The organism is Bradyrhizobium sp. Ken01 (genome assembly GCF_055807355.1).
This window is the reverse complement of record NZ_JBVVPC010000015.1, coordinates 1-55,792: the sequence shown is the minus strand read 5'-3', so window position 1 is coordinate 55,792 and position 55,792 is coordinate 1. Positions and strand designations below refer to the sequence as shown.

Genomic DNA, 55,792 nt, shown 5'->3' with positions numbered 1-55,792 from the left:
AGAGCCGGCCACTTCTCGGAGGAGACGCCGGTGACGACCAGCGTTTCGAAATAGGGCCGTCGGGCTGCATGTGAGCCGAAAGTCGAGGACACAAGCTCGGGCGCATCGCCACTGCCGTCGTCCTTGGGATCCCAATCGCCGGCATGCTGGCGGAAGGATCTTGTCATCAGGGCCTGTGTAATCCGCGTCGCAAGACCAAGTGAACCCGCCGCATCCCCGGCCGTTGCCGCTTCCCGCAAGGCCGCCATCAATTGCAGGCCGGGATAACCGTGAAACTCCTCTATGACGGAGAGATCAGCCAGCGCCGCGTCATATTTCGCGCGATCGCCGCCGCGTGCCCACGTCTTGGCTGCCTCGACCAGGTCGCGCCAGTCGTCCGCCCGTCCGCCGGGCCCGGAAATGAACTGATCGATGCGCTTTTCTGCAGCCTTGGCGTCCTTGGACATGTCTCTCTCCAGATCAGTTTGCGACGTCTCCGCCGGGATCGTGATGCCCGCTCACATCGGTCTATTGATCCAAGTCAACGGACGCGCATCTTGAAGAAGGAGCGATGCACCTCGCGATGCAATATCGCCAGAAGTGGCTGGCCGCGGCCGACTTCAGGCGGGAGATCGGATCAGAGCTGGCTGGGCAATAGCGATATCGGATCAGACGATTGCTTGTTCTCACCGAGCACGCTGTCGACCGAGCGAAGCCAAGCCGCACTGTCGGTCTTTTCCGCCAATCCCTCGGCCCGCAGCAGATCGCGCAATTGTGCGTGCGCGCCGACGATGCAGAAGGCGATATGCGCCGAGGCGAGTTTGTCGTAAAGGTCGTGCAACATGCGCGCCCCAGCCAGATCGATATAGGGCGACGCGGAGAGATCGCAGACCACCAGCCTGACATCGGCTGACTTCAGCAAGACGTCCGAAACTGTTTCCAAGATGGTTTCGGCATTGATGTAAAGCAGTGAGGCTTCCGGTCGAAAGGCGATGATGCCGACCAATGGCTCGACGCCTTCGTGCCTCGCATCGTCGGAGTAACGGCCGGTACCCGGAAGCTGGCCGAGGAAAGCGACATTCGGACGTGAGGCCCGCGCCAGGAGCAGGACAATCGAGGCAACCGCCGCCAGCAGGACGCCTTGCAATATCCCCAGGAGCAACACGGATACGAGGGCAATTGTCGCAGCGTAAAAGTCGATGCGGCTGACTTGCCACATCCGCAACAGCGCGCGGATATCCACCAGCCTGTAGACGGCGGCAAAGACGATCGCCGCAAGCACCGCCTTGGGCAGATTCGTCAGGGCTCCCGTGAAGAACAGCAGGCACAGCGCCAGCGTCACCGAACAGATCATCAGCGCCAGTGGCGTCCGCGCCCCTGCATTGTCGTTGACCGCAGATTGCGACAGCCCGCCGGCCACGGGATAGCCGTGGCCAAGTGCGGCGACGAGGTTCGCCGCGCCGAGCCCCAAAAACTCCTGCCGGACATCAAGGGCATAGCCATGCTTGGCAGCAAAGCTGCGCGCGGCGGACACACCTTCGATATAGGCCAACAGCACGCATCCCGCGGCCAAGGGGAAGAGCTCGTCGGGCTCCAACAGACCAAAGCTGGGTAACCCCAACGCCGGCAAACCCTCCGGAATTTTGCCAGTCACCGGCACGCCCAGCGACGGAAAGCCGAGCAGTGTCGCCAGCATGATCGATAGCGCCATGATCGTGAGCCCGACCGGCCGTCCCGGCAGCCGCCGCTCTCCCACGAGGAGGGACAAGAGCGCGATGGCTCCGATCGCGAGAACCAGCCAATTGATGCCGCCGAACTGTCCGGCGAGCTTGATGGCGCGATCGAAGAAATTGTGACCGCCTCCGGGGACGCCGAACAGGCTCGGCAACTGGCTCATCATGATCGTGAGCCCCGCGCCGGCCTTGAAGCCGACCAGGATACTGTCGCTCACCAGGCGGACGAGAACGCTGAGCTTGAACAACCAGGCAATCAGACAAAGCAGCGCTACTGCGCAGGCGGCCAGGCTTGCGATCTCGGCATATTTGGCCGCGTCTCCGCCGGCCAGTGCTCCGACAGTAGCCGCAATCATCAGTGAGATCGCGGAAGTCGGACCGATTGCAAGCTGGCGCGACGACCCCAGCAGCGCGTAGCCGATGCCGCCGAGCATGTAGCCGTAGATGCCGATTTGGGGCGGCAGGCCCGCCAGCGTGGCATAGGCCAGCGACACCGGAATGGCGTAAGCCGCAAGCGTGATGCCGGCAATGGCGTCCGAACGCAGCCAGGCGCGGTGATACTGCGCCAGCCAGGTCGCGGGCGGAAACAGGAAGAGCCAGCGCCATTTCCGCCCGGAAGACATCAGAGCCTGCCCTCCTCGCTTGAGGCTTCGCAGAGCAACAGCACGACCAGCAGTGCGATCACGGGGAGACCGAGCGCCAGATTCGGGATCTGCTTGGTCGCGAACGCGCCCACGGCCGCTCCGAGGCCGAACGTGACGCACAAGTTGGCGAAAATGCCGGGGGGACGGAGCGACCCATTACCGGAGGCCGCAGTGAACAGGCCTTCAATCGCCTGCCGCATGTTACCCGTGATCATGACGGAGCTGTAGACCACGCCTTCGACCCTCGTGAAGACGGCGCTCTGCACGGCGGCGACGAAGGAAATGCCAAGCGTTCCCGCAAGATCCGGCAAGCGATTGTGCAGGACGGCGATAGCGACCAGTAGGAGGATTTCGACCAGCGTGCTGATCGCGCTAGCGCGCTTTCCGGTTACGCGACGCAGCCATGACGCGACGACGATACCGACCGCGAACGCAAGGATCGGTGGGACGAAGTGGAGCGCTTTCGTCCAGTCGCCGATCGAGCCATAGACCCACAGCAGCACAAGATTTGCCGTCTGGGCATTGGCCATCACGCCGTGGATGATCCACGTATAGGCGTCGAGATAGCCGCCCGCGAAGGCCAGCAGCAGCGCGACTCGCACCGTTTCGTCGCGGCGTATCGACGAAGCAACGGCGGTATCCATCGTGCTCATGTCCCCACGTCAAATCCTCCGGCTCAACAGGGAGCGGCTTAACCCGGGCAGGGGTTGATCTGAATCAAGCATCGCCGGATTTGACGAACCAGATTTAGCGCAATCGCTGGAGGGCACGCGCAATGAGCACGGTCAGATGGATCATCTCCGCCGCCCCGGAAATCTTTCTGCTGCTGTCGGTCGCGCTCGGCACCATTCTTGGGCGCGTCAGAATCCGCGGTTTTTCGATCGGCACCACGGCCTGCACGCTCATCGTTGCCGTCCTGATCGGGCAGCTCGGCACCTTCACGTTTCCGTCCTTGCTCAGGGTCATCCTCTTCAGCCTGTTCGTGTTCACGATCGGCTACCGATCGGGACCCGAGTTCTTTGCCTCGCTGAGCATCCGGACTCTGGCTCAGGTCGCGCTCGCGCTCGTGCTTGGTGGCACCGGCCTCGTCATCGTTCTCATATTCGCCCATGTATTCGCGCTCGGTCCCGGCACCGCTTCCGGTCTCGCTGCGGGAGCCCTGACACAGTCGTCAGTCATCGGCACCGCGTCTGGCGCACTAGCCCAGCTCGGACTGCCCAAAGAGTTGCTGCAGCAGCAGGACGCCAATATCGCGGCCGGCTACGCCGTCACCTACGTGCTCGGCTATATCCTCACGCTCCTGTACGTGCCGTTCGTCGCGCCGAAATTGATGCGGATCGATCTGAAAGCGGAAGCTGCAAAGCTCGAGGCGGAGCTTTCGGGCGGCAACCCGCCACAAACTGAGAATCTGCATTATCGAAAATTCCAGGCCCGCGCGTACCGGGTATCGACCGCGGCCGGCCGAACCGTCGGCGCCGTCGAAGACGAGATCGGCAGCCGGAGCGTGATCGAGCGGATCGTACGGCGGGGAGCTGACGTCGAGCCGCATCGCGACACGGTGCTTGAAGCGAGCGACGACGTCGTCATCGCGGGTCGCACGGCGGCCATAGTCGCAGCAAAGCCGATTGTTGGCACTGAAATCGACGCCGATGAGATCCTGAAGGCTCTTCCGGGCAATGTGGTCGACGTCCTCGTTGACAATCGCAAGCTCCACGGCCGCTCCGTCAAGGACATGGCCGACCGCGTCGGCGACGCCGCGCGCGGCGTGTTCCTGCGCACCTTGACGCGGATGGGACGCGAGGTCCCCCTGAGCGCCGATACCCGCGTCTATGTCGGTGACGTCATGACCTTGGTCGGCAGCACCCGCAACATCGAGCGCGCCGCCTCGCAGGTTGGACAGATTCTGAGCTCCGAGGACCGCACCGACATCGCATTTCTTGCCGCGGGTATTGCCGTAGGTCTGCTTGCCGGTCTCGCGAGCGTCAAGTTCGGGTCTGTGCCCCTGACGTTGGGAGGTGGCGGCGGCGCCCTGATTGCGGGGCTCTTCTGCGGCTGGCTGCGGTCGCGGCGGCCGACCATGGGCGCAATGCCGCCTGCAGCGCAGCAGACGCTGAGCGATCTCGGCCTTGGCGGCTTCATCGCCGCGATCGGGCTCGGCAACGGCCACGCGGCCTGGGTCGCGATCCAGTCACACGGCATGCTGCTTGTCGGCATGGGCTTGGTCGTCACACTGGTGCCGCTGATCGTGACGACCCTGTTTGCCCATCGCGTGCTCCGCATGAACCCGGTCATCATCTGCGGAGCGCTGGCCGGCGCCATGACGGTCGATGCCGCCGTGACCGGCGCCTGCGAAGTTGCAGAAAGCCAGACGCCGGTACTCGGCGTCGCCGTGCCCTATGCTGTCGGAAATGTTGTGTTGACCGTGCTTGGCCCGATCATCGTAGCCAGCACTTTCGCCGGTTGAGGAGGCTTGTTTGAAGCTCCGCTATCCTTCGATCGCATGGTGCCTAGCGGCAGCGTTGAGCATCCTGGCCTCCTCTCTGGCTCCCGGGCGCGCCGACGACAACATCCGAATCCAGGAGGAGGTATGGGCCCTGCCGTTGCCGCTGCCGATGTTCGCCTATGTGGTGCGGCCTGTCGGCGACGGCCCCTTCCCGCTGGCGATCATGAACCATGGCGTCTCGCTCAAACCGGTTGACCGCAGCTTCTTCCCGCTGGTGGAGTTCCGTGACGCCGCGAAGTGGTTTGCCAAGCGCGGCTATTTCGTCGTAGCGCCGGTCGGCACCGGCTACGGCGCGGCCGCCATCGACATCCCCGAGCACGGTCTTTACGGCCCCTTCTTCTCCAAGGTCGGAAACTGCAGCAATCCGAACTTCCACGATGCCGGACGTGCGGTGGCGCAGGTCGATCTCTGGATCATCGACTACATGGTGGCCGAGAAGCGAGTTCTGCCAACGGACGTCGTGGTGATCGGCCAGTCCGCCGGCGGCTGGGCCTCCATTGCGCTCTCGGGCGCAAACCCGCCGCAGGTCAAGGCAATCATCACCTTCGCGGCTGGACGCGGCGGCCGCGTCGACGGCAAGCCGAATAACAATTGCGCGCCGGACAAGCTCGTCGAAGCGACTGCCGATTTCGGCCGGACGTCGCGGGTGCCAATGCTGTGGTTCTATATCGAGAACGACACGTTCTTCGGCCCTGCCCTGTCGAAGCGCATGCATGAGGCCTTCACCGGGGCCGGCGGCAGGGCCGAATATCATCTGATGCCGCCCTTCGGCAGCGAAGGACATTTCTTCATCGGCTCGCCCGACGCGATCCCGATGTGGTCGCCGCTCGTTGAACGATTCCTTGACGCGCAGAAATAGCCGCAGGGGCTGGCGTGGAGGCAGAACATGATTGACGCAACTTCAGTGTTTTCGCCTGGGCGTGCGCTGGTCTGCGTGTTGGTATTGTTCGCCGCGGCCCTTGCCGGACCAGCTTCGGCGCAGAATAAAGCCGCGCCAAAGCCGGCTCCAGAGGTAAAGTCCGCCGAAATCGCACCTCGCGGGCAGCGCGAAGCCAAGGACATCACCTATGGCGACTGGAAAAAGCTTTGCGTGAAGCCTGGAGGAGCGCCGACGCTATGCCGGACCTCAATCACGGGGCGGTTTGCTACGGGGCAGATGGCAATCCGCGTGGACCTGATCGAGCGTGACGGTGACCCCATCGCGCGACTGCAAGTGTTTGTTCCCGTCGGCATGTATCTGCAGAGGCCCGCCAAGCTGACGGTCGACGGGGCCAACGTCCAGTCATTGCCCTACACCTGGTGCCTGACCAATGCCTGCATTGCGGCCGACGCCGCGGATCCCAAGTTCATCGACGACATGGATCGTGGCGAGGTCCTCGTGCTCGAACTCACCGATTCCAACCTTCTGTCTCTGACGACATCGTTGCCGCTGGCACAGTTCGGCTCGGCTCACAAAGGCGCGCCCGCACAGATCCTGGAGCAGGACATCGAGGAGTGAGCAGGTGAGAACGATCAGGCGCTCTTGGCGCAGGCGCGTTCAACCGTTGCGATCAGCTCGCTGGCCGCGAAGGGCTTGCTCAAATAGGCCGCACAGCCGGACTCGATCGCGGCTGCCTGGTTTGCCTGGCTGTCGTTGCCCGTGATGTAGATGACAGGAACCGTAGCACCATCATTTGCCAGCTTCCGCCGCAGAGCGATACCGGACTCGCCGTTCAGATTGATGTCCAGCACGAGGCAGCCCGCGTCTTCGAGACGGCCATGACGAAGCAATGCAGCGGCGGAGGCGAAAACAACTGCGGTAAAGCCGTGGTTCCGCAGCAACCGCTCCATGCTTCGCCGCATCGATGAATCGTCATCCACGACGTATATTGACCTGCGTGCAAACAACGGGTGAGCTTTCTCATCGGAGACTCTGCACTCGCCTCGCAACGACGACGCGCCGCAAATGTTCCTGCGCAAATTCAGGAGCCAACTAGGCAGTCGTTGCCAGAATCTGTCAATAACATTCCATATTGTCCTATCGTACAGGTCTCATCGCGAGATTGGCGCTAGCCGCCGCAAACGGTCCGACGGTTCACGCCGGCTGCGTGCTCAGAAGTCCGAGCCGCTCTGCGACGGAGACCAGCTCGGCCAACGACGGCACCTGCATCTTTGTCATCACCTGGTGCCGATGCGCCTTTACGGTGCGCTCCGTGGTTCCAAGCTCGTAGGCGATTTGCTTGTTGATCTTCCCGCGCACGATGAGGTCGAAGACCTGTCGCTCGCGTCGCGTCAGAGATGTCAAACGAGCACGAAACGACTCCAGTTTGCCCTGTTGGCCGCGCACCGCCTCTTGTCGAGCCAGTGCGCGCTCGATTGCGCCGATCAACTCCTCCGAAGATACGGGTTTGGTCAGAAAATCTTCGGCGCCGGCCTTGATCGCGCGAACAGTCGTTGCGGTATCCGCATGCCCCGTCAGGAATACGATCGGCAACGGCGAAGGCCGTTGGGCGAGGCACGCTTGCAACTCAGGGCCGCTCAGGCCCGGAATCTGCACGTCGAGCAGAATGCAGCCCGGATGTTCGGAGCCAGGGGGATCCTCGAGCAGTTGTTGCGCCGATGCGTAGGTCACAACCTCATAGCCGGCAAGCTTGAGCCGACGCTGGATGGCAGTGCGAAACGATGGGTCGTCGTCGACCACGTAGACGAAGCCAGGCAATGTTTTCCTCCCGACCTGTTCTTGCAAGCAGAACGCCCAACCGCCCGCGCAAGCCTTAGAAGCAATTCAAGGCGCCTCGCCCCCCGCGGTCAACATCAACGAAAGCAGCCCGCCCGCAGTGGCACGACCTCAGGCGGAATGTGCGACGTAAGCCTAAGCCGCGCAATCCGACAGATGTTCTGACAGATTTCTCATCCGGCGCACCATCGCCGTCCCTGTACTTTGGTACAATGCACCTACAGACAATGGTTGCAAAGCCTGCTTTTAGCTTAAACAACCTTCGCGGGAAGGGCGATGATCGGCGGCTCCGTATTCCCGGTGATTGAAATAGCTGCGCGCGGTTGTCGCGTCAGCACCAGTTCGGGAGTTGGCCATGCTGGTTCGCAACGCTGCCGACGCTTCCTCGCGGCATCATTCACTCCGCGAGCTTGGCCTGAATACCAGTTCAAATCCGATCATCAGTTTAAACGAATTTACCTATAAAAAAGGCACCGAAATCTACGGTGAGAAAGAGCCCGCCGAATACGTCTACCAGGTCAAATCAGGCGCCGTGCGAAGCTACAAGCTCCTCTCAGACGGGCGCCGTCAGATCGGCGCCTTCCACCTGGTTGGCGACATCTTCGGGCTCGAAAACGGCAGCGAGCATAGATTCACAACGGAAGCGATCGTCGACACGACCGTGCGTCTGGTTAAGCGGCAGAGCCTCGAACTCGTCGCAGAAGGCGATGCCATGGTTGCCCGAAACCTGCTCAGCATGACCACCAACAACCTTCAGCATGCGGAAGACCACATGCTGCTGCTCGGCCGCAAGACCTCGCTGGAGCGGGTTGCGGCCTTCCTGCTCGAGATGGATACGCGGCTAACCGCCGCGGGGATCCTGGCCCTGCCAATGTCGCGGCGCGACATCGCGGACTACCTCGGATTGACCCTGGAGACCGTATCCCGCGCCCTGTCCCGCCTCCACGACCTCGGCATCCTCGGCTTCATCGGCAATACCCAGCGGCAGATCATGCTCCTGGACCGGCATCAGCTCGCAGCCCTTGATGATCTCCAGAATTGAAGCCGGGCGCCGCGATTGCCGAGAGATGTTCAAGGGTCTTGCGCAACACCTCGAACAGGACCGCGGTCGACCAGCCGAACATCAGAATGCCGTTCATGGCAGTCATCGGCCCCGTCAGCCGCCAACCCTGCACTGGCGTGACATCGCCGTAGCCCAGCGTGGTGTAGTTCACGAAGGTGAAATACAGCAACTCGCTCCCCTCGGGCGCCGCACCAACCAGAGCGTACGCCAGCGCCCAGACAAGAACCTCGGCCGTGTGTGCAACCATCAAAATGACAGCTATCGCGACCATTACCGCCATCAGGTGAGATCGGGGCCGCATTGTATGCTTCAATCCCGCTCTGCGGGCGATGTCGATCGCTGCGACGGTCACCAGCGCATGAACCATGATGTTGATCACGCTGATGAAAGTGCCGAGCAGAAATTGGACGGCCATCGCGAGCTCCCAGACTGGTGCGGTTTGGTTGGTCAGCACTGCCATCCGGCCCGCGGTACGATGCGGGCGTTTGATGCAGATCAACGTGCCGCGGGCGTGTACGCCCATTGCCCGCACCCCGGCCACCAAGGAGCCCGATCATGACGCTCAGCTTGGCGCTCCGGGGCTACCGTTCATCAGCAGTGCCAGCGTGTGCCTGGCGATCATAAGATCCTCGTCGGAGGGCACGACGTAGACCGGGATGCGGCTCGCTGGAGACGATATCAGCCGCGATTGCAGAGCGTTCTCTTGTGCATCGAGCTTGACACCGAGCCATGCGAGCTGCTGCGCCACGCGCGAACGGAGCAATGCGGAGTTGTCGCCGAGCTCTGCCGTGAAGACGAACGCGTCAAGGCCCTGCAACGCAGCTGCGAGCATGCCCGCATTGAGACCGATCCGATAAACGAAATGATCGATGGCGAACTTCGCGCTCGTGTCCTTACTTGCTTCGAGCCGACGCATATCAGCGCGGACCGCGACTTTCGGATCGATTTGCCCCGCTCGCACTCCCATCGGCAATTCGTCGAGCGCGGTGAAGGCCATTGTGCTCTCTACGCTCAGTCCACCGCTGAGCGCGCACATCGATGCCTCGCTCCCGAGACGCGCGACTATCACCCGTCCCATCGCGATTTCCGGCGCAATCCTGGGCAAGGCCTTCGCAATATATTCGTAAGTGAGACCATGAGAGCCGTAGCGTCGCACGCCCTCGGCATAGAGGTGACGGGGAATGGCACAATCGTCGGCGACCGCGGCACGCGTTCGGTGAAATGCGGTGTCGAAGCAGGCGACCTGCGGTAGCGCCAGGAAATTTGCCAGGATCGAACGGATTGGCGCCAGATTATGCGGTAGATCAAACGGCGCCAACGCGGTCAACCGCTCCAGGCACGCTAGGACTTCGTGATCGATGAGGACCGGCCGGTCATGCTCTGTACAACCGTGAATGACGCGGTGCCCGACTGCAATCGGATTTATATGAAGCTCGTCCCGCAACCAGGTGCCGGTGATGTCCATCGCAGCCGCAGCATCCGGCACTGCTTCGACTAGGTAAGCGCGATTGGCCAGCGGACCACCGCCAGCCTTGCTCGCCCGCAGGCGCGGACAGCGCCCGATGCCGTCCATTTGCCCCTTGAGCCGTTGCCGTAGCCTGCCGTCTCCTTCGACAGAGTAGATCTGGAATCGGAGATCAGAGGAGCCGGCATTGATGACAAGAATGGTGTCCATGGCACTCACACCGCAAATGTTGCAGCATGCCGACCCGCGGCATCGACTCCGGCGGTCCGAGCGACGTCAGGGGGGGAGCCAGGCATTTCCACCACCATCTCCGACCGGTCGTCGTATCTTCACCCGAGAGCTTCCATCAAGCTCATGGAGGTCAACGCTCGATTGCCAGCTGTGCGGGCGCAGCACGTTCAGCGCGGATCCAGGCGACTGTCAGCTCCCAGACGACAGACAGAATGATCGGTCCGATGAAGAGGCCGATGATTCCGTGGAAGAGAGTTCCGCCGATCACTCCGATCAGGATGACCAGCGCCGGCGTGGTCAGGCCGCGCCCCATGACAAGCGGTTTCAGGATATTGTCGAGCACCGACACGATCACGAGAAACACCGTCAGCAGGAGCGCGATCGGAAATTCCTTGTCGGTCCAGATCCAGATGATAACCGGCAGGATGACGATCGCCCCGCCGATCTGCACGATCGACAGCAACAGCACGATGAAGGCAAGAAGGCCCGCGCTGGCGATGCCGGCGAGCTTGAAACCTATTCCCGCCAGCAAGGCCTGGATGATGGCAACGCCGATCACGCCTTGAGCCACCGCACGGATCGTGGCTCCCGCCAAGTCCAGAAAATGCTCGCTTTGGTCCGGCACGATGCGCGACAGAAAGCTGCGCCCTGCGGCCACGAGCTGAGGTCCATACGGAAACAGCACGCCGGCCACCGCCACCGACAGCAGAAACTTGACAGTTCCCACACCGGCATTGCCGGCAAACCCAAGCAAAGTGCTCGCAAATGGCTTCAAATAGGGGACGACCGCGCGCAAGAGCGACCGTAGGTTGGTCGTCGCCTGATCCCAGAGATCGAACAGCTGAGGCCCGATGACTGGCCACTCCTTGAGCGACTGCGGCGGCGAAGGCACATGCAATTCACCAGCTGTCACCTGGGCGGCAAGATCGGTGATCCCGTCGACCGCGCCCATGCCCAGCCAGGTCGCCGGTCCGATCACCACAGCCAGGTTGACGAGCGTGAGGATCGTCGCCGCAAGCTTCGGCCGGCCACCGAGAATGTCGCAAAGGCGCCGAAACACCGGGTTCAGCGCAGCAGCAAGCACGACACTCCAGGCCAAAATGGGGATGAATGGACGGACCAGGAGGAGCGCCCAGACGAGCAGCAGCCCCAGCAATCCGAGCCGGATCAGAAGCTGGATGATCTCGTCTCCGGAGAATATCTGACGGAGTGTTTTCACGGACGCGCCTTCAGCCATGCCGCGCATGCTGAGGTGAACTAGCCCCTGCTCTCACGCCGCACGCTTGATCCAGATCAAGCGTCGAGCCTCTTCTAGGGCTGTGGTCCGGTCTAGGGCTGTGGTCCAGAGAGAGTCAGCTCACGCTCGGCCCGAAATACGTTACCGTAGAGACTCGCTATCCATTGCCGGCCTCGAGACGTCACGTTGAGATAACGTATCGCCGGCTGGATCTGGGGAGCTACGTTACTCCAATAGAATTGTGGATATTTGTAAACGATGTCCGCTGGCGTCGCGTAGCCCAGGGTCTTGTTGAGGCCGATCTCCTCGAACTCGTAGAACAGCGCGTTGGACTTCTTCAGATAGTTGGGATCGCCGAGCTGACCGATGAGATCGGCGGCCCGTAACAGCAATCCCTCCTCTTCAATGAGGCTGTCATTCGAAGACATCGTGTAAGGAAACCGGGTATATTCGATCGCCCGAGCGACCCGGTCAGCGTCCACCTGCTCGACGGAATCCAGCCGTTCCAACACGAACAGCTTCGAGCGATCCACATGATATGGCGCGAGAGCTGCATCGGACGATCCTCGCGGCAGACGAACCGTTTTGCCGGTCACGTCCGCGATGAACAGATCGTCCTCATCACCCTGAACGACGCCGCGGACGTATCCGATGTCGTGGGCAAGGCACGCCAGAATGAAATTCGCATAGTCGTTTGCCGTGGTGGGCCGGAGCAGCGCGCGCCCCGTCAGGATATCGTGCCCGGCAAGGGTCACGAGCAACGTATGCTCGATGTTATGATAGAGAGCATCGCTGTTGCCGATGCACTCCATGGTGAGCTTGGCCGCGAACGGAAGCAGTTCGGTCAGTCCGGCATGGGAGGCACCGAACCGGTCCTTGGTTTCCATCGTCAGAAACGCGCCCAGAGCTTGCGACACCAGTTCCGGAACTGTGATCATCAGGTCTCTCCGCTATGGTATTGTCGACGATGCAGATCAAGCCGTTGCGATTAATGTTCGCGATATTCGCAGGTTCTTCAAGCCCGCCGCGCTCTGCGACCTAAGGACGATCCATCTGGTGCCGCGCCTCGGGCAAGCGGACCCGCGACCGGCCGGAGCCGCTCACGACCTCCAAGCTCGCTCGTTGATTCAAATCAAGGCCAAGCCGGTAACGACCGCAAACATCATGTGCACGGTCGTGCCGCCGGCGTGACGGAATTCTTCTCTCGCCGGTCAGTCGAGATTTAAACCAGTGGAGGATATGATGACGTTCATCAAAGGAGCATTTGCAGCAATTCTTACTGTCGCGACCACCATGATTTCTGTAGCCGGAAGCGAAGCAGCGCCCTTGCCGACCAACGTCGGAGCCATGAGAGCCACGCTCGATAGTGACCTGGTGAAGGTGCGCTACGGAGGCTGGGGTTATCGCGGCGGATGGGCCGGAGGCTACCGCGGAGCGGGATTGGGCTATCGTGGTTTGGGATATCGCGGCGTCGGATATGGCTACAGAGGTTACGGATATAGAGGCTACCGCGGCTGGGGCTCCGGTGCAGTGATCGCGGGCGCTGTGGTCGGCGGCGCGATCGCAAGTTCCGGCTACTATGGTGCATATCCCTCCTACGGCGGCGGATACTCCTCTTACGGCGGAGGATACGGCTATGAATATTGCCCGCCCAGTGCCTACAGCGCCTACGGTAGCTATGGCGGTTATGGCGGTTACTACGCGAGGCGGAGCTACTATTCCGGCTGGTAGATCTGCCTCGGATTCTCCTGAGCACGCGCTCTTGGTGCCCGGGCTCGTCTTCGCGAGCCCTGAAAGCGTCGCGTATACTGCCAATACGTGAACTACCCCACGCATTGCGTCGCAAGACCGGGCGTGGTCCTGGGAGTGCGTCCCGTCGCGCGCGCTGCCGCACGAGAAGCGGTGCGGCCCGGCACTCCGGCCAACCGCGGCGGTCCGGTCGATCGCGCCGGCAGACGCTGACTGGCTTGCGCGATAAGACCACAAAAATGAGGGCCGACATGACTGCCGGCCCCCTGAAGACGTCAGACTCTGGAGAGCTCAGTACCTCGCGACGACCGGGTTGGCCCCTCCGAAGCGGTAATTGAAGCGCACGGTGAGCATATCCACGTCCTGGGTGATCCGGTCGTTCACGAAAGCAGCAAGTCGCGGATCGGCGACCGTGAACGAATTATTCCGGTGCCCCATGAACAGATGATCGTATTCGAGACCCACCGACCAGTTCGGGGTGAAGCCATACTCGAATCCGACACCGATGACACCACCCCAGCGGGTTGCGCTTTGCGCCGCGAGCTCGGCGCCGGTCGCAGTATCAAGCACGCTGAGACGATTGTCTGTTACCGCAGCGCCGCCCTTCACGTAGAACAGTGACGCATTCCAGGCGTAGCCGATCTGGCCGGTGAAGAGGCCGATGGCGCTCGTTTTGGCGCGTGTGGAGAGCGTCGGATCGAACAGGCTCACGCGCTGGTTGCTGAGATCCGCCCAATCGCCCTGAGCCTCCAGACCAAACACCCACTGGCTGGCCTGCCAGCGATAACCGAGCTGGCCACCGATAACGCCACCTGATCGATCGCGGCAGCCGGAGGCGACGGCGACGCCAGCCGCGTCAAGGAAATCGACGCAGTTGTGGTTCTGCGCCCAGCCACCATTGCCGCCGATGTAGAACCCCGTCCAATTGTAGATCGGAATGATCGGTGCCGGTGGCGGCGCCTTTACGGCCATATCGGCAGCCATGGCGGTCCCCGCCGTGCACAGCGCCACCAGACCAACGGTTGCTAATAGAAGTCTTTTCATCATGCTCTCTCCTTGCCGGCCGCTTTTTGATTGCCCGAACGGCGGCTTGTTGCACTGCAATCATCCCCCAACTTCCAGCTGAAACTCTACGGGCGACGGCACCAACTCCACGTGCCATAATGGCAACACCCAAGACATTTCGAACGCAACATCGGCATGAAGCACCAAGACATGCGGCCTATTTCTCCGGGTCGCCTTTGGCTTCGTGGCCGGCAACTTCGTCGCCTCGGTCTTGCTCTATCCAGGACGGAATGTCGCTCGAGGGAATCAGCCGTCGCGGCAAGAAGGGATTGAGCGTGCCTGCAAACACGATCAATCCTTCATTGAACTTCTCTCGCGCGAAAGCCCGCGCCTCGGCTTCGCTTTCGAATGTGCGTGTCTCCCGTGGACTTCGCCGCTTCGGCAAGGTCCCACGCTTCTGCACCTCGAATGTGACATACCAGGTCTGCGGCATCCGCCAGCTTCCGGATCGCGATCAAGCAGACATCTGCCGGCGAACGATAATCAGTGAGATCATATCGGCGTCCTAGTTGCGCCGCTCTTCACGGCGCTCCGTGCGCCCTGTACGCCTTTCCTGGCGGCGTTCAGTCCGGCCCGTGCGTCGTTCCTGACGCCGTTCGTGGCGGGCTCCCCGCCTCTCCTGGCGTCGCTCCATGCCGATCGTCTGCGCCGACACTTCTGTTCCTAACAGCACCGTGCCGGATGCCGCCAATCCGAATACAGCGGCCCATCCGAGCAATGAAAGAGCCCCGCGACGATCGATTCCGTCAGACCTTGACGTTTCACTCATGTCAGTTACTCCCGATCTTGAAGGACGTTTTGATTGGGCAATGCCCCAACGTGCACTCATTGATGGTGTCGATGGCGGGCGCCCCCCTCCGAAGATGCGACGATCGGAGACGCTCACCAAACCTGGTTGCCAAACCAGCCGTACTGCGGCGGCCGCGCGACGAGCCGGATATTTTTCTCGATGTGCCTCCTCGCACTTTTGTTTTGACGCTGCGGCTTCACATCAGCCTTTGTTGACGGACGCGCTGGCGGTCGTTCGGCATCGGCTGCTCCTAGCTGAGCAAAGGCCTCGCGAGCGCGCCTCTGTGAGACGTCGGCGCCCGGCAGGGCACCAGGCTCGACCCTGGCGATGTCGGTTGCGACAAACGTCGGCACGCTAGTGTCGAGAACGACCCGCTCGGGCAATTTCCAATCGGAATGGATGCGGATGGTCGCGGAGCGCGCGGCTCCACCGTGGATGGCAGGCCGATCCGGCACCAGTGCGTCCACAAGGAAGAGCATCGCGAGCAACGTACTGCCGACATAGAACAGGTATCGTGAGATGGGCATTGTCGGCGCCATTGCCGCCGCAGATCTTCGTCTGGCAAGCAACGGGCCACGGCGGCAGAATTGGCGAAGCAATGCAACCTGCATGGCACGGCTGCCTAAATCGAGCCGCCGTTGCTTCCGCCGCGACGCCCCTGGTGAGCACTTGCCGCGGCATGGGCGGCGCTTCACTGGTAAGCGCCACGCAAGCTGCAGCAGGCCAATGTTCACCGTGTCCGAACGCGGCGTCGCTTGAGCCAGATCAACGAATTGATTTTTCGCAACACCGCCTCGCGTCGTATCGCACGGCTTGGTCAGTGGCTGTGACCTGCCCCTTGGTACAATGACCGGAAGGGCAATTGCAGAGGTGTGGCACGCAACGCAGAATTCTCACCGCGTACATCGAGCTTCTGGCAGGGAGGGCCGATGATGAGTCAATTCGAGCTGAGTTCGCGCGCGGCCCTTTGTCGGAGGCTTGCAAGGCAGGATCCGGCAAACCAAACCGTCTGGATGGCCGAGGCAAGAAGCTGGTCACGCTTGGCGGCCGAGAGGCTTCATGATGAGCACCGATTGAAAGGTGGCATCACCGCCCGACTGTTCTTCGCGTTCACCAGATTGATCGAGGCGCAACACGAGCCCACGAACGAACCGGCAGAGATGATGAAGAGCGGATCAAGAGGCATCATGCCGTCTCGGAGCTTGTCGCCGACTGCATGACGCATTCCCGCGAGAAGCGTTCGCTCGATTACATACCTGGCTCCAGTGGAGAGAGGGGCCGAGATCCCACGTGACAGCGCGCTTCCGATGCGTCCCCGCGCGATGCACATATCGGACGGCAGAGCGTCGTCATCCAGATTCACTTAACTTGATTCGAACTTGATCCGGCAAACTCGAAGACGAAGCGGATGCGATTTGTTTGAATCCCTTGATCTAAAGCAAGCCGCCGCCCCGGTGCTGCGTTGGTATTGTGGCGTTGAAGTTCATTTTTGGAGAACGTCCATGAAGTCGATAAGCGCAAGGAAGATTGCCGTTGCCGTCGCCGCGCTCGTATGTGGCACGACGCTGTCCATCGGCTGGACCGACCAAGGTGGAGTTTCGCTGGGGCTCGACAAGGCGCAAGCGGCGACGAGGTTGTACGTCACTCCCTATTATCGCGGACACTACTACACCAACGAGGGTCTGCCCTGGTACGCCGTGCGAGCCTATTACTTCGGCGGACCGTGGAGCTACGGCTATAGCGGCTGGACCGACTATGCGGCGCGCAACGGCATCGGGTGCGTCCCAGGCTCGCTGGTGAAGGGCGGCGATGGCATCATGTATGTGTGCCAATAGAGCTTGATGATGGCGCGATGGGCGGCGCTCATTAAGCCGCCTCTCGCGCCAATCTGCGCTCAGGAGATCGACGGCTGAGGGGGAGGATACCATGACCTATGTTCTGGTCGTCGTCAGCTGGCTCGGCGTCGCGAATGGCGCCGTCATATCGACACAAGAGTTTTCAAGCGCGGAGCGTTGCGAAGCAGCCCGGACGGCGCTGATGGAATACGCGAAAGCGCGCAGCAGCGACGAGACGCTGAGACCACTCTGCGTGCAGAAGTAAAGCTGTCGCTCCCGCTCCCATTCTGCTGGAAGCGTCTTCGCGTGTTGCCCGCGCTTAGCAGCTGCGTCGTTTTCTTGCGATTCCTTGACATTGATCAATGGTCCGCGCAGTGAACCATGGAGCGATCCAAATTCACTCTCACAGGACGGAGACCATCATGAAGCGTGGCATGCTCACAAGATTATCACTCGCAGGTGCCGTGATCGCCCTCGGCGTGTCCGGCTCAATCGACTGGTCGGCCGACGAAGGCCTTTCGCTCTCGCTCGGCCGGGCAGAAGCACGGGTCGGACGCCCCTTGACACCCGTGTCAGTGGCCGGCGTTGCACGGCGCACCACCAGGCGTGCGGTCGTGGGCGGCGCGGCAGTTGGTGCGGCCGCGGTCGGCACGGCGTGCGTCCGCGTTCTGGTCAATGGTAGCTACGTCTGCCGCTGATGGCTGTTGTTGCCAGTTTGAGCACCGCATCCTGCAGGAGGATGATCTTGCAGGATGTGCTGTTCAGGTCGAGCGTCGGATAGAGGCGAATAGCGCACGACGAGCCCAGATCAGGAAAGCACCGATTCTTGCAATGGTGGGCGCACCAGGCTCGAACCTGGGACCCGTTGATTTAGAGATAGCGACGGGTAGAGAACAATCAATAACTTACTGGTCGCATCGCTGGGCATATCCGGCCGAAAATGGGCATTCGTCGAAACATCATAGTGCTTCGTTGCATTGCCATCAGCGGCACCTTGATAGTCCGCCAAACGTCGCTGTTTTCTGTGCCAAACCTCGCGGCTGAGACGCCTGTGCTCTCCGGTATCAAAACGACACGAGATCTCCGGTTTCCGCTGCGCGCTTTATTGCGCCGATTACTTTGAGGGTTTTGAGCCCTTCGCGCCCGCTCACCACAGGCTCGGCCGTACCGCGGATAACCCCACAGAAATTTGCGATTTGCAGACCAAGCGGGTCTTCCTTCTCGTACTTCAGTTGCTCGGGCTCGATCGGCGTCCACCAGCTGGCCTTGCTCGGGTGATGCCACAGATCGAGTTGCGGAATCGCCAGCGATGCCCTGGTGCCGCCGATCTGGTAGCAGGTCTCCAGCGTATGGCTATAGGCCGGATTCTCTCCGGTGGTGAATTCCCAGCTCCAAGGCGACTGGATGGTATCGGAGACATTGACCGTTCCCAGCGCGCCGGAAGCGAAGTGCAGGATGATCACCGCGGTCTCTTCGACCGCATTTCCACGCAGCTGATTGGATTTGGCAGCCTGTACCGCGACGATATCCCCGCACAGATACCGCAACAGGTCGACATCGTGGATGAGGTTCAGGAAAATGGGCCCCGCCCCTTTCTCGCGGCGCCAGGACACCTCAAAATAATCGTCCGGCTTGATCAGCCAGAACATGCCATGCACCGATACGATCTGGCCGAGCCTGCCGCTGTCGATCTCCGCCTTGGCGCGCTGGATCATCGGGTTGTGGCGGCGGTGGTGGCCGGTTAGCAGCGGCACGCCCGCCCGCTCGGAGGCTTCGACCAACGTCTGTGCCGCCACGATATCATCCGCTAACGGCTTCTCGATCAGCGCCGGGATGCCCGCAGCGATACATTCCATGCCGTTGGCCACGTGCACCTGATTAGGCGTGGCGACAACCACCCCGTCTGGCCGATCTTCGGAGAGCAAGTCCTGAAAGGACGGAAACCAGTTCACGTTCAGCGAAACCGCCAACTCTCGCGCCGCCGGCGTCGGATCGACGATCGACGACAGCACCGCTTCCGGCCGCGCGAGAATGTGTTCAATGTGTCGCTTACCGATGAGACCTGCTCCCATGACCGTCAGGCGGACGGGTGCGCTCATGCAATGCTATCCCTTCTTCTCATCAAGAAGCTTTGCCACACGACGCAAGCCGAGCAGATAGCCCTGAGTACCGAAGCCGGCGATGACCCCATCAGCTCGTTTGGAGACGAACGAGTGGTGACGGAATTCCTCGCGCTTGTGCACGTTGGAAATGTGCACCTCGATCACTGTACCGTCAAACGTGTTCAGGGCGTCCAGGATGGCGACCGACGTATGGGTGAAAGCCGCGGGATTCATTACGATGCCGACAGCCGTCTCGCGCGCCTCGTGGATCCAGTCGATCAGCTCGTATTCTCTGTTCGACTGGTGAAAGCGCATCTCCAGACCGAGCTCGATGGCCAGCCCCCGACAATCCCGCTCCACATCCGCAAGCGTCTCGTGGCCATAGATGTGGGGCTGGCGCTTGCCAAGCAAATTGAGATTTGGCCCGTTGAGGACGTAGACAAGACGACTCATGGAATAACTCCGTTCAGTGATGGGCGAGGATCTCGCCAAGGAACTGCTTGGTGCGAGCGTGCTGCGGATTGCGGAAGAAAGCGTCGGGCACACCTTCTTCGATGATCTGCCCTTCAGCCATGAAGATGACACGGTCGGCAACCTGGCGGGCAAAACCCATTTCATGGGTGACGCAAATCATGGTCATGCCGTCGTTGGCGAGGCCGATCATCGTGTCGAGCACTTCCTTGACCATTTCCGGATCGAGAGCCGAGGTCGGTTCATCAAACAGCATGACCTTGGGCTGCATGCAGAGAGCACGCGCGATCGCGACGCGTTGCTGCTGACCGCCCGAGAGTTGAGCCGGATACTTCTCGGCCTGCTCACCAATGCGCACCCGCTCGAGATATTTTCGCGCGGTCGCCTCCGCTTCGGCCTTGCTGATGCGGCGTGCGCGAATGGGCGCGAGCATGCAGTTCTGCAAGACCGTCATGTGCGGAAAAAGGTTGAAGCTCTGAAAGACCATGCCGACGTCCTGACGTACGACGTCGATGGCCTTGATGCTGTCGTCCAACCGATGACCGTTCACCACGATACTGCCCTGCTGGATCGCCTCCAGGCGGTTGATACAGCGGATCAGCGTCGACTTGCCCGAACCGGACGGACCGCAGAGCACGATCTTTTCGCCTCGGCGCACAATGAGATCAACGTTGCGGAGAGCCTGGTACCCGCCGTACCATTTCTGCACGCCCTTCATTTCGATCAGGATCTGGTCCTGCATGGATTCGGCCTCCGTTATCGGACGGCGGCCAACGCTCCCAGCGCGTCGGCCGCTTGCAGTGACTATTGAACAGTGAACGGAACGCCGGGGACTGAGTCGGGGAAGATTGGCACGGGCGCCTTCATCCACTTGGCGTAGAAGCCGGCCAATTTGCCATTGGACTTGATCTCGTCGATGAATTTGTTTGCCGTCTCGTTCCACTCCTTCTCTTGCAGGCGCGTGCAGGCCCCGTTGTACAAGGCGGTGAAGTGAAGCTTGGGCTCGAATCCAAGTTCCGGCTTTGCAGCGTTCAGACGCTGCGGGTAGAAACTGTTTGCGCCGACCGCCTGCACCTGACCCGAGAGCAGCGCCTGGATCGTGGCCGCGTCGTCATCAAACCTGCGGATTTCGGCGCCCGCTGGAGCATTATTGGTTACCTGGGTGTCCTGCGTGGAGGAGCGTGGGACGCCAATAACGTACTTCCCCATATCGGCATTACTGTTGATCGGCGTTGCCTGGGCAGCGACAAGTGTAATCTCATTGGCAACATATGGCCTGGAATATTGTACCGCCTTCGCGCGCTCGGGCAGCATGGCCATGGTCGCGAACAGAATGTCTACGCGGCCTGTGGTCAGCGCCGGAATACGATTGGCCACCGCCAGCGGGACGAACTCGGCCTTCACGCCGAGATATTCAGCGAAGGCGCGCCCCATGTCGGCGTCGATCCCGTCCTGCTTTCCTGAGCTGTCGACATAGCCCCAGGGCGGATTGTCGCCCTGGATGCCGATGACGACGACGCCCTTCTTCTTCACGTCCTCCAGAGTGCCCGCCTGCGAGCCGCCTGCGACAACGATGGCCGACAGCGTCAACAGTGCAATGCCGAAATGGCGGCGATTGAGCAAAAACAACATGAGTATCTCCTCCTGGTGATGGCTGTGTTTGATTGAGTAGGTGCGCCGAACCTACCTTTGACCGGCCAGCGCGAGCCTGGCCTCCACCCGACTGCCCCACCATGAGAGTGGCCAGCAGAGGATGAAATACATCGCACCGACCACACCGAAGACGAGCAACGGCTGGTAGGTCTGGTTCGATACGATTTGACCGGCGCGGGCGAGTTCGATGAAGCCGACGATGGCAGCGAGCGAGGTGCCCTTGATGAGCTGCACGAGATAGCCGATGGTCGCCGGCAGCGCGATGCGAATGGCTTGCGGCAGCACGATGTCGCGCATGCGCGAGGAATAATGCAGACCGAGCGCCATGGCCGCTTCGTTCTGACCGCGCGGCACGGCCTGGATTGCGCCGCGCCAGATCTCGCCCAGAAAAGCTGAGGCGTTGACGGTGAACCCGATCGCGACCGCAACGAATGCCGACAGCTTCAATCCGAGGAGCGCCAAGCCGTAGTACACCACGAACAGTTGCAGCAACAGCGGTGTCCCCTGGAAGATTCCGATATAGATCCGGACCATCCATTCCACAGTCGTGCGACCGCAGGTGCGCAACAATGCGACGATCAGGCCGGCCGTACAGCCCCCGACGAATGCAACCAACGTCAGCAGCACCGTCCATTGCAGACCACGCAGAAGGAAGCCGAACTCGGGAAGACCAAAATGCGGTGTCATGATCTGTGCTCCTCAGCGCGTCGGATATGAGAAGAAGCGGTTGGAGATGATTGCGAAGCCCGACATCAGAAGCCAGGAGATCGCGAGGTAGAGGAAGGTGACGAAGAAATAGACCTCGAAGCTGCGGAATGTGTCGCTTTCAATGCGCTGCGCAACCGACGTCAATTCATAGGCGGACACAGCCGAACAGATCGACGAGGTCAGCGTCAGCATGATGAACTGCCCCGTGAGCGAGGGATAGATCGCGCGAAGCGCGGGCTTGAGTACGATGGAACGGAATACCTGCCCTTTGTGCAGTCCGAGTGCGTAGCCGGCCTCGATTTGCCCTTTGTGAATCGATTGCACGCCGCCGCGGATGATCTCGATAGCGTACGCGCCTCCGTTCACACCGAGTGCGATAATGGCGGTGGCGGTCGGATTGAGCTTCACCCCGACGAGCGGCAATGCAAAGAACAGAAAGAAGATCTGCACCAGGAAGGGCGTATTGCGCACGATCTCGACGAAGCCGATCACGATGACGCGCACCCAGGCCGCCTTCGCATCGCGGGCCGCAACGCCCGCAACGCCGATGATCATTGCGAGCGTCATGCCAGCAAGCGCCAAACCCAACGTCCCCACGCATCCCCACAACAGCGCGGGCATTGCGTGCCAAACCACCGAGAAATCGAGCGTGTAGCCCATCTTGCGTTTCCTCTCGGGCGTTGTGCGTGCCGCTCGCCCATCGGCCGGGTGTCACCCTCCCAAGGACGCGAAAGTTGCGAAGAAAACGTCCGGATCAGGCGAGACGCCCGTGAACAGGCGGAACGCTTCGGTGCCCTGGAAGATCGCCATTCCGCTACCATCGACGGTGCGGCAGCCGAGGACACGCGCCGCGCGCAGCAGCGCGGTCTCCAGGGGAAAGTAGATGATCTCAGCGACCCAGAGCCCGGAACACAGCATCGCCAGCGGCAGCGGCGTTCCCGGATATTTGTCCATGCCGATCGGCGTCGCGTTTACAATTCCGTCCGCGGCAGCCACGGCCGCCGCGACATCCTGGCCGACCCTCAAGCGCCCTTTCACAAATCGAGAGGACAAGCCGTCGACCACGCTCTGCGCCTTGGCCAGGTCGACGTCTATGATGATCAGTTCCTGCACGCCAAGCTTCATGAGCGCGAAAGCAACCGCCGCGCCCGCGCCGCCTGCGCCGAATTGCACGACGCGACCGAGTGGTGCACCTTGCATGTTGCGGCAGAAATTCTCGGCAAAGCCGAACCAGTCGGTGTTATGGCCGGTCATTCGGCCGTTCCTGACGACCACGGTGTTCACGGCGCCAAGCGCCTCCGCGTCGGGCGAAAGCTCGTCCAGCAGTGGAAGGATCGCCTGCTTGCAGGGATGGGTCACGTTCAATCCGTCAAAGCCCATCCGCCTTGCGGCCGTGAGCAACTCCGGCAACGCTTCGACGCCGAGGTTCAACTCGGTCAGATCGATCTTCTTGTAGAGATAGCGGATGCCAGCGGCGTCGGCGGCCGCTTCGTGCATGGGCGGCGTCCGAGACGCCGAGATGCCGCTGCCGATCAGGCCGACGAGAAAGCTGGGTTTGGGATGCATTGTCGGCGTCGCCCGTCAGCTCAATGGGACAGTCAATTGCGCGATGATCTGGGCCGTGCTCGGTCGGACGCCACGCCACCAGACAAAGGCCTCCGCCGCCTGCTCGACCAGCATGCCGACGCCGTCAGCCAGTTTGGCCACGCCTTCGGCGCGGGCCGCTTGCAGAAAGGGAGTCAATCCTTTGCCATAGGCGAGTTCGTACGCCAGCTCCGCGCCCTGGAAGACGTTGCCCGGAAGCGGCGGCATTTCACCTCGCAGGCTGGCAGAGGTCGCGTTGACCACGACGTCATAGCCCTCGGCAAGGTCGGCCAGTTCAGCGTAGCCGCTCACGATCAGGGGACCACAGCCGGCTGACTCTTCGGCCAATGCCACGGCTTTGGACAGCGTTCGATTGACAAGAACCAGCTCGGACGGTTGCTGGCGCAGGAAAGGCAGCAGCGCGCCTCGTGCCGCTCCCCCAGCGCCGAGCATCAGGACGCGCCGGCCGGCTATTTTGACGCCGAGATTGGCAGTGATGTCGCGTACCAGGCCGATTCCGTCGAAATTCTCGGCGATGATCCGATCGCCGTCGAATTTCAGGCAGTTTGCGGCACCTGCGCGTTTGGCGCTCTCTGAGAGCTCATTTGCGTAAGCGAAGGCATCAAGCTTGAACGGGGCGGTGATGTTCAGCCCCTTGGCGCCCTCCGTCCGGAATTGATCCACCCGTACGCTGAAGCCATCGATGGGCCCCTCGATCGCCTCATAGACGAGATCCTGGCCCGTCATTTTCGCGAAATTGCCATGGATGAAAGGTGACTTGCTGAAGCCGATCGGATTGCCAATCACCGCATAACGATCGCTCATCGCTCACTCCTGCACGGCAGCTTCGTTGTAGAGCACGCCGTCGCGCACCATCGCGTCGACGGCTTCGGCCGACAGTCCCAGCGATGCCGCGATGCGGCGATTGTCCTGCCCAAGCAGTGGTGCCGGAGCGCGCACCGTGGTGTCGCAATCGGAGAACCGGAACGGCAGATTCGGCAGCGTCACCTTGCCGAGGACCGGATGCTCCTGTTCGACCAGCATGCCGCGCGCGTGGACCTGTGGATCATTCACGACCTCTTCGATGGTCTGCACGGGAGCGGACGGCACACCTGCTTCCTCGAGTGCCCCAAGACACGCATCTCGAGACGGCTGCAATAGCGTCCAATTGCGCACAATCTCCATGGCTTCAGCATAATGGGCGTTCCGTGCAGCGGGCTTGGCGAAGCGCTCGTCCGACGCCAGCGTCTCCCCTCCAATCAAGCTCGCCAATCGTCGCCACGCATCATCGACTTGCGCAGCAATGACGAGATTGCCGTCCTTGGCCGGAAAGACGCCGTAGACCGTCGAATCCGGCTGTCCGCTGCCGGTCTGCTTCGGCAGGTCGGCGCCGCCGGAGAGGAAGTAACGCTGAACCGCATAGTCGTGCATCGAGACCATGCAATCGTACAGCGCCAGATCGATATGTTGGCCGCGCCCGGACGACGCGCGGCCAACTAGCGCCGCATTGATCGCAGCCACCCCGTGAATGCCGGTATACATGTCGGCCAGCGGCATCCGCAGCAGTGGCGGCGCTTCGCCGGGATTGCCCAATTGCGCCAGGGCCCCCGACATCGCCTCTGCGATCAGGCCGAAGCCCGGACGATCGGCATAGGGACCGGTGTGACCATAGGCGGAGACCGAGCAATAGATCAGCTTCGGATTCCGTGCCGATAGCGCTTTGTAACCAAGCCCGAGACGTTCGAGTGCGCCGGGTCGGTAATTCTCGATGAAAACATCGGCTGTATCGACCAGCTTCATCATCATATCGAGACCACGCTTGTCGCGCAGGTCGATGCAAAGTCCCTGCTTCCCCATATTCTGCTGCAGGAAGTAGCCGGATTGTCCGTCCTTGAAATATCCATGAGCCCGGCCTGCGTCGCCGCCCTTCGGACGCTCCACCTTGATGACCTCCGCGCCCATCGCGGCGAGGCAACGGCCCATGAACGGGCCGGCCAGGAAATGACTGTAGTCGATGACGCGAATGCCTTTGAGCGGCAGATCTTGCGCGGTCATGCGCGCTCTCCCGCGACGCCGGTCTTCGGACGCATCGGAATCATCAGCCGATGCTCACCGAGCTGCACCACTTCGCCGCGCTGATTAATCAGCTCCGAGGGTAGCACAACGATGCCCCACCCGGCCCGCTTTGTGGTGCGCATTGAACCGACGCGGAAATTCACGTGCACGGTGTCGCCGAGCTTGATCGGCAGCTTGAAATCCCACGTCCAGCCCAGCGACATTCCCGGAAGGAAGCGGTAGTCGGCACGGGTCTTCAAACCGTCGGCCAGCGACAGACCAAACAACCCGTGCGCGACGCGGGTGCCGAACGGCGTTGTCTTCGCGTACTCCTCGTCGACATGGACCGGCGTGAAATCGCCCGTCAGTTCGGCGTAGGCATTCACCATTGCTTCGGTGACCGTCACCGAGGGCGTGACGCATTCGTCACCGACCTTGGCATCGTCCCAGTAGCGCTCATCGGTCATGTCGCGTTTTCCTTAGGCCCGTGGATTGATTGCCAAGGCGCCTTCCACAGCGCCTGCGCTGGCTTGCAAGATCTCGACGTTGAGCCCGCCCGGCAGTTCGAGCCAGTTCGCCCCAGCGGGCAACGCCTTGGCGCCCCAAGCGGCAGCACGGGTGAGCACACCTTCGTAGTCGTCGACCATGATGCCGAGATGGGCGAGACGGCCCTCAGGTCCGACGAAATTTGGATCCTCGATGAGTTGCACGCTTCCGACCACCCAAACCTGGCGCGGGCGTGCACCGTCGGCGGGTTGCTCGTCGCGAATGGCGAGACCAAGCACCTCACGAAAGAAGGCGACGTGACGATCAACGTCCGGCACACGGATCGCGACGTGCTCGACATAGGCGCGGGGCAACGACATCGTCTCAGGACTTTCCAGGATAGTCGCTGCGGGCGTATTCGATGCCCTTGACCAGCGCGACGAGGGTGGAATTGACCGGGGTAGGCACGTTGAGCCTGGCGCCCCAACGCACGACGGAGCCGTGGATGTAGTCAACCTCGGTCAGATTGCCGGACTGCAAGCTCTGCAGCATCGATGTCTTGAACTCGGGCGGCAGGCCAGCGGATGCCATCGTCCAGGCGCGTCGCGGGTCGGTAATCGAGATCTTCACGCCAGCAGATTGCGCAACCGCGATGCTCTCTGAGATTGCGGCAAGCGCACAATCTTCCAGAATCGATAGCGAATAGAGGCCGCCATAGGTCAGCCCGGTAACGGCGGTAATTCCTCCTCCGGCGACGTTGATGAACAACTTGTCCCACATCGTGCCCAAGATGTTGTCGCTGAGCAGGGTGAGGATGCCGGCACGATTAAAAGTCTCGGAAATTCGATGCGCACGTTCCGTCAAGCGACCATCAAGCTCGCCGATGATGGTCTCCTTGCCGATGACCCCGGAACGAACATGACCAGGGCCGAGCAGCACGCCGCCGACGTAAGTCTTGCCCGCCATGACCCGGTCACGACCAACCTCCTCCGACAGGATGTCCTCGTGACCAAGACCGTTCTGAAGCGACATCACGACCGTCCGCGGCCCGATGATCGGCGCCGCGGCACGGATGGCATCCCGCGTGTGGTAGGACTTGACGAGGACAATGACGAGGTCCGCCTCTACGCCAACCTGGGTCGCGGAACTGCACGCAGTGACCTTCACAACGGTCTCGGCGCCCACTTCGAGCAACCGTAGGCCATCGACATTGATAGCGTCGACATGAGCCTGGAATGGATCGATCAGCCAGACCTCGGCCCCGCCGCGCGCCAGCGTACCGCCGATGGTCGAGCCCAAGGCTCCCGCTCCGATAAAGCAGATCCTCATCCGAACGCTTCTCCCGCGCCTTTCTCTGCGTTGAAAGCACGGTAGCCAGCCGCTCGATATTTAGATATATTATGATCTTTATAGCAGTTATTGTGAATCGCAATGAAGCACCAGGATCCTATCGAGGCCAACCTGCTGGACCCGCGCCTGCTCAGGCTGTTCGACGCATTGTTCGCAACGGGTAGCGTCACCAAGGCAGCCGAGAAGCTCGGTCAAAGTCAGCCGACCATTTCGATCTGGCTGGCGCGTCTGCGAAAGGAATTGGACGATCCGCTCTTCGTCCGGTCAGCAGACGGCATGCTGCCGACGCCGCGCGCAGAGGCTCTGATCGGCACCGCGAGGCAGGCGCTGGAGATGCTGCGTCGTCTGGCCGAGCTTCGCAGCGACTTCGATCCGACAACCGCGAAACGCCGTTTCGCCATTTGCATGACGGATGGAAGTCACGTCACGCTGCTTCCCTCCATTCTCGCTCAGGTCCGTCGCGTTGCGCCTGGCGTTCGTATCGAGGCGACACAGATCGGCCCTGACACCCCAAGAATGCTGCAGTCCGGCAAGGCCGATCTGGCGCTCGGCTACATCTCGGATCTCGACGCGGGACACTTTCAACAGGCACTGTTTCCGCAGGATTGGGTCTGCCTGGCGAACGCGAAACATGCTCGGATCCGCGACCGCATCGCGGCAAAGGATTTCAGGCGTGAGGCACACGTCCTCATTCGCTCCGGCACCGGGCATCAGTTGCTCGCCGCCGCGCTGCAGGAGCAGAAAATAGTCCTAGACGTTGGGCTGGAGCTACCCGGCTTTTTGGGATTGCCTGCAATCGTCGGGACGACTGACCTGATCGCCACCCTTCCAAGGCACATTGGTGAAACGCTGGCTCACTATTACGGACTGCGCGTGCTCGACTGCCCGCTGGCAATCGCCGGATTTACGGTGAAGCAATATTGGCACGCCCGCTTCCATCACGACCCCGCAAGCCAATGGCTGCGTGGCGTCTGCGCCGACCTTTTCCAACAGCAGGAAGTACGGGGTCTATATCGTTCCGGTCGACCAAAGAAACGAGAGCCTCGCGATTTGCAGTCGTAATGGAGCCCTTGCTGAGGTCGGCTTTCGGCCTCCTCGCCATATGACCGAAGCTAGACACTCGCTTTGCGCCGCGCTTGGTCGCAGACGTAAGGCTGCCCCCAGCGTCGTTGCTGCCGACCAATTCACGCGAATGTTCAGTGGGCTACCATCTGGAGTGCCAAATCGTAGACGATCGTAGCTCGGCGTATGAAATCACGGTCCGTAGTAGCGCGGGAGCGAATCGAACCCCTGCCGAACAATCCGGTTTGATTCTGCAGCAGATGGTGGGCTCAGCCGCCGGCCAGCGCGGTGTCTCTCGGATCAATTGCCGCATATACGGCCGAATCGAAACATTTCCGCAATCCGGTTAGCCTAAGGTTAGAGACGTCCAGTATTCCGTTTGGTGGGATTGACGGTTTTTACTCGCTGCCGAGGTCCGCCAGACCTCCGAAGGTTGGCACTCGTAGTTCTGCCCCTCTAGACGCGGTCAGTCGCTGCTACGGGGCCGATTAGGGCGGTGATGTCGTAGGATGAAGGCGCGTATCGAGCGCGAACGCTTCCTGAAGGTGCAGCTGGTACGCGCCTTTCGCCCTGGTCGGATCAAAGATTAAATTCCAGCTGTGATTGGACACCACACCTGGGATCACGACGAATTTGTGCTTGGCCAAGAGCGCATCCCCGAACGCCTGCTGGCCTGCGCCTGGGATTCCCGGTCGCAGCCAACGCAACGGGCGTGGCTCAATTCTTCGGTGCAAACGCTTCGGTCGCCGCTTTCATGGCAGACTCGCCCATGCTTTTGGTTTGCTCGGTGAGCAATCTCATTTGCGCCTGAAAGAAATCAGATTGAATCTCGAGGGCGTCCTTCATGTCCTTGGCCTGCATGAGCTTATCGCCGAGGTCGAACGTCGCGGTGACGTTGCGCTGCATGTAGCCGCAGAACTCCTTAGCGCCGCTTGCAATCGGCAGCTTCGAGGCACTTAAGCCCATTTCCAGCTGCTCGAAATACTCGGCGTTGGCCTTGCGCAGGCGAAGAAGCGTCTCGGCGAGCATGGTGCGGATACCCGCTGCGGATGGATTGCTATCGGCCATGGTGTCATTCCTCCTTGTTACGCAGCAAGTCCCCCGAACCACGCACCAAAATAGCCGGCGTAGAGCGCGGGCATTTCAAGGTTCATCGAATGTCCGATACCGGGCACCACGACGAGGCGACAGTCTGGCATTGCCGCGGCCATCGCATGAAGATCGGCGGGGGGGATCCAGCCGTCCCGTTCCCCCCACAATACCAGATGCGAATGCCCGATCTCGGGCATGCGGCTCTCCAATTCCCGGCTCTCCCGCTCGCGCGTGAGATTGACGGGTGTCCCGATCCAGATGCCTTCGGAGACGCCGAAGCTTTGTTCGATGATCCGCTCGAACAGCGCCTGGATGTCCGCGCCCCCTGGACGGAATTGCGGGACCTTATTCGGCGCCATGCTCTCTGGGATAAACAGGGATGAGGCCGCGGTCGCCATCACCGAACGGGTCAACTCTTTGCTCGCCATCATGGCCCGAAACAGTCCGATCTGATCGGTATTGAAGGCCATGCCCAGCGGCGTAACCGGATCAAGCGCGAACACCCGTCCGAAACGGCGCGGTTGCATCAGCAGCATACGGGCCGCAATGATGCCGCCGGTCGAATGCGTTGCAAGATGGCAATAGTTGATATCCAGAGTGTCGAGCGCAGCCAGCATGTCCTTTGCGTGCTGCAGCATCGTGTAGTTGGTGTAATCGACCGCAGGCTTCGGCCGGTCGCTGTCGCCGCAACCGCGCCAGTCGATGCCGATGACGCGAAGACCAGAAGGAAACAGCGGGGCGGCGAGCTCGATCCAGTCCTTGCTGGCGAGATTGCCGTGGATGAAGACGACAGTGACGTCGCCTCGTCCCCACTCTCGCCAGCCCAGCTCGACTTCGCCCGCCTGCACCCTCGGCATGGACCGGTCCTACTTGTTCAGGCCGGCAGTGGGCGCGGCGCCGGCCGGCGTCGGTGCCACCGGCAAAGCAGAAACCACCGAGCCCTTGATCATACGATCGGTCCCGACCGGCGATGACGTGTCGACGCTTCCGCGCGTCACGAAATCCACGACATCTACCGGGTATTCAACCGGGTTGTCCGTGTGGATGAAGTGCCCGGTCTCCGGATAAATCTTGAGGATCGGCCGATTGCCCGCATTGGTCATGCGTGTCATGAAGGGCGTGATGGCATCGCGTCCGAGATCCGTCAGCCCATTGAATGCGGGCGTCGGGATGAACGGCTCCTTGTCGCCGAAGGCGAGGAAGATCGGAGCCTTGATCTGCGTGAGCCGCTCGTACAGGTTCTTCGGATCATCCTGCTGGAGCTCCGCTCCGATCGTGTAGACGTCGTAGATGAACACGTTGCACCACTGCTCGAGCTCTTTCGGATTGCCCTTGGTCAGTCCGACGCGCTGCTCTGTGTGGAGCCGGGCGTATTCACTGTCGCTGAAGAAATAGCCACTCTTCGCCGCAGAGACCGCACCTGTCTCAGGGTCGCGTTTCTTGAAATAGAAGAAGTCGCGGATGTTTTGCTCGTCGCGTGCCTTCTCGGCCGCCAGAATGCCGGTCTGATCCCAGGTCGCCTTCCACTTGTCGAAGTCATGATCGAAGGCCGGATCAAACAGCGGTGCCTTCTTGCCCTTGGCGATGGTGATCTCACGCGGATATTCTTCGAGGCCGGACGGCGCCTCCAGCGCGAGGCCCTGCACTGCATCCGGCCAGGTCAGGGCATAACCCATCACGAACTGCCCGCCGAGCGAATGGCCGAGATAATACGCCTTCTTGACGCCGAGCTGGTTGACGACGAGATCGTAGATGACCTCGCGCATGTCCTGCATGGTGCGCGCCGGACTCTTGTCGAGATTGCCGGGTCCGGACATACCGTAGTGCGGCAGGTCGGGCACGATCACGCGCAAGCCGCTACGCAGCGCATATTGCATGATGTTGCCGTAGTGCCCGCCGAACGCGCCTTTGCCATGGACGATCACAAGGATCTTCGGATCCTTCTCCGTGCCGGCATATTCATCCATGTAGCCGATCTGCCAGGAATTGCCGCCCTTGTCTTTGGCATTGGCGTACTTGACCGGATAGGGATACGTCACGAACTCTTTCCAGAACGATTTCTTAGGGTCGATGCTCTCGGCGACGCCGGGCACGCGATAATTCTTGTCAACGAATTTCTGCGCGCGGTCGAGGCTCGCCACATCATCCATGAAGGCAACGAACTTCGGGTCATTCTTGCGCTGGTTGATGATCGGAAACACACCATAATGGGCGACCGGGCTTTCCTGAGCAATAAGGTCCGCACCAGGCACGCGATCGACTGCCTTCTGAGCCAACTTGAAGTTCAGCCACAGGTCATTCGTGATGTGCATCACCAGCGTTCGCGCTTGAATGCGGCCGAGATAGGGGTTGATGTTATGCGTTTCGCCGACACGGTTGCGCCAGACCAGGTCGACCGCATCGTAAAGTTTGGCACGGTTGACGACGTTCAAGGCCGCCTTTTCGTTCGGGGGGTCCCAATAAAAGATTTCGGGCTGGACGGCGCCCCAATTCTGGGTCGTACGGAACGCAAAGTCATAGCCGGTCATGCCGAGGATCGACCAGCCGAACGCCACGCCCGGCATCGGATGCTTCTCCTTGGGCAGCTTGTAATAATCACCTTTCGTTTCCTGCCACACCGCATCGGATTCGATCGCCGCGGTCATCATCTGGAATGTCCAGTTGCCGACGGGATCTTCCCCATCCGACTGCGTGGTGCCACCGATCGGCATCAGTGCGCCGATATATTCGGGATGCATCACGCCCCAGACATAGGTCTGCGTGCCGCCCATGGAAACGCCTGACACCAGCGCAACGCGCGCGACCTTCAGCCCGTCGCGCAGCATCCGGTAATTGGCCTGAACCATGTCATAGTAGCTGTACTGCGGAAACTTTACGCCGAGACCATCCGACGGTTTGCTGGCGCCCCAGGTTCCGAGCGGATCGACCATGATGACGTAGTAGCGGTCCGTATCGATCGGCCGGCCCGGGCCAATAATTGGCACGGTGCCTGACAAGGCTGCTCCTTTGACCCACTGCTCGTACATGTCGGTGGCGTCGCCGGAATAATACGAGTTGATGACGACGGCATTGGTGATCTCGCCGGCGGCGTTGCGCCGCGGCGTACCGACCGCGATATAGGCGGTGTGCAATTTCCCGGCGCCGAGCGATTCGAGCGTGACGCCGCCCTCGCCGCCATTCTCCCACTTCGAGGGATCGGCGAGATCGTACTTGCCGCCAAGTCGGAAATTCGCGATCTCATAGGTCTTCTTCAGCCCGTCATGCTGCATCTGCGACGAGCGGCGCGTGAAGGGCTGCGCAACCGCGAGCGATGTCCCGATCAATAGCAACAGCAGGCTGATGAGATATCGCCGCATGACTTGTCTCCCGATCATGGCGAATTCCTCCGGCGGGCTTTGATTTTGCCAAACGCTAGGAGCGGACGCGGCGCGACCTTTGATCTAGCGCAAGGGAATTCGCACTGCCCGCGCGAGTGTCTTGGCACCGAATTGCATGCCGGGTCGCCACGATGCCATTCCTCACCCACGGCTCCTACCGGATCCGGTATGAGCTCGACGGTCCTGTGACGGCCCCGGCCTACGTGTTGGTCAACGGACTGACTCAATATTCCGAACTGTGGACCGCTTATCGCGACGCGCTCGTCGCACGGGGATTTCGCGTTGCGACATTCGATCTGCTCGGCCAGGGCGCCTCCGACAAGCCTACGCTTTTCATCAACCAGGACGACCATGTCCTTGCGCTGCATCGCCTGATCGAGATGCTCGGCGAAGGTCCAGTCTTCCTCAGTGGAATTAGCTTCGGCGGCCTGATCGCGCTGCGCTACGCGATCGAGCATGGGGCGCGCCTCTCAGGTCTGGTGCCAATGAGTTGTTTTGCCGAGCTTTCGCCTCAACTTCTCCTGATCGGCAACGCATTACGCACCGGCCTAATTCTGGGTGGAACTGGGTATCTCCAGGATCTGCTGCTGCCGATGAATCTGTCCGATGAATGGTTGAAGCCGCTGTTGGATAAGCTCGACGGTGTCAAGCGGCAGGGCTGGCTGGTCAATGACCTCTACGCGCTGCAGAACCTGATGGAGTCGTTCCTCGACTTCCAGCCGCTGACGCCGCAACTCGCCTCGATCGCCGTTCCGACCATGATCCTGAACGGAGAGTTCGACTTCCTGACGCCACGTGCCCTACACGAGACCCTGCGGGTCGAAATTCCCAACAGCGCGCTCGTAATCATCCCGGGGGCCTATCACGCTTTCACGTTGGAGAAGGGCGCGCTCACAGCCGACCTGCTCGCGCGCTTCGCCGATGACGTGCTGGCCGGACGCTGGCAAGGCAACAAGGCGGTCTGGATTGCGCCCGAAGATCCTGGTGGTGAGCTCACTCCATTTCCCGCCGGCTACGACCATCTGCGTGCCATCCCCGTCCAGAGGACCCGGGCATGAGTGGACTTCTCGGACCACTCGACTCCGAAGGCCGCGTGCCGCACGGCCAGCAGACCCGCGTCGCCGCTTTCCTGATCTCGGCCCATGGCGCTCTCGCAAGGCAATTCGCCCTCGCCCTGCCGGCGAAGTTCGAAGCCGGCTGGCAAACAGAATTGAATGCTCAGTTCTACCGAGAGAGCGAGATAGTCTCACTTCTGATGCGCGCAACCACATGGGTGCCGGATCTCGCTCTGGGCTATATGGCCATATCTTGGGAAGCCGCCTGGCTTCCGACGCCGAACGAAGGCATCGCCGATCGCTCTCTTTGGCAAGCAGTCCACCTCGCCACGCTCGCGCATGCCGTTCACGCCGGGATCCGGCCAGCGGCGTTACTACCGCTTGAGGCAAACCCGAATGACCCCTTCGTGATGGCGTTGCGCCGCATCGAGTTCGAGAGCGGGCGTCTGTTGCAGGCGCAGATCCTATTCCTGAAAGGTCCCGACCTGTTTCCCTTCCGAGGCACCGTCAGCACAGTCCTGGAAAGCCGACACACCGAACTGCGCAAGCTCTGGCACGACACGCTCGCGAGCGTGGGAATCGTCCGCGAATGATGGAGAGCCTTGACGCAGATCAAAGCAGCGCGACTTCCGCCCTCCAGCATTCATTGACCGCCTGCACCCGCCGACCGGAGTTCTCCCTCATGAAGGCCATTTCCCTCGAAGAAGCCGTCGCAATGATCCCGGTCGGCGCGAGCGTCATGGTCGGCGGATTCATGGGTGTCGGAACACCGGAGCGCCTGCTCGACGAGGTGGTGCGGCAGAAGAAGGGCGGCCTGTCGCTGATCTGCAATGACGCGGCGATCCCCGGCAAGGGCGTCGGCAAGCTGTTCGATGCTGCGCTGGTCGCGCGATTGACCGCAACGCATATCGGTCTCAATGCGAAGGCACAGCAACAGATGCTCGCAAGCCAGATCGACGTTGACCTAGTACCCCAGGGAACCTTCGTCGAGCGCATTCGTGCGGGGGGATGCGGGCTGGGTGGAATTTTGACGCCAACCGGCGTCGGCACGCTGGTTGCGCAGGGCAAGCGCGAGATCGAAGTCGACGGAAAGCCTTTTTTGCTTGAGACAGCCTTGCGTGCACAGTTCGCGCTGGTGCACGCCTTCCTTGCCGACTACCTCGGCAACTTGGCGTACGCACTGACTTCGCGCAACTTCAATCCAGTCATGGCAATGGCCGCCGACACCGTGATCGTCACGGCGGAGAACATTGTGCCAGTCGGCGTGATCGCGCCCGACCACGTCGTGACCCCGGCGCCGCTCGTCGACTACCTCATTACAAACGGGTGACGACATGGATCCGCAAATCATCATCGCCCGGCGCGTCGCCAAGGAGCTTCGGAGCGGCGACCTCGTCAATCTCGGCATCGGCATCCCGACGCTGGTCGCGAACTACGTTCCAGCGGACCTGAAGGTATTCTTCCAGTCGGAAAACGGCCTGATCGGAACAGGGCCTATCCCCGAGCAAGGCCTGGCGCATCCGACGCTCACGGACGCAGGGGGGCGCCCGATCAGCGCGCTGCCCGGGGCCTCGACCTTCGACAGCGCGATGTCGTTCGGATTGATCCGCGGCGGCCATGTCGACGTCACGGTGCTTGGCGGCCTTCAGGTCGATTCCCATGGCCATCTCGCCAACTGGATGATCCCGGGCAAGATGGTTCCTGGCATGGGCGGCGCCATGGATCTCGTCAGCGGCGCGAAGCGGGTCATCGTCGCCATGCAGCACGCAGCAAAGGGCAAGTCGAAGATTGTTGCGAAATGCAGCTTGCCGCTGACCTCGGCGCGGCCGGTGAATCTGGTCGTCACCGACTTGGCTGTGATCGGCTTTGCCGACGGCAGGGCGACGCTTCTTGAGACCGCGCCGGGCGTCACGATCGGCGAAGTGATGGCTGCGACGGAAGCCGACCTGCTCGTCGGCGACCATGTCCCGGAGATGATGATCTGAAGGTGATGGACATGCGGATATTCGGCGATTTCGATGAGATAAGATCCGCGGTCGGCACCGAAATCGGCGCCAGCGACTGGATCGAGGTCACGCAGGACCGGATCAACAAGTTTGCGGAGGCGACCTGCGATGGGCAGTGGATCCATGTCGACCAGGAGCGCGCAAGGACGGAAATGCCCGGCGGCACCACGATCGCCCACGGTATGTTGTCGCTGGCGTTGGCGCCGATGTTCATCCGCTCTGTAATGGGGTTGAAAGGCCTCCGCAATACCCTGAACTACGGCGCCGACAGGATCAGGTACCTTTCACCGGTCCCGGCGGGTTCGAAGCTGCGCGGCCGCGTCAGTGTTGCTGAGACGGAGGACGTGCCTCCCGATGGGCTGCGCGTGAACTATCATCTGGTCATCGAGATCGAAGGCGGCAAACGACCGGCCTGCGTCGCCGAGTTGATCGCCCTGCACTATCGCTGAGCCGCGTCCCGTCCTCCTCAGTCGATGATGTGATAACCGCCATCAATATAGAGAACGCTTCCCGTAATGAGCTTGGCCCCGTCGAGCGCGAGAAATGCCGTGGCATTGCCGACGTCGTCAATGCTGACGAGACTGCGCGACGGCGCCTTGGATTGCGCCTTGTCCATCAGTTCGTCGAATTCGGGAATGCCTGATGCCGCGCGCGTGGCCAGCGGTCCGGGCGAAATGGCGTGCACGCGGATACCCTTTGGGCCAAGCTCGGCGGCGATGTAGCGCACCGAGGCCTCGAGCGCAGCCTTGGCTACACCCATCACGTTGTAATTCTCCACCACCATCTGGCTGCCGTAATAGGTCATCGTGAACATGGTGCCGCCGTTCTTCATCAGCGGCTCGGCCAGATGCGCCATGCGCATGAAGGACCAGCAGGAGACCTCCATCGTCTTCAGGAAGCCGTCGCGACCGACGTCCACCACACGTCCGTGCAAGGCTTCCTTCGGTGAGAACGCGATCGAGTGCAGCAGGAAATCGAGCTGGCCCCAGTCCCTCTCGACCCGGGCAAATACTTCTTCGGTCTGCCCCTCCGTCATGACATCGAGTGGCATGAAAATAGACGCCTCAAGTGCCTGGGCAAGAGGCTCGACGTGCTTCTTCGCGCGGTCGTTCAGGTAAGTGACGGCTAGATCGGCACCAAGCGCACGAAAGGCCTTGGCGCATCCCCATGCGATCGACTGGTCGTTGGCGATGCCCACGACGAGGCCTTTTTTTCCCTTCAGGGCAATCTTGGTATCCGGAAATACGGGAATCATGATGCCCTCTCCTGTCGTTGATTGGTCGATGTTCTGTTCATCAGCACTGACAAAGTGTGCTGCGCGATCATCAGCTCCTCGTCGGTCGGAACCACATAGACTGGAATGCGACTGTCGGGACCCGAGATCAGCTGTGAGTGGCGCGTATTCTCGGCTTGATTGAGGGTGACGCCCAGCCACGCGAGCTGGCCGGCGACATGCGCGCGAATTGTTGCGGAATTTTCGCCGATGCCGGCTGTGAACACAAACGCGTCCAGCCCCTGCAGCGCTGCGGCAAGCATCCCCGCATTGAGGCCTATGCGATAGCTGAAATATTCGATCGCCAGTCTGGCTCTCGGATCCTCACTGCCCTCCAGCTCCCGCATATCGTTGCTGACGCCGGATAGCCCCTTCAAGCCGCAATCGCGGTAAAGGAAATTCTGGATGTTGGAGGCTGACATCCCCTTCTCCGAAATGAGATAGAGCACCACCCCGGGGTCGATCTGACCAGGGCGGGTTCCCATCGGAAGCCCGTCGAGAGCGGTGAAGCCCATGGTGCTTTCGACGCTTCGTCCCGCGCTGAGAGCGCACATCGAGGCGCCGCTTCCAAGGTGAGCAACGATCACGCGCCCATTCGCGATTTTCGGCGCGACCTTTGGCAAGGTCCTCGCAATGTATTCGTAGGAGAGACCGTGAAAACCGTAGCGGCGCACGCCCTCGGCATAAAGCTGATGCGGGATCGCATAATGATCGGCCACCGCGCTATGCGTTCGGTGAAATGCAGTATCGAAACAGGCGACCTGCGGAAGCTCCGGGAAATTGCCGAGAATCGAGCGGATCGGCGCCAGATTATGGGGTTGATGCAGCGGCGCGAGCGCGATGAACCGCTCCAGCCGGGTCACGACACCATGATCGAGCTGGATCGGCCGATCGTAGTCCGGGCCGCCATGAACGACGCGATGACCGACCGCGATCGGATGAATGCGTTGCTCGTCCCGCAACCAGGCGCCGGCAATGTCCATCGCGGCCGGAACATCCGGCACCGCCTCGATCGGATAGGCCCGATCCGCCACCGAATCGCCGGTGGAGCCACTCGCGCGCAAACGCGGGCGGCTGCCGATCCCATCCATCTGCCCTTTCAGCTGTCGCCGCAGTATTCCTTCGCCCTCGATCGAGTAGACTTGGAACTTGACGCTGGAGGAGCCGGCGTTGACCACAAGGATGGTGTCCATGGCGTTCACGCGGCAATCGTTGGAGCACGCCGGCGCCGGGCATGGGCATACAGCGCTGCGACCGCGCACGAGGCCATCCGCGCACGCGCCGAATCCGCGCGTGAGGTCAGGACGACCGGGACCCGGGCTCCGAGCACGATGCCCGCGCCGTCCGCCTTGGCGAAATAGGCGAGATTCTTTGCCAGCATGTTGCCGGCCTCCAGGTCCGGAACGACGAGGATCTGAGCGCGACCGGCGACCTCGGACTTGATCCCCTTGATGCGCGCCGCCTCCACGTCGATGGCGTTGTCGAAAGCCAGAGGCCCGTCGAGAATCCCTCCGGTGATCTGCCCGCGGTCCGCCATCTTGCAGAGTGCTGCCGCCTCGATCGTAGACGGAATTTTCGAGGTCACAGTTTCAACTGCTGACAGGATTGCCACGCGCGGCGACCTGCCGAATCCAGCTTCCACGTACAGATCGATCGCGTTCTGGATGATGTCGCGTTTGGCGTCCAGATCAGGGAAGATGTTGATGGCCGCGTCCGTCACGAAGATGGTCTCGGCATAGGCCGGCACGTCCATCACGAAGACATGGCTGATACGCCGATCGGTACGCAAGCCCCCGGCCTTCGCGGTGACGGCGCGCATCAATTCGTCGGTGTGCAAGCTGCCTTTCATTAACAGCTCACCTCGGCCGGCGTGGATCAGCTCTACCGCCTTTGCAGCGGCTTCATCGCTATGTGCTGCGTCAACAAGCTCGAAGCCCGCGATGTCGAGACCGTGCCCGGCGGCCGTATCCCGGATCTTCCCTTCAGGTCCGACCAGGAGCGGCCGGATAATGCCGGCCTGTGCACTATCGACAGCGCCGCGCAATGAGCTTTCATCGCAGGGATGCACGACGATAGTTGGGGCCGCAGGCACGGCCTGCGCGGCCGCGATCAGACGGTCGTACTTGCTCGGGGACTGCGCCTGCGACGTGTCGGCTGACATGAGCCGGTTCCTTCCAGACAGTGTTACGAGGCCTTCGCCTTGGGGTCGAAAGGGGCAACATTCGACGCCCTCCCCGACGTTTCGGCGTCGAGACCGAACAGCTGTGCGACACGCTGCAGGCGGCTGGCGCGCTCGCCTGTGATGTCCTCGCTGGCCGACAGCACCTCGCTCATCTTCGTGAAAGCCGCGCGGCGTAGATTGACATCTTCGGGAAGCATCTTCGGGATAACGGCCAGCGCCGCCTCGCGATCGAGCAACAGCATGAAGAACTGCTCGCGAACCAGCATCTTGAATTCGGCAAGCGTTAATCGCGCTCCGCTGTCGTCGCGACGAGCCTGTCGTAGCGCCTCGATGCTGCGCTCGTCCACCATTCCTCTCGCCGAGCCGACATAAAGCAGGGCACGGATGGCCGCCTCGCGAAGCCCGCCTTCGCCAATCCTGGATCGGAGCTCGGCGATCCGTTTGTCGAGCATCGCACGGCGTTCGGCCGGCATCTCGCGCCGGCGCGACGGTTCAGCTTTCGGATCTATGCCGACCGCCGCCTGTAGCGCCGGCGAGCCGTAGAGGTTGAGGAAGATCGCCTCGCTCATCGCTTCCTGCGAATCGCGCCAGCTGTCCAGCGCATGAACGATCTGCTCGGAGACCTGCTCCTGAAACGCCAGGAACGGATTGTCGTTCGAAACCGGCTTGCGGTTCTCTTCCAGCCCTTCCGCTGCCGACTTCACGGCTTTCATCCACGGATTTTGGCTGCTGAACGCCTCATACTGCGTCCGTAGCGGATGCAGATTGCGCATCATCTCCGCCGTCTGCGGCGCCACCATGCCCTTGATCCAGGGCTGCACGAACTTGCGGTAGGCGGCAAGATTAAGCTCGGACACGCGTTTGGCCGCGGCAAAGCGCCGCTCGTCCTCAGGCGAATTGCCGCCCATGGCACGAATATCCTCTAGCGTTCGGGCCTCGCAGCGCATCACCCATTGGCCAACAACGAGATCGGAACTGGTGGTTTCCTCGTCCTTGGCTTCGAACGTCGCTTCGTAAAGGCCGGGCGGTAGTACATCAATCAGATCGATGTTGGTGGAAAATTCGGAGTGCTCCTTCTTGGCGACGCCGCCCGAGACGAAGATGCCTAGATGGCCGACGCTCTCGTGAACCGTATAGACGATCGTCTGCCCATAGGCCCTGATATCGTCCACGTCGGCGTAGCATTCGAGGATCCAACCCAGCGCCTGCTGTGGTGGAGTGATGTTGTCGCCCTTGGAGCAGAACACCACGATCGGCGAAGTGATGTTGCGCAGGTCTACCTTCTGCCCGTCGGCCAGGGTGATATTGCCGGCGGCCAAGTTGTTGCCAACGAAGAGTTCGTCGACAATGAACTGAATCTCCTCGGCGTTGAGATTGACGTGCCCACCCCACCAGCGCTCGAACTCCAGGTAGCGATCGGCTTCGGTATCGACCTTCGAATAGACATTGTACTGCTTGGTCCAGAGCGTGTTCGACGGGTTTTGGCCTTCGAAGTTCTGGACCAGCCAGGCACCATCGAACTTCCCGCCGCCGAGATCGCTAACGAGCGCAGTTAGCCAGCTTCCGCCCAGCAGGCCGCCCGAATATCGCATCGGGTTTTGGCCATGCACGCCCGCCCAGTACGCGAGCGGGGCTCCTGCGATGATCAGTGGGCCGAACAGTTCGGGCCGAACCGAAGCCAGGATCATGACCGCCCAGCCGGCTTGGCAATTGCCTATGACGCAGGGTTTCCCGTCAGCTTCCGGATGACGGCTGATCACCTTCTCGATGAACAGCGCCTCGGCACGCGCGATGCGCTCGATAGTCTGACCCGGCACGGGCTCCGGAAGGAAGCCGATGAAGTAACAGGGATGTCCCGCCTTCATCGCGACGCCGATCTCGCTGTCGGCCTTGAACCCGCCGATGCCTGGACCGTGCCCGGCGCGTGGATCAATCACGATGAACGGCCGCCGCGTGGGATCGATCTCGACGCCGGCTGGCGGGACGATGCGGACAAGCGCGTAATTGACGGGTTCGTCCAGCTTGCGGCCATCGATGATCAGTTCGGCCGCATATTGCAGAACGTGTGGCGCGGTTTGGGCGACGTGCTCCCGATATTGGTCGCCGCGCCGGCGCATCACATCGAGAAAGAGTATGCTCCGTTGTCCCGCGTCGACCATGTATTCAACCGCGGAGGCGACGAGGCCGGACATCGGACCACCGGGCGATCCAGGCACTTCCATCTGCATGCTCCGACCTCAATGTCGTATGAATGCATCCAAGGCCCGCCGCAACAGCAGGCCATTGATATAGGTCAATGCTGGACGGCGAGTACGCCGACCCATTCGTGTCACGTCGATCATCCCGCCGGAATGTGTCGAGCTGACCGCCGAGATTCAGGCCGCCCGCTTTTTTTGCGGGGCCCCTTGATTCAAATCAAACGGGCAACCGACCGCCCCATTCATAGACGAGCCTCAGGCCGACGTGTTTTCCGGCCGCCGAGCCGAGATCCGCATGTCGGACATCGCCAAATACAGCGTGACGGAACACTTGCGGGACGGCAGCACGGCCGAAATCCGAGCGTTGCGGCCGGCCGACGAGACGGCTGTCCTCGACGCGCTGGATCAGACCAGCAAGCAGTCGTTGCAGCGCCGTTTTTTTGGGATCAAGCGTCATTTCTCGGACAAGGAGCGCGCGTTCTTCATGGATGTCGACTTCATGAATCACGTCGCGCTGGTGTGCGAAGTCGGGCAGCCCGAGCGGACAATGATTGTCGGAGGCGCTCGATACCTCGTGTTTGAGCCCGGACGAGCCGAGTTGGCCTTCGTCGTCATCGACGCTTGGCAGGGCCGAGGCATCGGCTCCATCTTAATGCGCCATCTTGGCGAGATCGGCTGCAACGCCGGATTGCGTGAACTCACGGCAGAGGTCCTGCCCGAGAACAAGTCGATGCTGGCGGTGCTCGGCAAGTTCGGCTTTAAGCCGGACGGGAACCGCGACCCCCAGACGATGCATTTGGCGCTACGCCTGGGCAAAGAGGGGCGGTGATCGATGAGCGGTACATGGTTCGGGCCCGCGCTCAAACTCAACGCTGGTTCAGAGACCACAAGAACTCCAGCAGGATCATGCCGCGAGATGCATCCGTCGGCGTTACGGAAAGCGTGGGCCGCCCGCGCGAGCAACGTGTTGCTTTAAGGCGGGTCCGAGAATACCGGACTTACCACCACAAAACACGCTCTCGCGCATCGCCAAGCCGCGGGTTCTCTCGCGCACGGGCGGTCATGAACCTTGCTGATGTCGCAGTCGAAGAGGCACATTATGAAACCCTTTACTCTGCTACTCGCTTCGGCCTGTATGTTTGCATGCGCTGGCGAGAGCCACGCAGTCGTGAGAATTGCCAACGACCGTGGTGGCTTGATTCAACGTTACCTTGATCGATATGACGAGTTGAATGAGACTGGCCAGACTGTGATTATCGATGGCCTCTGCGCGTCCGCCTGCACGATCGTATTAGCAAAGATCCCATCAGATAGAGTTTGCGTGACGGAACGGGCAAACCTTGCTTTCCACGCAGCTTGGGATCTCGGCGTCGGCGGACGCCATATTACAAATCGAGAAGCTACACGGATGATCTATTCGATGTACCCGGCTCCAGTTCGGAGTTGGATCTCAGGCCGAGGTGGTTTGTCGCCCCACACAATCTTCCTTCGCGGTGCGCAGTTACAGACGATATTTGCGCGCTGCTATTTGGACTCTGCAGTCTTCTTCCGGTCATAGTCCTAAGCCCGCGTCTCGGCCTGCAGCGATGGCCGCATGGCAAGTCACTGAAGTCGCTTTGATCTATCTCAATTCTCTGACAGGAGCGGGTATCAGTTTGAGGGAGTCGCGTCCATCGCTCCGCCGCGCCGGCCGGGCGGTTGGGCGCTTCCAGGGAGCTCGATATGATCAAGTCGCTCGGAATTGCCACGTTCGCCTTCTTCTTCGCAGTATCGGCTCAGGCGATGACGCCTGCCCCGATTGCACAGCCCGAAAGCCTGATTACGGAAGTCGCTGCTGCCTGCGGCGTCGGTAGGACACGTATCAACGGCGTGTGCGTGGCACGGACGACCGTCCGGCATACCCGTCGGGCGGTCCGCAGATGTGTGAGAGGGACGACGTGCTGATTGGTTGTCCTCAAGGACAATACGCAAATTGGTGTGTCGCGATTAGAATTCTAGAGTACCGACCCCAACGGTACATCGACGCCCCCCACCGGCCTCAGTCTTTCCAGACTGGGGCCGTCTTGCGCCTGAAAGGTTGGACGGACCGGTCGCCTTGTGGGATTTATCGAACCGGGAACAACTCCAACCGCAACACTGATGCCGGCACGCCAACAATCAGCCTTCGAGAGCCGGTTATCGTCAACCGCCGAAGCCGACGATGCAGGTGAATAACGCAGACACAAAACGCAAATGTTTACGCAATTTACCACTCGACCATCAACGCGATCGTCTTCATTTTCCCGTCTGATAATTGCCTTGCGCGCCTTGTTTGGTCGGATGCTCGGAGTGGTCCTGTCGTAGCGGAGGTGGCCGGCATGTCCGAAATGGTGGAAGTGCTCGCCGGAACGAGTCTATTTCTACTCGCCTTCTCGCTGCTGATATTCGACATCCCCCGCTACACCTTATCGCTGGTGTCTCTTGCTCTGTTCAGCTCGAAGCGGCGAAGCGCCAGTGGGACGGTTTGCCAAGCGACGGTAAGCGTGATTATCCCGACATTCAACGGCGGCTCCGGGCTTGCTCCTTCGATCAACTCGCTGCGCCGGCAAACCCTTCGACCTGTCGAAATCATCGTCGTCGACGACGGCTCCACCGACGCGACACGCGCGGTCGCGGAGCGGGCGAGAGCGCAGGGCCTGGTTGACATGGTCATCTGCCATGGGACCCGCTGCGGCCGCAGCGCTGCCATCAACGCTGCAGCACGGTTTGCCCGCGGCGATCTACTCTTGACCGTAGATGCCGACACTGTCTTCGAACCAAACGCGGTTGAGCGCCTCGCGGCTGCGTTCGGCGACCCGCTCGTCGCCGGCGCAAGTTGCAGCATCGCGATCAGCAACGAACGCGACTCGATATGGACAGGGCTTCAAAGCGTCGAATACCTGGTGTCGATCACCGCGGGGCGGTCGATCCTCGACGTGGTCGATGCGATAGCGTGTCTGTCCGGCGCCTGTTCCATGTATCGCCGGGATATTTTTGCGCGGCAGGGCGGGCTCGACGTCGGCCCGGGAGAGGATATGGAGTACACCTTGCGGCTCCGCAGACTCGGCTATGTCATTCGGTTCGTGTCCGACGCCTGGGCGGAAACAGCCGGCCCCGCAAGCGGCATAAGTCTGTTGCGCCAGCGCGCGCGCTGGGATCGCGATGCTCTGCGCATCCGCTTCATGATGTATGGCGAGCTGAGTTTTCGCCATCCGCTGGAACGTTTACCGGACACAATCCAACGGCTGGATTTCATCGTCTTCGATCTCGTTCCGACGCTCAGCCTGCCGTTCTACTTGGCCTACATTGTGCTGTTGTTCGGCTCGGATGCCGTGTTGTTTCTCTCGGCGATCTACGTGCTGCTCCTCTGGATCTCGGTCTTCAATATGGCGCTTGTGTTCGCCCTCTTCCATCGATCCGTCGGAACGTTTGGCTGGAAGATGGCTCTGATCTTTCCCTTTTACCAGGGTGTCTATCTCAAGTGCGCCCGGTTCTTTTCCTACTCTTCGGAAATCATCTTTGCCTCGTCGCGGAACGATGATTTCGTGCCGCCGCGCGTTCGCCGCGCACTGTTCGGCGATCGGACGAAGGAAGTGGCCAAATGACCATCACCCTAACACGGCTCGATCCCCATATCCCCGACCCCATCGAGAGCCGTCGGCGCGCGGCCGGACGGGCTGTCCGCGCCGCCTATGCGACGATCGTATTCGGCATACTCGCATTCTTTGTCGTCTATTTCGGGAGGCCAATTCTTTATCTCGGCGGCCCGGGCAGCGTGTCTTCACCGAGATATTTGATTTCACTGCCTTACATCGTGCAGATCAACAGCATCACCGTGCTGAGAGGTGCGTCGGTCAAGGCCGGCGAAGAAATCGGAAGGGTTCGGTCTCCGCAGCACGATGAAATTGTCGCCACCTATATGCGCTCGCTCGCGGACATCGCCGGCCGCAGAGCGGACTTGCGTGTCAAGGCCCGGGTTGCGCGCGAATCTCTCGACGCGGCGCGCTCACATTTGCGGCTTGCAGAGGAAGCTGTCGAACTTATCGCAAACTCGTCGGCCGCGAGCCTGAATTACCGCATAGACATGTCCCGGGAGCGCGCCCTGGCGAACAAAGCCGTGGTCTCGCAGGAGGCGGAAGCCGCTGAAGCCAGCACTCAGTTGGCCGCTCTCGACGAATTCAGCCGGCAACTCGGTGATCGCCTCGAAAAGGTTGAAAGCAGCTTTGCAGACGGGAGAGTCTTCGCGCCCATAGCTGGCATCGTCGCGAACAATCCTGCGCGCGCCGGTCAATCCCTCGTGGCGGGCACTCCGATTGCAGAAATTCTCGACCCCACGGATGTCTTTGTCGACTGGTACGTTCCTAACGAACGCCTGTCCGATCCAAAAGTCGGCAACGAAGTCTTTGTGCTGTTCGGCAACCGGCGAATTCTGGGCGAGATCATTGAAATCCTGCCGGTGTCAGATGTATACCCCGGAGCGGGCTCGTCGGCGGCGCGCGAGCGTACCGCCTCGCAAATCGCGCGAATTCGGTTCAGCCCAGGCGCGCATCCCCCGGCGCTGAACTCGGCCGTCGACGTTCACATGCACTACACACAACTGAGCGCGCGGATCGCTTCCATGCTGGTGCGACTATTCGGGCTCGATGAGTTGTGAGAGGGAGCGAGGTGCAGCATGCAGGTCGAAGCGAACCAAACGGGTTGCCCGGCTTGCGGCTCCTCCACGCTAGAATTGTTTCCAGTATTCCACCACATGATCTGCGCCTATGTTGGTCCGGAGTATGACTTCATGCCAAAGATCGCGGGATATACGTGCCCGAAGTGCTGCCGGGGCATCGTGCCAGCTGACCCAGCATGCGAGATCGTGGGGACTAGCGCGCGCTGCACCCGATGTCGGGTTGAGATGGTGGTTTCCCCGGCGTGTGCTCCGGCTGGCTTGCAAGTATTAGCGATTGAACTTGTTAGACGCTCACTGCCGAATGACTAGTTCGGCCGATGGTGCTGGCCCATCGGAAGCGAACTCCCAGACAATTACGCATGGCCTCGGTCTTGGCAGGAAGCGCAGCACTTGTTGCGGCAACTTGTTGCCGAATTCCTCCGCGCCTTGTGGATCTATAGATTTCTAGGCTCGGGTCTGCACTCGTAAGTGGATGTGTTCCCTGAGCGCTCTTGCATCCTGCCAGAAGGCTCGAGTTAACATAGATGAACAGAGATGTTTGATCTGCGTCAATCGGCGATGGTGCCACCTGCATTGCACTTCAGGAAGGTCGCGGCCGCATCAGCGCGCTGCGGCTCTTGCTCCAGAAGGAGAATGCCATGCTCCGCCAAGTCCTTATTGCAGCTTCAGCCGCGACCGCGCTGCTTGTAGCTAGTTTGCATTCTGACGAAGCCTTCGCCCGTCGTGGTGGTGGAGGCGTGCGAGCCGGAGGCTATCACGGCGGCGGCGCGATGCGAGCGGGCGGCTACCGCGGCGGAGCCGTGGCCGTTCGAGGCTATCGAGGCGGTGCAGTTGCTGTGCGCGGCGGACGCTATGGCTATCGAGGCGGCTACGGCGCCTACCGAGGCTACCGCTACGGCGCAGCCGCTGTAGGCGCTGCGGCAGTCGGCGCCGCTGCAGCGGGCGCGTACTACAGAGGCGGCTGCGGATACGATGCCTACGGAAACTGGATTTGCCCGAGCGGCTACTAAGGCTCTCAAGCGGACACTAGCGCTCGTGGAAGCGGGCAGTTCGTCTGCCCGAGTAGCTGGTTGATCACGCGCGAGGCGTCTGGTCGGATTTGCGCGGCTTGTCCGCCCCAATGCCAAGTTGGACGCGCCGCCATTAATGACTGAGAGAGCCATCCCGACAACGAACCTAACTCCGTGCTTCAAAGACCAGACGCTACCAGGCAACCTCGATCGAAGTCTGCAGATGGCTCGACGAGCCCGCCGCCGCGAACACCTCTGTGGCTCTCAGGCACATTGAATCGCACTGGCTGTTTCGGATAACGAGCCTTGATCAGCCTGTTATCCCGACAGCCCGAAAAGCTATTGCCGGCCGGGGCATTCACCCATTGGCACAAAGTGCACTGGCCAAGCGCTGCGCATCTGCTTGTCTAGAGCGCGCCTTGCCGATTCTTTCTAGCCCCCAAGCTTCCAGGATTGGCGAGATCGTACAGGCCCCGGCGCGGCATCAGCTTCGCCGGGGCCACGGACGCGGGGATGGTCCAGGACTATGGACACAGAGGCAGAACGGCAACGAGGGTTGGAGTTGGGTCGCCGCTGGGCAGAGCATGCTTCGGCGCACGAGCTTGCCACCATGGTGAGCGGCTCGTTTGATGATCTCGGCGAAATTCTGCCAGCGGAGGCATCTGATCAGTTCGTCGGCGGCTTCCGCGAAGGCGTGTTGCACGTCTGGCGCGGGGCCTAGGATGTCAGGATAAGGGTGCGGGGATGAGACCAAGCGCCCTTGCCCCATCGCGGAAAATTTCAGGCGGCCAGTTGACTGGTCAATATTCCTGACACAACTGAAGCGAGCAAATTGCTCAATTTTCCCAGCTGTTGCCGCGCAAGCACACCGAATTCCAGTCGGCTCAGCTAGCTTCGAGATGGAATGCCGGACTGCCAAGAAAAGAGCCGGCATCGTTAGGGTGAAACGTGGATGGAGCAAAAAGAATGAAGAAGATTTGGTTGAGTGGCATCGCCTTGCTGGCGGTGAGCATGGCGGCACCCGCGTCAGCGGCTGATCTGGCCGCTAAACCTTACGTCAAGGCCCCGCCCCCGGTGATCGCGCCGATCTATGATTGGACCGGGTTCTACATCGGCGCCAACGGCGGTTGGGGACAAAGCCACGGCTGTGTGGATTTCGTCACGCCAGCAGGGACGGTCGCAGGTGGTTGCGCCGATCGCTCCGGCGGCCTCGCTGGCGGACAGATCGGGTACCGCTGGCAAACCAATCAGTTTGTGCTCGGCCTGGAAGCGCAGGGAGATTGGGCAGAAATCAAGAATACGCGCGTCAGTCTGATCGACCCGCTGATTTCGACAACCGGTAAGATTGACGCCATCGGACTCTTCACGGCGCAGCTCGGCTGGGCATGGAACGCCTCGTTGTTCTACGTGAAGGGCGGCGCCGCCGTGACGCGCAATCGGTTCGACATATTCAACAACGTCACCGGGGTCGGCTTGGCATCGGCAGGGCACACACGCTGGGGCGGCGCCCTTGGCGTCGGCTGGGAGTACGGCTTCACGCCCAATTGGTCGCTCGGTATCGAATACGACCATCTCTGGATGGGGCGTGATAATGCCGGCTTCGCAGGCGTAGTCACTCCCGGAGGGTTCGTCCTCACCGGCAGCGGGGTCAGCCAGGATGTGGACATGGTCACGCTTCGATTGAATTACCGTTTCGGTGGATACGGCGCACCGGTCGCGGCCAGATATTAATGCACTCACCCTGCCAAACCAAAGCCCCGGCATGCCGGGGCTTTTTTGTGCTTATGAAATCTTGGCGCTCAAGAAGCCGAACATCTCCAGCGCAAGCACCTTGAGAGGGCTGCGACTGCGTCATCGTCCTAAGGCAAATGTCCCGAGCTGTTACCATTCTGTCGCGCATTTGGACGTTGCTTGTGCCTAGTAGTGAATGCCGTCTGCCCAGAGTTTGCAAATGAGATCAAACAAACCGGAAGACTGTGTCATCAACCATGCGGCCGCGATTGCTGTACTCGTGCTTTGCACTGATGTTTCGTATGCCGACCAGGGGGGTAGCTCATTCTGGTTTCCGGGCCAGTTTGCAAGTCTCGCCGCCGTGCAGCAGACACCGGGCTGGGCGCTCAGTGTCATCGATTACCATTCCAGCGTCGCCGCCTCGGGGAGCGCTGCTGTGGCCAAACAGATCCAAGCCAGCAGAATCCCCGCCAATGTCAACGTCAGTTTGAATCTGGGTCTGAGCGGACGGACTGATCTAGTCGCCCTCGCGCCATCGTATACTTTCGCGGCGACGGTGCTTGGCGGTCAGTTGGTCGTGGGCATGTCCGGCCAATACGGCAGAGCCGCCGCCAGTCTCGCTGGAACACTGACAGCGATGGCTGGACCGATTGTGGTGACGCGCACTGGGACGCTCGAAGGCTCGCTTGTCTCATACGGCGACCTCGCGCCATTCGCGGAGGTGTTTTGGAATGATGGCGTCCACAATTACATGGCTTACGTCACAGGCAATATTCCCGTCGGCGATTACGATCTGACGCGGATCCCTAATACCGGGCTCGGTCATGGCGCGATCGACATTGGAGGCGCCTATACCTACTTCAACCCGGCGGCAGGAAACGAAATCTCGGGCGTCGTCGGCCTCACCTACAATTTCAGGAATCCGGACACCCAGTACCAGAGCGGCATCAATTTGCACTTCGACTGGGGCGCATCGCACTACCTCACCAAGCAGCTTTTCGTCGGCCTTGCTGGATACGCCTATCAGCAAATCACCGACGACTCCGGCCAAAACCCGATCCTCGGTGGCTTCAGATCACGCGTTTTCGGCCTCGGTCCGCAAATCGGGTACAGCTTCCCGATCGGAGATATGCAGGGCTCTCTTGGTCTAAGGGGATACGGCGAATTTGGTGCAGCCAACCGTCCGTCGGGATGGAACACCTGGCTGACGTTCACTATTTCCCCGTCCGCGCCTGCCGCCGTCGCGCCCAGGAAGCATTTGGTTGTGAGATAAACCTCTTCCGAACTGGAAGGTCGGCTGCGGTCGGTCGAAGTATCAAAGGAGAGAAACTGCGAAGAACTCCAACCTTCGCAAATCTTGTCCGACATGCGTCACTGAGCGAACCTCGATGAAATGCGCCGCTACTCGGCTGACGGCCATCAACAGGAGCCAAACCAATACAGGGCGCGCTCTGTTGCTCGCAAGCGGCGGGAGACTGGCCCAGCTAACTAGCTCTATTCTGAATGGCCGTTGGTAGAGTGCGGGATTTGTTCTTCTTGCAATATGCGACGACCGCGCTGGAGTTCCTCTGCAGGCGCTCGTAGTCCAATACACTGTTGCTTGCTGCTGCGTTATAGTAGCCGCTCATGAAGTATCTTACAAAATCTTGATCCGCCGGACCGTATGCCAACCAAGTTCCGCAGGTGATCTTGTTAAAATCCAGCGTAGCGTTAGGCACCGCAGTTACGCCTATCGATTTTTCCAGTCCTACCATCACGCTGGCATTCGGGTTGGACTGGCACCACCCTCTTACGTTTGTGACATTTGCCCGATGCAGGTCAAAATCTACAAACGTCCTCCGACTTTCATAACTAAACCAGCCGGTCATCCAAGCCGAAAATTTGCTCGACGGCGTAGCCGGCATGGCGAGATATTCACTACAGGTGATGCTGCGAATATCGGCCGTCGTGGCAAGCGCCTCAGTGGCGAACGCTGAGGCGATTAGGACGAACGTAACGATACTGAACCTGCACCTCATTGTGATGACTCCCGTAACGAGTGACCGACAGACTAATCGCGATTTGCTTTCACAGGACCGGCATCCCGCGGCTCCCGAGAGTAATCACCATAGTGGCAAGTGCTCGATTTGATCTAGATCAACCTACCAGGTAACGAGGAGAGTCAGCCCGCTGCGCGGGACGCGATAAACTGCAAATCGTGTCACCGTTGTGACTGATGTCACGTGGAATTCCGTCTTGCCAAACACGTTGCAATGCTGTGCTTCGGTGTGCTCCCTGCCAGCGGGTCCCCGCAGCATGTGCAGGTCGCTCATTGATATTTGCCGATCGGACATTGACTTGGCGGTCGGTTTTGCAAGGGGCTTTGCTAAACATAAGCATGCCGCGCTAGGCCGCGTTTGTCCTTGCGCGGTGGCTCTGTCCACCGCCCAGGGAGCGGCTTTTCTCACGATGCGACGACAATTGCGATCTGTTCTCATTCGCCGGCGGTAACTGGCCTAATGTAACAGGTAATGGCAAAAATCGATTTGCGAGCTGCCTGCTTGATCTGCTTCAATTCTCTTCTGGCTATCGGACGTAAGCTAAGCTTCTTGACAGGAGCAACAGCAGTGCCAAGCGCAGAACAGTGCCGAGAGTATGCTGCCGAACGCAACGCCAAAGCAAAGGAGGGGCGAATTTCGTCGCGCTCAACTGGTTGCTCGCAGGAGCTTCGCTCATCCCTCCTGCCTGAAACACGACGGCAGTATGCTACGGCTGTCGCCCAATCCCGCGGGTGCACATGAGCAGGCGGGAGGCTTCCTCAAGGCCGGGGTTCGTGACCTGCCGATCGACCCGGAGACGGAAGACTCGAGATCACCGATGCACAAATCGGTCTATCGGCGTTCGGAGCAGCGTCCGTTCTTCTCTACGATCGCATGGCGGCCTACCGCCCGGACAACATGAGGGTCCACGTCGACTTCAACCACTACTTCGATGGGAGCGCGGCGCAGCTGCCCCGATGCGCCGCCGATGACATTGAAAGGAAGTGGGAAGATGCCGACCATGTCGGGCGGCTCTGACCCAGATGCACAACATTGATGGAGCAGTTCTGTCGGGCGGCCTTCGAGACGCCTTTGGCCTCCGCGGAGACGAGGAGAGCACATCACAATGCCGAGAGTCGCCGCCCGGCCGTTTGAAAAACCGTTTTAGTTCGGCCTTCTCAAACGGTTTCTCTCGCTAAGGTCTTGATTTAAATGGTGGGCGCACCAGGGCTCGAACCTGGGACCCGCTGATTAAGAGTCTCATGTTTTACGAACAAAAACAGGTAGTAAGCTGTAAAATGGTCGTTCAATGAGCCAATATAGGTCAATAGGTTACGCGCGAATTGTAAATCCCACGCGCAACCCGCGCCCCCTGCGTCCCGAACGTAATTAGCAAGCGAAAAAATCAACAAAAACGACGAAGTTCGCTCGCGATTATCGCCGCTTGTTCACGCAGTTTCGGTGGTCGATCGGTGATCGGGTTCAGCTTAGAATGCTGTTGATCGGCGCGCCTGGCGCGCTCTCGGTATACCTTGGAAAAACCAGCGTCACAAACCAACGGAAGCGATCAACTTGCCGCCGTTCGCGACATGCCTCCTTTTACCTCCGACGCATCAAGAGCTGTGAGCGGCTGGCGAAGCCCGATACGCGCGCGGGCTTAACACGACGAGCCATGGGCGGTGGCATGCAATTGGAGCTCAAGGCTATGTTTTGATGCGGGTGCCCAGGAAAGGACTCGACGCTCATCACACAAATAACAGCGATATCAATGACTTATCGGCACTCCGCTTAGACTGTTTGTACCAGTCACTTGTGCTTCTGTCCACTATCGACGGATCATCGGTGGAGTCCATTGGTCGTGCCAACTTTGGAATGCGCTAGCGCTTTTGCTGCGACGGCTAACTAGCCTCAGATTCGGTACCTCGCACGCCTGGCAATTGAAGCGTCACCGCTCCGCCTCCCGCCACCTGCGTCTTCTGCTGTGCGTCGGTGTCCGGATCCGGCTGTCCCACACAGCCGCGTCCTAACGTGAGGTTTCAATGCGCAATCTCGTCCGCTACCTGCCATGACGTATTCAATCTTGGGGCAACGATCGCCCATATTTCATCCCGCTCCCAAAGCGCTCGGATGCCGCTCGGGACCCATCGTTTTGCGATACGTATCGTTATAGAACTGGATGAGTCCGGTACCCACCAAAATGAACATCGGGTGGCTTGAGGTAAGAACGAGCCGCACCGTGACCCCAAGACTTTGCGGCCACAGCCCCAATACTCCCCGCAGCCATCCCATTACGGATTAGAGCCAGGAGTGCCAGGCCCGCCAGTATGAACCGGCGGACCTTTGGTTTTTGGGCAATCGAAAGGCGAACTCCTCCTAGCCCTTGAAGATGCGTTGACCGGAACAATTCGCAAGTTGCCGAATTATCCCAACGTCAATAGGCACGACGGCCTCAGCTCATCCCCTTGCCCCCCGGAGCTGAGGCCGTTGTCTTTGTTGTCAATCGGCTTGCAACTTTGGCTCTGACGCAATTTTGGTGCAGCCGTGGTCAAATAACGCCGATCAGGCGGGCCTGAAGCAAGTCGAGCTTGGCGCGTCCGTACATTTGGCGCTTGACCAGCTTGAGCTTGGTGATCTGGCCCTCGGTCTGTCCGTTGGACCAAGACGTCGTGATCGCGGCGTTGACGTTGACGGCAGCCTTGTCCTTGATGACACCGTTGGCAAAAGACGCGACGAGGCTTGCGCATGCTCGTTCCAGCCATGGGTCAAGATCTACGTGAGCCTTCTTGCGGATCATCGTATGGAAAGCGGTGATGACCTTTCGAGCTTCCACCAGGAGAGGAACGCCTTGTTCGATCGCCGCAATGGTGACCGTCTCTGACTTTGAGAGCGTATCGCGGCGTTGGTCATCAGGCGGACGATAGTTCTCGCGGACGGCACGCGCTGTAGGCTCCGAGCATCGGGCATTTCGGCACGCCGACGGCGTGTCGCCCATTCGGTAACGACCCGCATCGAGCCCCTAAATCCCTGCGCCTTGAGGCAACGCCACAGGTCGGCGCCGTTACAATGACCAGCAGCCCACTGAGCGTCGAGCCATGGCAGGTGGTGCTCGAGCGAGCTCTCGCGCACCCTGAACACATCGGATCGCTGACCTCTCAGTACCCTGCGGACGAGACCCCGACTATGTCCGGTGAGCCGTACGATCTCCTTTATGGAGACGCCCGTCTCAGCCCGTTTGAGGATTGCCGCGTTAGTGTCCTCACGCCGAAGATAGCCCTCATACTGGATGCGCTCGGCGGCGGTCAGCAAGTCGGGATTTATGGTGGCGGAGCCGACCGCGACGCGGACCTGGCGCATAGATTTGCGAACCGCATCGAGGAAGGCGTGGCTGGCGTTCTCCATGAGGTGCCAACGGTCGGCGACCTGGGTGGCCTGCGGGAGTGCCTTGGTCGCAGCAAGGGCGTAGCCGCCACCGCGGTCGCGCGCGACCACAGCGATCTGTGGTTGCCCCGCGAGCCGAGCTTGCGCAGCGGCTGGCTCTCTGTCGGGTAAGAGAGTGATTGGTCGTCGCCGCTCGAGGTCGCAGATGATTGTTCCGTACCGCTGATTGCGCCGCCAGGCCCAGTCGTCGATACCGATCACGCTCGGCGCAGCAATAGGCGGACAGCCCCGCCTTCGAACCACCCGAAGTAACGTATCGTTGCTCACGGGCAGCATAAGTCTACGGGCAAAACTCGCGGCCGGGCGGCCACCCAAGGCAAGCCCAAGGTGATGGACGACCAGATCGAGCCGGGCCGTTCGCCGCGCCCACGGCGCCAGAGCGCCGTCATCGAAACGCTCGGTGAAAATACGTCGACCGCAGATAACAGTAACGCAGCGGAAGCGGCGCGCCACGACCACCAAGCGAACCGGCCGCCCCGCCAGCGGCAGATCGGTCAGGCGTCGCTGATATCGGCTATGGATCCGCCCAGAACTGGCTCCGCATCCAGGACAGAGGCTCGTCCCGCTCGTGGGACGGATGGTGATCACGGTCGCGGCGCCGTCACAGACGGCGCTCTCCACGTCAAACCCGCGAGGGACCAGGGCCGACGGACGTAGGGCTCGCTGCATCATATTGATTCCTTTGTGAAACCAACACGAGCCGGCGCTTGAACTTCATCAAAAGTGAGTCAGAGCCCCTTTTGGAGGCCGATAGGGGGTCCCAGTCGAACGCCGATTGACACCTACGGGGCCCGGCGCGTCTGGAGAGACCTTCTGGCAGACGGCGTCGAGTGCGGTCTGCATCGGATCGAGCGGCTGATGCGCCTGCAGGCCTTGCGGGCGCGGCCACGCCGCCGGCGCCTGCCGAAAGACGAGGGCGACCGCCAGATCGCGAACGTGGCGGCGAACCTTCTGGATCGTCAGTTTGTGGCCGAGCGGCCGAACCAGAAGTGGATCGCCGACTTCACCTACATCTGGACCGCCGAGGGCTGGCTCTACGTGTCGGCCGTGATCGATCTGTTCTCGCGACGGGTGGTCGGCTGGTCGATGAGCACAAGCATGACAGCCCAGCTGGTTGCGGACGCACTGCTGATGGCCGTCTGGCGGCGCGGCAAGCCGGACGCCCTGATGCATCACTCCGATCGCGGCAGCCAATACGTCAGCGAACAGTTTCAGCGCCTGATGGCCGACAGCGGTAT

56 protein-coding genes and 3 pseudogenes (1 of these 59 cut by a window edge) are annotated in these 55,792 nt (G+C 60.9%); 25 read left to right on the top strand and 34 right to left on the bottom strand.

Annotation, left to right across the window (positions count from 1 at the left end):
- The 3 genes from AC0L3S_RS16745 to AC0L3S_RS16735 all read right to left on the bottom strand — a co-directional run.
- On the bottom strand, positions 1–446 hold the start of the coding sequence (locus AC0L3S_RS16745) for a decarboxylase (protein ID WP_473279940.1). It extends 2,308 nt beyond the left edge of the window; only the first 446 of its 2,754 coding nucleotides appear in the window; its start codon is at positions 444–446; its stop codon lies beyond the left edge, outside the window.
- 170 nt (positions 447–616) lie between these two features.
- Positions 617–2,335: a SulP family inorganic anion transporter gene (locus AC0L3S_RS16740; protein ID WP_473260290.1), complete on the bottom strand. Its 1,719-nt coding sequence runs from the start codon at positions 2,333–2,335 to the stop codon at positions 617–619.
- Positions 2,335–3,009, bottom strand: a complete 675-nt coding sequence (locus AC0L3S_RS16735; RefSeq protein WP_473260292.1) for a YoaK family protein — start codon at positions 3,007–3,009, stop codon at positions 2,335–2,337. The genes AC0L3S_RS16740 and AC0L3S_RS16735 overlap by 1 nt, the downstream gene beginning before the upstream one ends.
- Positions 3,010–3,131: 122 nt before the next feature.
- Between AC0L3S_RS16735 and aspT the strand changes: the two genes are divergently transcribed.
- The 3 genes from aspT to AC0L3S_RS16720 are packed head-to-tail and all read left to right on the top strand — an operon-like array spanning position 3,132 to position 6,357.
- Positions 3,132–4,820, top strand: a complete 1,689-nt coding sequence (aspT, locus tag AC0L3S_RS16730; RefSeq protein ID WP_473279938.1) for an aspartate-alanine antiporter — start codon at positions 3,132–3,134, stop codon at positions 4,818–4,820.
- Positions 4,821–4,830: 10 nt separating this feature from the next.
- Positions 4,831–5,718 (top strand): alpha/beta hydrolase family protein, encoded by an 888-nt coding sequence (locus tag AC0L3S_RS16725; RefSeq protein ID WP_473279936.1) that lies wholly within the window; start codon positions 4,831–4,833, stop codon positions 5,716–5,718.
- A gap of 27 nt (positions 5,719–5,745) precedes the next feature.
- A complete protein-coding gene (locus AC0L3S_RS16720; RefSeq protein ID WP_473279934.1) occupies positions 5,746–6,357 on the top strand; it encodes an invasion associated locus B family protein in 612 nt (203 codons plus the stop codon).
- Positions 6,358–6,371: 14 nt separating this feature from the next.
- On the opposite strand, the gene AC0L3S_RS16715 is transcribed toward AC0L3S_RS16720, so the two are convergent.
- Positions 6,372–6,719: a response regulator transcription factor gene (locus tag AC0L3S_RS16715; RefSeq protein ID WP_473279932.1), complete on the bottom strand. Its 348-nt coding sequence runs from the start codon at positions 6,717–6,719 to the stop codon at positions 6,372–6,374.
- Between the two features lie 214 nt (positions 6,720–6,933).
- Positions 6,934–7,557 carry a response regulator transcription factor gene (locus AC0L3S_RS16710; RefSeq protein WP_473280059.1) on the bottom strand — a complete coding sequence of 208 codons (624 nt, stop codon included), beginning with the start codon at positions 7,555–7,557 and terminating at the stop codon, positions 6,934–6,936.
- A gap of 373 nt (positions 7,558–7,930) precedes the next feature.
- Here AC0L3S_RS16710 and AC0L3S_RS16705 point away from each other — a divergent pair, with 373 nt between their 5' ends.
- Positions 7,931–8,617 carry a helix-turn-helix domain-containing protein gene (locus AC0L3S_RS16705; protein WP_247362263.1) on the top strand — a complete coding sequence of 229 codons (687 nt, stop codon included), beginning with the start codon at positions 7,931–7,933 and terminating at the stop codon, positions 8,615–8,617.
- Here the strand turns inward: AC0L3S_RS16705 and AC0L3S_RS16700 are convergent.
- From AC0L3S_RS16700 to AC0L3S_RS16685, 4 genes are all read right to left on the bottom strand, one after another.
- The gene (locus tag AC0L3S_RS16700; protein WP_473280057.1) at positions 8,565–9,053 is read right to left on the bottom strand and encodes a potassium channel family protein; all 489 of its coding nucleotides are present in this window, start codon (positions 9,051–9,053) and stop codon (positions 8,565–8,567) included. The two genes, AC0L3S_RS16705 and AC0L3S_RS16700, sit on opposite strands and share 53 nt — an antisense overlap.
- A 147-nt stretch (positions 9,054–9,200) precedes the next feature.
- Complete coding sequence (locus tag AC0L3S_RS16695) at positions 9,201–10,313, bottom strand: acetate/propionate family kinase (protein WP_473279930.1); 1,113 nt, start codon at positions 10,311–10,313, stop codon at positions 9,201–9,203.
- A gap of 151 nt (positions 10,314–10,464) precedes the next feature.
- On the bottom strand, positions 10,465–11,580 hold the full coding sequence (locus AC0L3S_RS16690) for an AI-2E family transporter (RefSeq protein ID WP_473260303.1): 1,116 nt from the start codon (positions 11,578–11,580) through the stop codon (positions 10,465–10,467).
- 83 nt (positions 11,581–11,663) lie between these two features.
- Positions 11,664–12,509 carry an HD domain-containing protein gene (locus AC0L3S_RS16685; RefSeq protein WP_473260307.1) on the bottom strand — a complete coding sequence of 282 codons (846 nt, stop codon included), beginning with the start codon at positions 12,507–12,509 and terminating at the stop codon, positions 11,664–11,666.
- 304 nt (positions 12,510–12,813) lie between these two features.
- Between AC0L3S_RS16685 and AC0L3S_RS16680 the strand changes: the two genes are divergently transcribed.
- Positions 12,814–13,302, top strand: a complete 489-nt coding sequence (locus AC0L3S_RS16680) for a hypothetical protein (protein WP_473279928.1) — start codon at positions 12,814–12,816, stop codon at positions 13,300–13,302.
- A gap of 309 nt (positions 13,303–13,611) precedes the next feature.
- On the opposite strand, the gene AC0L3S_RS16675 is transcribed toward AC0L3S_RS16680, so the two are convergent.
- The 3 genes from AC0L3S_RS16675 to AC0L3S_RS16665 form a co-directional block, all read right to left on the bottom strand.
- A complete protein-coding gene (locus tag AC0L3S_RS16675; RefSeq protein WP_473280055.1) occupies positions 13,612–14,367 on the bottom strand; it encodes an outer membrane protein in 756 nt (251 codons plus the stop codon).
- A gap of 175 nt (positions 14,368–14,542) precedes the next feature.
- Positions 14,543–14,818: a hypothetical protein gene (locus AC0L3S_RS16670; RefSeq protein WP_473260311.1), complete on the bottom strand. Its 276-nt coding sequence runs from the start codon at positions 14,816–14,818 to the stop codon at positions 14,543–14,545.
- Between the two features lie 449 nt (positions 14,819–15,267).
- Complete coding sequence (locus tag AC0L3S_RS16665) at positions 15,268–15,786, bottom strand: hypothetical protein (protein WP_473260313.1); 519 nt, start codon at positions 15,784–15,786, stop codon at positions 15,268–15,270.
- Between the two features lie 318 nt (positions 15,787–16,104).
- Here AC0L3S_RS16665 and AC0L3S_RS16660 point away from each other — a divergent pair, with 318 nt between their 5' ends.
- The 4 genes from AC0L3S_RS16660 (at position 16,105) to AC0L3S_RS16645 (ending at position 17,708) form a co-directional block, all read left to right on the top strand.
- Positions 16,105–16,395: a hypothetical protein gene (locus AC0L3S_RS16660; protein ID WP_473260315.1), complete on the top strand. Its 291-nt coding sequence runs from the start codon at positions 16,105–16,107 to the stop codon at positions 16,393–16,395.
- Between the two features lie 282 nt (positions 16,396–16,677).
- On the top strand, positions 16,678–17,010 hold the full coding sequence (locus tag AC0L3S_RS16655; protein WP_007592996.1) for a hypothetical protein: 333 nt from the start codon (positions 16,678–16,680) through the stop codon (positions 17,008–17,010).
- Positions 17,011–17,101: 91 nt separating this feature from the next.
- The gene (locus tag AC0L3S_RS16650; protein ID WP_473260317.1) at positions 17,102–17,275 is read left to right on the top strand and encodes a hypothetical protein; all 174 of its coding nucleotides are present in this window, start codon (positions 17,102–17,104) and stop codon (positions 17,273–17,275) included.
- A gap of 157 nt (positions 17,276–17,432) precedes the next feature.
- Positions 17,433–17,708: a hypothetical protein gene (locus AC0L3S_RS16645; protein ID WP_085351254.1), complete on the top strand. Its 276-nt coding sequence runs from the start codon at positions 17,433–17,435 to the stop codon at positions 17,706–17,708.
- 366 nt (positions 17,709–18,074) lie between these two features.
- Here AC0L3S_RS16645 and AC0L3S_RS16640 read toward each other — a convergent pair whose 3' ends face one another.
- From AC0L3S_RS16640 to AC0L3S_RS16585, 12 genes are all read right to left on the bottom strand, one after another.
- Entirely contained in the window at positions 18,075–19,109 is a 1,035-nt protein-coding gene (locus AC0L3S_RS16640) for a Gfo/Idh/MocA family protein (RefSeq protein WP_473260321.1), read from the bottom strand.
- 6 nt (positions 19,110–19,115) lie between these two features.
- Positions 19,116–19,565, bottom strand: coding sequence for a type II 3-dehydroquinate dehydratase (aroQ, locus tag AC0L3S_RS16635; protein WP_473260323.1), 450 nt, complete (start codon positions 19,563–19,565; stop codon positions 19,116–19,118).
- 13 nt (positions 19,566–19,578) lie between these two features.
- On the bottom strand, positions 19,579–20,325 hold the full coding sequence (locus AC0L3S_RS16630; RefSeq protein ID WP_473280053.1) for an amino acid ABC transporter ATP-binding protein: 747 nt from the start codon (positions 20,323–20,325) through the stop codon (positions 19,579–19,581).
- A 62-nt stretch (positions 20,326–20,387) separates the two neighbouring features.
- Positions 20,388–21,215, bottom strand: coding sequence for a transporter substrate-binding domain-containing protein (locus AC0L3S_RS16625; protein WP_473260328.1), 828 nt, complete (start codon positions 21,213–21,215; stop codon positions 20,388–20,390).
- A 51-nt stretch (positions 21,216–21,266) separates the two neighbouring features.
- On the bottom strand, positions 21,267–21,923 hold the full coding sequence (locus AC0L3S_RS16620; RefSeq protein ID WP_473260330.1) for an amino acid ABC transporter permease: 657 nt from the start codon (positions 21,921–21,923) through the stop codon (positions 21,267–21,269).
- A 12-nt stretch (positions 21,924–21,935) separates the two neighbouring features.
- The gene (locus AC0L3S_RS16615; RefSeq protein ID WP_473279926.1) at positions 21,936–22,604 is read right to left on the bottom strand and encodes an amino acid ABC transporter permease; all 669 of its coding nucleotides are present in this window, start codon (positions 22,602–22,604) and stop codon (positions 21,936–21,938) included.
- A 51-nt stretch (positions 22,605–22,655) separates the two neighbouring features.
- Complete coding sequence (locus AC0L3S_RS16610; RefSeq protein ID WP_473279924.1) at positions 22,656–23,510, bottom strand: shikimate dehydrogenase; 855 nt, start codon at positions 23,508–23,510, stop codon at positions 22,656–22,658.
- A 15-nt stretch (positions 23,511–23,525) separates the two neighbouring features.
- Complete coding sequence (gene aroE / locus AC0L3S_RS16605; protein WP_473260337.1) at positions 23,526–24,353, bottom strand: shikimate dehydrogenase; 828 nt, start codon at positions 24,351–24,353, stop codon at positions 23,526–23,528.
- A gap of 3 nt (positions 24,354–24,356) precedes the next feature.
- The gene (locus tag AC0L3S_RS16600; RefSeq protein ID WP_473279922.1) at positions 24,357–25,583 is read right to left on the bottom strand and encodes a CaiB/BaiF CoA transferase family protein; all 1,227 of its coding nucleotides are present in this window, start codon (positions 25,581–25,583) and stop codon (positions 24,357–24,359) included.
- A complete protein-coding gene (locus tag AC0L3S_RS16595; protein ID WP_473279920.1) occupies positions 25,580–26,050 on the bottom strand; it encodes a MaoC family dehydratase in 471 nt (156 codons plus the stop codon). Before AC0L3S_RS16595 ends, AC0L3S_RS16600 begins: the two co-directional genes overlap by 4 nt.
- 12 nt (positions 26,051–26,062) lie before the next feature.
- Entirely contained in the window at positions 26,063–26,449 is a 387-nt protein-coding gene (locus AC0L3S_RS16590; RefSeq protein WP_473279918.1) for a VOC family protein, read from the bottom strand.
- 4 nt (positions 26,450–26,453) lie between these two features.
- Positions 26,454–27,398, bottom strand: coding sequence for a ketopantoate reductase family protein (locus tag AC0L3S_RS16585; protein WP_473279916.1), 945 nt, complete (start codon positions 27,396–27,398; stop codon positions 26,454–26,456).
- A 102-nt stretch (positions 27,399–27,500) separates the two neighbouring features.
- Between AC0L3S_RS16585 and AC0L3S_RS16580 the strand changes: the two genes are divergently transcribed.
- A complete protein-coding gene (locus tag AC0L3S_RS16580; protein WP_473279914.1) occupies positions 27,501–28,481 on the top strand; it encodes a LysR family transcriptional regulator in 981 nt (326 codons plus the stop codon).
- Positions 28,482–28,969: 488 nt separating this feature from the next.
- Here the strand turns inward: AC0L3S_RS16580 and AC0L3S_RS16575 are convergent.
- The 4 genes and pseudogenes from AC0L3S_RS16575 to AC0L3S_RS16560 form a co-directional block, all read right to left on the bottom strand.
- Positions 28,970–29,197 (bottom strand): annotated as a pseudogene (locus tag AC0L3S_RS16575) (RES domain-containing protein); the annotation flags it as partial.
- Position 29,198: 1 nt separating this feature from the next.
- Positions 29,199–29,549, bottom strand: a complete 351-nt coding sequence (locus tag AC0L3S_RS16570; protein WP_473260350.1) for a phasin — start codon at positions 29,547–29,549, stop codon at positions 29,199–29,201.
- A 17-nt stretch (positions 29,550–29,566) separates the two neighbouring features.
- Entirely contained in the window at positions 29,567–30,430 is an 864-nt protein-coding gene (locus AC0L3S_RS16565; protein WP_473260352.1) for an alpha/beta fold hydrolase, read from the bottom strand.
- Between the two features lie 9 nt (positions 30,431–30,439).
- A complete protein-coding gene (locus AC0L3S_RS16560; protein ID WP_473279912.1) occupies positions 30,440–32,947 on the bottom strand; it encodes an alpha/beta hydrolase in 2,508 nt (835 codons plus the stop codon).
- A gap of 134 nt (positions 32,948–33,081) precedes the next feature.
- On the opposite strand from AC0L3S_RS16560, the gene AC0L3S_RS16555 reads away from it, so the two are divergent.
- The 5 genes from AC0L3S_RS16555 (at position 33,082) to AC0L3S_RS16535 (ending at position 36,460) form a co-directional block, all read left to right on the top strand.
- Positions 33,082–34,008, top strand: coding sequence for an alpha/beta fold hydrolase (locus tag AC0L3S_RS16555; RefSeq protein WP_473279910.1), 927 nt, complete (start codon positions 33,082–33,084; stop codon positions 34,006–34,008).
- A complete protein-coding gene (locus AC0L3S_RS16550; RefSeq protein ID WP_473279908.1) occupies positions 34,005–34,598 on the top strand; it encodes a hypothetical protein in 594 nt (197 codons plus the stop codon). Before AC0L3S_RS16555 ends, AC0L3S_RS16550 begins: the two co-directional genes overlap by 4 nt.
- A gap of 89 nt (positions 34,599–34,687) precedes the next feature.
- Positions 34,688–35,335, top strand: coding sequence for a CoA transferase subunit A (locus AC0L3S_RS16545; RefSeq protein ID WP_473260361.1), 648 nt, complete (start codon positions 34,688–34,690; stop codon positions 35,333–35,335).
- Between the two features lie 4 nt (positions 35,336–35,339).
- Positions 35,340–35,990, top strand: a complete 651-nt coding sequence (locus tag AC0L3S_RS16540) for a 3-oxoacid CoA-transferase subunit B (RefSeq protein ID WP_473260363.1) — start codon at positions 35,340–35,342, stop codon at positions 35,988–35,990.
- Positions 35,991–36,001: 11 nt separating this feature from the next.
- On the top strand, positions 36,002–36,460 hold the full coding sequence (locus tag AC0L3S_RS16535; protein WP_473279906.1) for a MaoC family dehydratase: 459 nt from the start codon (positions 36,002–36,004) through the stop codon (positions 36,458–36,460).
- A 17-nt stretch (positions 36,461–36,477) separates the two neighbouring features.
- On the opposite strand, the gene fabI is transcribed toward AC0L3S_RS16535, so the two are convergent.
- From fabI to AC0L3S_RS16515, 4 genes are read right to left on the bottom strand one after another with little or no spacing between them, the layout of a single operon-like run.
- Positions 36,478–37,266, bottom strand: a complete 789-nt coding sequence (gene fabI, locus AC0L3S_RS16530) for an enoyl-ACP reductase FabI (RefSeq protein WP_473279904.1) — start codon at positions 37,264–37,266, stop codon at positions 36,478–36,480.
- A complete protein-coding gene (locus tag AC0L3S_RS16525; protein ID WP_473260370.1) occupies positions 37,263–38,477 on the bottom strand; it encodes an acetate/propionate family kinase in 1,215 nt (404 codons plus the stop codon). The genes fabI and AC0L3S_RS16525 overlap by 4 nt, the downstream gene beginning before the upstream one ends.
- 5 nt (positions 38,478–38,482) lie before the next feature.
- Positions 38,483–39,445 (bottom strand): phosphate acetyltransferase, encoded by a 963-nt coding sequence (locus tag AC0L3S_RS16520; RefSeq protein ID WP_473279902.1) that lies wholly within the window; start codon positions 39,443–39,445, stop codon positions 38,483–38,485.
- Positions 39,446–39,468: 23 nt separating this feature from the next.
- A complete protein-coding gene (locus AC0L3S_RS16515; protein ID WP_473279900.1) occupies positions 39,469–41,694 on the bottom strand; it encodes a DUF3141 domain-containing protein in 2,226 nt (741 codons plus the stop codon).
- A 265-nt stretch (positions 41,695–41,959) separates the two neighbouring features.
- Here AC0L3S_RS16515 and AC0L3S_RS16510 point away from each other — a divergent pair, with 265 nt between their 5' ends.
- From AC0L3S_RS16510 to AC0L3S_RS16470, 9 genes are all read left to right on the top strand, one after another.
- Positions 41,960–42,493: a GNAT family N-acetyltransferase gene (locus AC0L3S_RS16510; protein WP_473279898.1), complete on the top strand. Its 534-nt coding sequence runs from the start codon at positions 41,960–41,962 to the stop codon at positions 42,491–42,493.
- Between the two features lie 270 nt (positions 42,494–42,763).
- Positions 42,764–43,222, top strand: a complete 459-nt coding sequence (locus AC0L3S_RS16505; protein WP_473279896.1) for a hypothetical protein — start codon at positions 42,764–42,766, stop codon at positions 43,220–43,222.
- A 799-nt stretch (positions 43,223–44,021) separates the two neighbouring features.
- Positions 44,022–45,287 (top strand): glycosyltransferase family 2 protein, encoded by a 1,266-nt coding sequence (locus AC0L3S_RS16500; RefSeq protein WP_473260381.1) that lies wholly within the window; start codon positions 44,022–44,024, stop codon positions 45,285–45,287.
- Complete coding sequence (locus tag AC0L3S_RS16495) at positions 45,284–46,336, top strand: HlyD family secretion protein (protein WP_473260383.1); 1,053 nt, start codon at positions 45,284–45,286, stop codon at positions 46,334–46,336. Before AC0L3S_RS16500 ends, AC0L3S_RS16495 begins: the two co-directional genes overlap by 4 nt.
- An 18-nt stretch (positions 46,337–46,354) precedes the next feature.
- Positions 46,355–46,666, top strand: a complete 312-nt coding sequence (locus tag AC0L3S_RS16490) for a TackOD1 domain-containing metal-binding protein (RefSeq protein ID WP_473279894.1) — start codon at positions 46,355–46,357, stop codon at positions 46,664–46,666.
- Between the two features lie 329 nt (positions 46,667–46,995).
- Positions 46,996–47,367 carry a hypothetical protein gene (locus tag AC0L3S_RS16485; RefSeq protein WP_473279892.1) on the top strand — a complete coding sequence of 124 codons (372 nt, stop codon included), beginning with the start codon at positions 46,996–46,998 and terminating at the stop codon, positions 47,365–47,367.
- A gap of 526 nt (positions 47,368–47,893) precedes the next feature.
- On the top strand, positions 47,894–48,088 hold the full coding sequence (locus AC0L3S_RS16480) for a hypothetical protein (RefSeq protein WP_473279890.1): 195 nt from the start codon (positions 47,894–47,896) through the stop codon (positions 48,086–48,088).
- Between the two features lie 245 nt (positions 48,089–48,333).
- On the top strand, positions 48,334–49,098 hold the full coding sequence (locus tag AC0L3S_RS16475) for an outer membrane protein (RefSeq protein WP_473260392.1): 765 nt from the start codon (positions 48,334–48,336) through the stop codon (positions 49,096–49,098).
- Between the two features lie 220 nt (positions 49,099–49,318).
- On the top strand, positions 49,319–50,371 hold the full coding sequence (locus tag AC0L3S_RS16470; RefSeq protein WP_473279888.1) for a SphA family protein: 1,053 nt from the start codon (positions 49,319–49,321) through the stop codon (positions 50,369–50,371).
- A gap of 211 nt (positions 50,372–50,582) precedes the next feature.
- On the opposite strand, the gene AC0L3S_RS16465 is transcribed toward AC0L3S_RS16470, so the two are convergent.
- Entirely contained in the window at positions 50,583–51,116 is a 534-nt protein-coding gene (locus AC0L3S_RS16465) for an HdeA/HdeB family chaperone (RefSeq protein WP_473260396.1), read from the bottom strand.
- A 2,545-nt stretch (positions 51,117–53,661) separates the two neighbouring features.
- A pseudogene (locus AC0L3S_RS16460) lies at positions 53,662–55,223 on the bottom strand (ISL3 family transposase).
- A 111-nt stretch (positions 55,224–55,334) separates the two neighbouring features.
- Here AC0L3S_RS16460 and AC0L3S_RS16455 point away from each other — a divergent pair.
- Positions 55,335–55,792: pseudogene (locus AC0L3S_RS16455) on the top strand (IS3 family transposase); the annotation flags it as partial.

Excerpts from the sequence above, each read along its gene's own strand:
- AC0L3S_RS16740 (WP_473260290.1), bottom strand. The coding sequence starts at position 2,335 with ATGTCTTCCGGGCGGAAATGGCGCTGGCTCTTCCTGTTTCCGCCCGCG.
- AC0L3S_RS16735 (WP_473260292.1), bottom strand. The coding sequence starts at position 3,009 with ATGAGCACGATGGATACCGCCGTTGCTTCGTCGATACGCCGCGACGAA.
- aspT (WP_473279938.1), top strand. The coding sequence starts at position 3,132 with ATGAGCACGGTCAGATGGATCATCTCCGCCGCCCCGGAAATCTTTCTG.
- AC0L3S_RS16720 (WP_473279934.1), top strand. The coding sequence starts at position 5,746 with ATGATTGACGCAACTTCAGTGTTTTCGCCTGGGCGTGCGCTGGTCTGC.
- AC0L3S_RS16705 (WP_247362263.1), top strand. The coding sequence starts at position 7,931 with ATGCTGGTTCGCAACGCTGCCGACGCTTCCTCGCGGCATCATTCACTC.
- AC0L3S_RS16700 (WP_473280057.1), bottom strand. The coding sequence starts at position 9,053 with ATGGCCGTCCAATTTCTGCTCGGCACTTTCATCAGCGTGATCAACATC.
- AC0L3S_RS16695 (WP_473279930.1), bottom strand. The coding sequence starts at position 10,313 with ATGGACACCATTCTTGTCATCAATGCCGGCTCCTCTGATCTCCGATTC.
- AC0L3S_RS16690 (WP_473260303.1), bottom strand. The coding sequence starts at position 11,580 with ATGCGCGGCATGGCTGAAGGCGCGTCCGTGAAAACACTCCGTCAGATA.
- AC0L3S_RS16685 (WP_473260307.1), bottom strand. The coding sequence starts at position 12,509 with ATGATCACAGTTCCGGAACTGGTGTCGCAAGCTCTGGGCGCGTTTCTG.
- AC0L3S_RS16680 (WP_473279928.1), top strand. The coding sequence starts at position 12,814 with ATGACGTTCATCAAAGGAGCATTTGCAGCAATTCTTACTGTCGCGACC.
- AC0L3S_RS16675 (WP_473280055.1), bottom strand. The coding sequence starts at position 14,367 with ATGATGAAAAGACTTCTATTAGCAACCGTTGGTCTGGTGGCGCTGTGC.
- AC0L3S_RS16670 (WP_473260311.1), bottom strand. The coding sequence starts at position 14,818 with ATGCCGCAGACCTGGTATGTCACATTCGAGGTGCAGAAGCGTGGGACC.
- AC0L3S_RS16665 (WP_473260313.1), bottom strand. The coding sequence starts at position 15,786 with ATGCAGGTTGCATTGCTTCGCCAATTCTGCCGCCGTGGCCCGTTGCTT.
- AC0L3S_RS16660 (WP_473260315.1), top strand. The coding sequence starts at position 16,105 with ATGATGAGTCAATTCGAGCTGAGTTCGCGCGCGGCCCTTTGTCGGAGG.
- AC0L3S_RS16655 (WP_007592996.1), top strand. The coding sequence starts at position 16,678 with ATGAAGTCGATAAGCGCAAGGAAGATTGCCGTTGCCGTCGCCGCGCTC.
- AC0L3S_RS16650 (WP_473260317.1), top strand. The coding sequence starts at position 17,102 with ATGACCTATGTTCTGGTCGTCGTCAGCTGGCTCGGCGTCGCGAATGGC.
- AC0L3S_RS16645 (WP_085351254.1), top strand. The coding sequence starts at position 17,433 with ATGAAGCGTGGCATGCTCACAAGATTATCACTCGCAGGTGCCGTGATC.
- AC0L3S_RS16640 (WP_473260321.1), bottom strand. The coding sequence starts at position 19,109 with ATGAGCGCACCCGTCCGCCTGACGGTCATGGGAGCAGGTCTCATCGGT.
- aroQ (WP_473260323.1), bottom strand. The coding sequence starts at position 19,565 with ATGAGTCGTCTTGTCTACGTCCTCAACGGGCCAAATCTCAATTTGCTT.
- AC0L3S_RS16630 (WP_473280053.1), bottom strand. The coding sequence starts at position 20,325 with ATGCAGGACCAGATCCTGATCGAAATGAAGGGCGTGCAGAAATGGTAC.
- AC0L3S_RS16625 (WP_473260328.1), bottom strand. The coding sequence starts at position 21,215 with ATGTTGTTTTTGCTCAATCGCCGCCATTTCGGCATTGCACTGTTGACG.
- AC0L3S_RS16620 (WP_473260330.1), bottom strand. The coding sequence starts at position 21,923 with ATGACACCGCATTTTGGTCTTCCCGAGTTCGGCTTCCTTCTGCGTGGT.
- AC0L3S_RS16615 (WP_473279926.1), bottom strand. The coding sequence starts at position 22,604 with ATGGGCTACACGCTCGATTTCTCGGTGGTTTGGCACGCAATGCCCGCG.
- AC0L3S_RS16610 (WP_473279924.1), bottom strand. The coding sequence starts at position 23,510 with ATGCATCCCAAACCCAGCTTTCTCGTCGGCCTGATCGGCAGCGGCATC.
- aroE (WP_473260337.1), bottom strand. The coding sequence starts at position 24,353 with ATGAGCGATCGTTATGCGGTGATTGGCAATCCGATCGGCTTCAGCAAG.
- AC0L3S_RS16600 (WP_473279922.1), bottom strand. The coding sequence starts at position 25,583 with ATGACCGCGCAAGATCTGCCGCTCAAAGGCATTCGCGTCATCGACTAC.
- AC0L3S_RS16595 (WP_473279920.1), bottom strand. The coding sequence starts at position 26,050 with ATGACCGATGAGCGCTACTGGGACGATGCCAAGGTCGGTGACGAATGC.
- AC0L3S_RS16590 (WP_473279918.1), bottom strand. The coding sequence starts at position 26,449 with ATGTCGTTGCCCCGCGCCTATGTCGAGCACGTCGCGATCCGTGTGCCG.
- AC0L3S_RS16585 (WP_473279916.1), bottom strand. The coding sequence starts at position 27,398 with ATGAGGATCTGCTTTATCGGAGCGGGAGCCTTGGGCTCGACCATCGGC.
- AC0L3S_RS16580 (WP_473279914.1), top strand. The coding sequence starts at position 27,501 with ATGAAGCACCAGGATCCTATCGAGGCCAACCTGCTGGACCCGCGCCTG.
- AC0L3S_RS16570 (WP_473260350.1), bottom strand. The coding sequence starts at position 29,549 with ATGGCCGATAGCAATCCATCCGCAGCGGGTATCCGCACCATGCTCGCC.
- AC0L3S_RS16565 (WP_473260352.1), bottom strand. The coding sequence starts at position 30,430 with ATGCCGAGGGTGCAGGCGGGCGAAGTCGAGCTGGGCTGGCGAGAGTGG.
- AC0L3S_RS16560 (WP_473279912.1), bottom strand. The coding sequence starts at position 32,947 with ATGATCGGGAGACAAGTCATGCGGCGATATCTCATCAGCCTGCTGTTG.
- AC0L3S_RS16555 (WP_473279910.1), top strand. The coding sequence starts at position 33,082 with ATGCCATTCCTCACCCACGGCTCCTACCGGATCCGGTATGAGCTCGAC.
- AC0L3S_RS16550 (WP_473279908.1), top strand. The coding sequence starts at position 34,005 with ATGAGTGGACTTCTCGGACCACTCGACTCCGAAGGCCGCGTGCCGCAC.
- AC0L3S_RS16545 (WP_473260361.1), top strand. The coding sequence starts at position 34,688 with ATGAAGGCCATTTCCCTCGAAGAAGCCGTCGCAATGATCCCGGTCGGC.
- AC0L3S_RS16540 (WP_473260363.1), top strand. The coding sequence starts at position 35,340 with ATGGATCCGCAAATCATCATCGCCCGGCGCGTCGCCAAGGAGCTTCGG.
- AC0L3S_RS16535 (WP_473279906.1), top strand. The coding sequence starts at position 36,002 with ATGCGGATATTCGGCGATTTCGATGAGATAAGATCCGCGGTCGGCACC.
- fabI (WP_473279904.1), bottom strand. The coding sequence starts at position 37,266 with ATGATTCCCGTATTTCCGGATACCAAGATTGCCCTGAAGGGAAAAAAA.
- AC0L3S_RS16525 (WP_473260370.1), bottom strand. The coding sequence starts at position 38,477 with ATGGACACCATCCTTGTGGTCAACGCCGGCTCCTCCAGCGTCAAGTTC.
- AC0L3S_RS16520 (WP_473279902.1), bottom strand. The coding sequence starts at position 39,445 with ATGTCAGCCGACACGTCGCAGGCGCAGTCCCCGAGCAAGTACGACCGT.
- AC0L3S_RS16515 (WP_473279900.1), bottom strand. The coding sequence starts at position 41,694 with ATGCAGATGGAAGTGCCTGGATCGCCCGGTGGTCCGATGTCCGGCCTC.
- AC0L3S_RS16510 (WP_473279898.1), top strand. The coding sequence starts at position 41,960 with ATGTCGGACATCGCCAAATACAGCGTGACGGAACACTTGCGGGACGGC.
- AC0L3S_RS16505 (WP_473279896.1), top strand. The coding sequence starts at position 42,764 with ATGAAACCCTTTACTCTGCTACTCGCTTCGGCCTGTATGTTTGCATGC.
- AC0L3S_RS16500 (WP_473260381.1), top strand. The coding sequence starts at position 44,022 with ATGTCCGAAATGGTGGAAGTGCTCGCCGGAACGAGTCTATTTCTACTC.
- AC0L3S_RS16495 (WP_473260383.1), top strand. The coding sequence starts at position 45,284 with ATGACCATCACCCTAACACGGCTCGATCCCCATATCCCCGACCCCATC.
- AC0L3S_RS16490 (WP_473279894.1), top strand. The coding sequence starts at position 46,355 with ATGCAGGTCGAAGCGAACCAAACGGGTTGCCCGGCTTGCGGCTCCTCC.
- AC0L3S_RS16485 (WP_473279892.1), top strand. The coding sequence starts at position 46,996 with ATGCTCCGCCAAGTCCTTATTGCAGCTTCAGCCGCGACCGCGCTGCTT.
- AC0L3S_RS16480 (WP_473279890.1), top strand. The coding sequence starts at position 47,894 with ATGGACACAGAGGCAGAACGGCAACGAGGGTTGGAGTTGGGTCGCCGC.
- AC0L3S_RS16475 (WP_473260392.1), top strand. The coding sequence starts at position 48,334 with ATGAAGAAGATTTGGTTGAGTGGCATCGCCTTGCTGGCGGTGAGCATG.
- AC0L3S_RS16470 (WP_473279888.1), top strand. The coding sequence starts at position 49,319 with ATGAGATCAAACAAACCGGAAGACTGTGTCATCAACCATGCGGCCGCG.
- AC0L3S_RS16465 (WP_473260396.1), bottom strand. The coding sequence starts at position 51,116 with ATGAGGTGCAGGTTCAGTATCGTTACGTTCGTCCTAATCGCCTCAGCG.